Genomic DNA, 57,671 nt, shown 5'->3' on the forward strand with positions numbered 1-57,671 from the left:
TACATCTTAACGCATATTACTGCAAGTTTTTTTACTCATTTTACCCCTTTTTCTTCCACTTTATTTCTGTTTTCTCCACCTGAAACTCTTGATGCTTCTATCTTTCGCCATTTTTCATCAAGCCCTACTTAAAATCAATAAGTTCATTCTTCGCTATCTTGATATAAGTCTTGTAATGCTTGGAGTTGAGTTTTACGAGAAACTCGACGATATTTTTTACTTTCTAGTTTGGGTTCGTATTTACTCTGTCCTTTACCTTTGGTTTTTAACTTCAAGGTAGATTCAGGATCGGCTTGTTGGTTTAATTGGGTTTGTCTAGCGATCGCTTCCTCTAAAAACTCTAGATAATGTTCATAGCGTTCCCAATCTCCGCGCACGGCGCAATCAGGTTCGTCTCGATGCAAACAATCACTAAATCGACAGTGATGTACTTCTAGTAGTTTTCTGACTTCAGGAAAATAGTGAACTAATTCTTCTGGTTGAGCATCTAAATCAGGTTGATTAAAGCCAGGAGTATCGGCTAACAAACCACCATCAGGTAATTCAAATAATTCTACATGGCGCGTTGTATGGCGACCACGGGCAAGTTTACCAGAAACTTCCCCAACTCGCAGGTTAATATCAGGAATTAAGGCATTAATTAAGCTGGATTTCCCCACACCAGAAGGGCCAGCAATTACAGTAGTTTTATGAGCTAGATGGGCTACTACTTGGCCAAGATTAATCTGATTCTGCACACTAATAAATAATGGTTGATAACCCCAACCCAACAGGCGATCGCTAATTTGTTGCTGTTCTTGTGCTGAGATTAAATCGCTTTTATTCAAACACAAAACCACATCCCAACCAGTAGACTCAGCTTTTACTAAAAATCGACTTAATTGGTAAGCTTCTAAGGGTGGATCAGCCACAGCAAAGACCAACATAATTTGGTTGACATTGGCGATCGCCGGTCGGTCTAATTGTCCAGTGCGGGGTAAAACTTCTGCGATCGCACCGCGTTCACCAGCCCAATCTGGTTCTTCCACCACCACGCGATCGCCCACCATCACCTGCTGTCCAATTTTCTTTAACCTGGTTCTACGGGTACACAAAAGTATAGGGAGATGTGTAGGATCTATCTCCCTATCGTCTTGATCTAGCTGTACCTTGTAAAAATTGGCTTGTACAGCCAAAACTGTACCGATTAACTGTCCATCAGTAGCAACAGCCATCATTGATTAGCGGCCGGACGACGGACTAACAAAGAAAAATACTCGCTACAGTCTGTAATTTGCTCTACCTGATAGCCTGCCATTGTTAAGCTATCAGGAACTTGCTCGATTGGTTCTCCGGGGTCGAGCCATACTTCTAGCAAATCTCCTGGCGACATTTTTTCCAGGCGGAGTTTTGTCCGCACAAAATTAATCGGACAAGGAGTACCGCGCAAATCAAGTTGAGCATCGGGAGTAGACACAGAAGATAGACTCATTATTTAAACAAATTCCCCAAGAATCCTTCTAAACCACCTTTACCAGTGCGATCGCCTTTAATTTTAGCCAGCTTCTCTAGCAATTCTCTCTCCTCTGGGATGATTTTCGTCGGGATATCAATTAACACTGTTAATAGATGATCACCCCGACTCACAGGATTACCCAAGCGAGGTACGCCACGATTTTCCAGCTTCATCACTGTATTCGGCTGTGTTCCTGGGGGAATGATTAATTCTACTGGCCCGTCAACTGTATTCACTTCCAAACGACAGCCTAAAATGGCTTGTAAATAGCTCACCTTAATTTCCGAAAGCACATTAATGCCATCGCGTTGAAATTCTTCATCTTCGTTAACAAACAGGTAAACGTATAAATCTCCGGGAGGGCCACCACGTTGACCTGCATCACCTTCTTGTCCTATGCGTAAACGTGTACCGTTATCTACCCCAGCCGGAATTGTAATTTTGAGTTTTTTGGTAACTTGATTTGTACCCCGACCGTCACAAGAGTCACACTTATCTTCAATTACCGAACCAGTACCATTACAAGTTGGACAAGTGGAAACTTGTGTGAAACTACCAAAAGGTGTCCTGGTGACACGACGTACTTGACCAGAACCGCTACAAGTGGAACAAGTACGGGGGCGGGTTCCTGGTTTTGCCCCTGAACCATTACAAGCTTCACAAGTTTCGAGGTGAGAAATGCGAATTTCCTTTTCGCCACCAAATACTGCTTCGCGGAAATCCAATTTTAGGTCTAGTCGTAAATCATCACCCCGCACTGGGCCACTGCGCCGTCTTTGCGCTGTCTGTCCACCCATACCGCCGCCAGCAAAGCCACTGAAAATGCTTTCAAAGATATCGGCAAAACCACCCATATCACCCATGTCTTGAAAGCCCACACCAGCACCGGAAACACCTTCTGGGCCAAAGCGATCATAACGCGCCCTGGTTTCTGGTTCTGAGAGTACCTCATAAGCGCGGTTGATTTCTTTAAACCGATCCTCTGCGCCCGGTTCTTTGTTCACATCTGGGTGATACTTACGGGCTAAACGGCGGTAAGCTTGTTTGATTTCTTCTTTGTCGGCGTCACGAGAGACACCCAGAATTTCGTAATAGTCGCGGGCCATATAGCAAAGGTAAAAGATAGAAGGAAGAAGGCAGGAGGAAGAAGGCAGGAGGCAGAAGGCTTATAAGAATTCCTAGTGAATCTTAACTCAGCACTCAGCACTCAAAACTCAGCACTTTTGTAAGGCAGAAGGCATAGATTAACTTTTATTAATAATTGATTGTACCTTTTACCTTTTATAAAAATCACCAGCAAATGTTGAGTCAAATTTGCTGTTACGTGGGAGACGACAAGGACTAACGAAAGTTAACAGCAAAGTTAGCAGATGCTAGAAGCTTTGGCTGTCTCTTTTACAATTGTGCTACGTGACAGGAAAAAACCCTGCTGATGAACTAGAGGGGCTAACCGCACCATTAGGTGTGGAAAACCCCCCCTTTGTAGTACATTGCATCTGTAGTAAGACAGAATTTCCAGATTAAAGAACAAAGTATGTAAGGTTTAAACTTTATACTTCATACTTTAAACTTTATCCTTTAGTCTATCGCCTCATAATCAGCTTGTGCAGTCATTTCCTCATCAAAATCGAAATTAAATTGAGGGATGACAGTTCCACTGGCAGAATTTTCTAGTCCAGATGCTAATAATGGCTCGGAACCTGCTTCACCTTCTTCTGTATTGGGATTGTTCGCGCGGTTATAAACATCAGCACCGATCGCAAATAGAGTTTGCTGGAAGTCATCTAAACAATTTTGAAATTCTTGTATGGAAATACTGGGATTACTCATCACAGCTTGCAGTTGGACAAACTTTTCATGGGCTAAAGTTTTCATCTGCTCGCCAATCAAGTTGCCATTATCCTTCAAGGTAGATTCGTAACTGACTAACAAATTATCAGCTTGGTTTTTCAGTTCGACAAATTCCTTGCGTTTTTTGTCTTCCTCAGCAAATACTTCCGCTTCTTGGCGCATCCGTTCGACTTCGTTAGCACTCAAACCACCAGTGTTAGTAATCCGAATACTTTGCTCTCGACCGGTACCTTTATCTTGAGCCGAAACTTTGAGGATACCATTAACATCAATTTCAAAAGATACTTCAATTTGCGGAACACCACGGGGAGCCGGAGGAATCCCCGCCAACAAAAACTTACCTAGACTTTTATTATCCCGTGCCATTGCCCGTTCCCCTTGGAGAACGTGAATTTCTACAGAAGTTTGACCATCAATTGCTGTGGAAAAAACTTGGGATTTGCTGGTGGGAATTGTGGTGTTACGTTCGATAATTTTGGTGAAGACTTCGCCCAGGGTTTCAATCCCCAAAGACAGGGGAGTGACATCCAATAGTAAAAGATTATCAACTTCACCACCGAGAACACCCGCTTGAATGGCGGCTCCCAATGCGACAGCTTCATCTGGGTTAATCGAGCGATCGGGTGTTTTGCCGTTAAAAAATTTAATTAAAGCATTTTGAACAGCCGGAATCCTAGTTGAACCACCAACTAAAATAATTTTGTCTATGTCTTGGGGTTTGAGGTCAGCATCTTTCAGGGATTGAATCATTGGTTCAATCGTCGCCTCAATCAAATGCGCTGCGAGTTCTTCAAATTTAGAACGGCTGAGTTCCGTCTCTAGATGCTTTGGCCCGGATGCGTCGGCGGTAATAAATGGCAAGTTAATCGAAGTATTACCCATACTAGAGAGTTCGATTTTGGCTTTTTCTGCGGCTTCCCGTAGACGCTGCAAAGCCATTTTGTCTTGGGCTAGGTTAATTTTTTCTTGTTCCTGGAAGCGTTCAATCATCCAGCGCACAATACAGTTATCAAAGTCATCACCACCTAGTTGATTATTGCCGCTAGTGGCTTTAACTTCAAAAACTCCATCTCCCAGTTGCAAAATTGATACGTCAAACGTACCGCCGCCCAAGTCAAACACGAGAATTAGCTGCTCTTGGTCTTGCTTATCCAAGCCAAAAGCTAAAGCCGCCGCCGTCGGTTCATTGATAATGCGTAATACTTCTAAACCAGCAATTGTCCCAGCATCTTTAGTTGCTTGTCTTTGGGCATCGGTAAAATATGCTGGTACGGTAATTACGGCTTGGGTGACAGATTCTCCTAAAAAATTTTCCGCGTCCTGCTTCAATTTTTGCAGAATCATCGCGGAAATTTCTTGAGGGGTGTAATTTTTGCCACGAATTTGAACATCAACAGTTTCATCTCGGCCTTTAACACAATTGTAAGGAACGCGATCGCGTTCATGTTCCGTATCTTCCCAACGACGACCGATGAATCGTTTGATACTGTAGACTGTATTTTCGGCATTAGTTACGGCTTGGCGTTTTGCCAGCTGACCGACCAAGCGATCGCCACCCTTGCCAAATCCCACAATACTAGGAGTGGTTCTTCCGCCTTCCGAATTGGCAATTACAATCGGCTGACCACCTTCTAAAACTGCGACGCAACTATTAGTCGTGCCTAAGTCGATCCCTATAACTTTTCCCATACTTACAGTATTTGTACTGAATGCTTTTACCGTGTTTTGTTGCGCGGGATATTTTTGTACGGGCTAAAGCTAAAGGCTAAGTCTGTCAAACGCACTAACTAAAGTATCGGCCATTTGCCACAAAACCAGTTTCTCTATGCAAATTACTGCTAGAGGGCGGGCTGCTAAACTGCTGCAAACCGTCAACAGCCCTTTCCTTGTTGAAATATACACTGCTCGCCCGTGTATGACCTCAGCACACACTTCTTAAAAGTAAAAAGTCAAAAGTTAAAAACAAAAACTTGATTCATAATTGTTTTGACTTTGGCTTTTTGACTTCGGACAAAGGGACGGTCAGCGAGGCAGACAAATGCAGTTTAACTGTTGGCTGGACTCGACTGATCTTCAGGTGCAGACGGTGTATCCTCCTTCGGAGCAGCTACCTTGACCATTGCATGACGTAGCACGCGATCGCCTATATAATATCCGCGTACTAACTCTTCTAACACTGTTCCATCTGGATGTTCATCCGTAGGTTCGCGCATTACTGCTTCATGGAGGTTAGGATCAAACTGTTCACCTTCTGGACGCATCGGTGATACTCCCAACCGTTTCAGACAATCCACTAATTGTTTATAAACTCCTTGATAACTTTTGTGAATTGTCATCTCACCGTCAGTTTGTGGCTTGAGGTGCGCTCGCGCCCGTTCAAAATTATCGACCACTGGCAGTAATTCTAAAATTGTATTCCGCTTCGCTTGTACGTCTAGGTCTTCTTTTTCTTTGCTAGTACGTTTGCGGTAATTTTCAAAATCTGCCGCAATCCTCATGTACTGACCACTACGTTCTTCTACCTGCGCCTTGAGAGACTCTATTTGTTGAGTCAATTCTGTCAAAGCTGCCGTGTCTGCTGGTGTTTTCTCAGTAGCAGCGAAGCCATCTTCTTGATTGAGCGCAGCCGTATCTCCTGATACATTGCTTGTGGCTGCCACTTGCTCAGTAACTTCGCTGCCAGATTCGTTGGAGTTGATTTGGGCTGGGGAGTCGCTCATCATGTCTTGCTTTACCTCTGTTGGTTCACCCAATTGCTGGCTTGTATTGTTTACCTGTTTATTTTCGTCCATCATGGTCTATTCCAGATCCTCTGGTGGACAATAAATCACCTTGGAAGGAGATTTGATTGTCAACATGGTTCTGGAAGTGATATCACCGTCATCCTATTGTGACAAATGGTGAATATATTAGCGCATACTCTCTCAGGACGGGAACCCGAACGACCAAGGATAAAGTATGAACCCGAATTTCTCACGTATGGGTAGCGGGTGTGGGGAGAGAGGGGAGTGTGGGGAGTGTGGGGGAAAGATTTCTTTACCATCCTCCCATACCTCCCACACCCCTGAATTTCTCACAAGAGAGAAATCCAGGTGAAGTGTCAATTTTAGACTTCCTAGAAATTTTATTAAGTTTAAATGAAAATTCTGAGCCGTAGCTTGGGAATACTCTAAGCAGAGGTTTTCCCCTACTAATTGCTCACCTATGACTCAATCGTCACCACAACGGCGCAGTACCGCTCTCACGACCAGAACAGAGTTTTCGCCATTCGGCAGTAAGCTAGTGCAATCTGGCTATGTTAATAGCGAACAGATGAGACAGGCACTGATTGAAAGCCGCAAATCTGGCAGACCCCTGACGGAAGTGCTGGAGTCGATCACTGGGCGACAACTATCGCCGGAATTTCTTAGACAGTATAAAAAACAACAGCTATTTGAACTTAAAATACTATACGGCGTTGATTCTCTTGATCCGGAAATCAATACAATTGGCAATACCAATGTCGGGAGCTTGATTGAAACCTTGATCCCGGTCGATGTTTGCCGTCGCCATCGTTTAGTACCCTTATCAAAAAACGAAGACCAAAACCCACCAAGTGTTTTAGTGGCAATGGTCGATCCAGATAACTTAGAAGCTTCCGATGATCTCAATCGCATTTTGCGCCCGCAAGGTTTGGCATTGCAGCGGATGGTGATTACTCAAGAAGATTATCAGCAGCTAATCAACCAATATTTGGATGATTTAGCTGTGAAGCAAAAACATCTGGAACAAGAAAAGTTTACAGATATCAATCAAGATTTAGAAAATCTCGGCAATTTAGGCTTAGATGACGCTCCCGACGAGATGGAAGCTGATTTGGGATCAGCAATGAAGGGTGCGGAAGATGCTCCTGTCATCAACTTGGTGAACCGGATTCTAGCTAAAGCACTGCACGAGAGGGTTTCGGATATTCACGTCGAGCCGCAAGAAGAAAATCTCCGTGTTCGGTTTCGCAAAGATGGTGTATTACGTGAAGCCTTCGATCCCTTGCCGAAAAAAATTATTCCCGCAGTCACAGCCAGATTTAAGATTATTGCCAGTTTAGACATTGCTGAACGGCGTGTCCCTCAAGACGGACGTATTCGCCGGATGTTTGAAGGTAGAAAGGTAGACTTCCGAGTGAATACCTTGCCCAGTCGTTATGGGGAAAAGGTTGTACTGCGGATTTTGGATAACTCTTCTACCCAATTGGGATTGAATAAGTTAATCACTGATCCTGAAACCTTGAGTATTGTTCAGGAAATGGTGAGTCGTCCCTTTGGTCTGATTTTGGTGACTGGGCCAACGGGTTCTGGTAAAACCACTTCCTTGTACTCAGCATTGGCAGAAAAGAACTCACCGGGAATTAACATCAGTACAGTTGAAGACCCCATTGAGTATAGTTTGCCGGGGATTACCCAAGTACAGGTAATTCGAGAAAAAGGATTGGATTTTGCCACAGCACTGCGGGCTTTTTTGCGCCAAGACCCGGATGTGTTGCTAGTGGGGGAAACGCGCGATAAAGAAACTGCCAAAACAGCAATTGAGGCGGCGTTAACAGGTCACTTAGTATTAACTACTCTACACACCAACGATGCTCCAGGTGCGATCGCTCGTTTAGGTGAAATGGGCATTGAACCATTTATGGTTTCTAGTTCCCTAATTGGTGTGTTAGCACAACGCTTGGTGCGGCGAGTCTGTTCTGACTGTCGCATTCCCTACACTCCCACACCAGAAGAACTAGCTCGCTATGGTCTATCGGCTTCCCAAGATGTCGAACTTACCTTCTATAAAGCAAATACTTTGACAGCTGAAGCCCTAGCCGATGCCAAAGCCACAAATCATGCTTGCCCAAGCTGTAATGGTGTTGGTTACAAAGGACGGTGTGGTGTGTATGAAGTGATGCGTGTCTCAGAAAACCTCCAAACCTTGATTAACCAAGAAGCACCCACAGAACGCATCAAAGAAGTGGCTGTAGAAGAAGGAATGAAAACCCTATTGGCCTACAGCTTAGATTTAGTACGTCAAGGAGCCACCACCTTAGAAGAAGTTGATCGAGTGACGTTTACCGATACAGGCTTAGAAGCAGAACTCAAAGCCAAACGTAAGACTGGCCTGACCTGTCGAAAGTGTAGTGCTGAACTACAACCGGAATGGCTGGATTGTCCCTACTGTATGACACCCAGATTTCAAGATTAATGATTGGTCAATTACCAATAGTCATTAGTAAACACCAATGACAAATGACAACTGACAAATAACAACTGACACAAAGGAAGCAGAACTATGGAAATGATGATTGAAGACTTGATGGAACAAATGATTGAAATGGGTGGTTCGGATATGCACTTATCTGCGGGCTTACCTCCCTACTTCCGGATTAGTGGCAAACTCACACCCATTGGCGATCAAGTCTTGACTAATGATCAATGCCAAAGATTAATCTTTAGTATGCTCAACAATACCCAGCGTAAAACTCTAGAACAAACCTGGGAATTAGATTGTTCTTATGGCGTAAAGGGTTTGGCACGTTTTCGGGTGAATGTTTACAAAGAACGAGGCTCTTATGCAGCTTGTTTACGAGCCTTAAGTTCCAAAATTCCTAACTTTGAAAAACTAGGTCTACCAGATGTTGTCCGAGAAATGGCAGATAAGCCCAGAGGCTTAATTTTGGTGACAGGCCCTACAGGTTCTGGCAAAACCACAACTCTCGCCGCCATCATTGACTTGATTAACCGTACTAAAGCAGAACATATTTTAACGGTAGAAGACCCAATTGAATTCGTTTACGAACCAATTAAAAGCTTAGTTCACCAACGACAATTAGGCGAAGATACAAAGAGCTTTGCTAACGCCTTAAAAGCCGCTCTCCGGGAAGATCCAGACATTATGCTGGTGGGAGAAATGCGGGATTTAGAAACAATTTCTTTGGCAATCTCCGCCGCAGAAACAGGTCACTTGGTATTCGGCACACTACACACTAGTTCCGCCGCCCAAACAGTTGACCGGATTATCGACGTTTTCCCCCATGAAAGACAAACTCAGGTACGGGTACAGTTATCTAACTCCCTTGTCGCCGTATTCAGCCAAACCTTAGTACCAAAGAAAAACCCCAAACCAGGGGAGTATGGTCGAGTCATGGCTCAAGAAATTTTGATTGTGACTCCAGCTATTTCTAACTTGATTCGAGAAGGTAAAACTTCGCAAATTTACTCGGCGATTCAGACAGGTGGCAAATTAGGAATGCAAACTTTAGAGAAAGTTTTAGCCGATTACTACAAAGCCGGAACAATTTCTTTTGAAGCAGCAATGTCTAAGACTTCCAAGCCAGATGAAATTCAACGTTTGATTGGGGCATCAACACCCCCAGCCGGAGCAAAACCTGGTGCTGCTAAAGCTCACTAAAATTTCATGCTGAATCAGACAAGTAATAATTAATAGCAAATAATTAATTGACTATTAATTATTACTGATTGACCAAATTTAAAATTTTTAATTCATCTATCTATGCCAACCTTCATCGCCAAAATTCGAGATCCTCAAGGAAAATCTCGAACTGAAAAAATCGTTGCTGAATCTCTAGCCGAAGCCCGTACTAATCTTAGAGATAAAGGTTTTGTAGTTCAAGAACTCAAACAATCTCAAGGCTTGGCATTCAGTTTTGATATCCAAAAAATTAAGAATTCATTTGTTAAGGTTGAAGTTAAAGAAAAAGCGGTTTTTTCTCGACAACTTGCGACCTTAGTCAATGCGGGTGTTGCCATTGTGAGAGGTTTGGGGGTACTGGCAGAGCAGTGTACCAATCCAAAGATGAAACAAGCACTCATTGATATTAGTAATGATGTGCAGAGTGGTGTCAATCTTTCCGATTCTATGCGGAAACATCCTGACTGTTTTGATGGTTTGTATGTCAGTATGATTCAAGCTGGGGAAGTAGGGGGTGTATTAGATGAAGTACTCAATCGTTTAGCGAAATTACTAGAAGATGTAGCAAGATTACAAAACCAGATTAAATCCGCATTAGCTTATCCTGTGGTTGTGGGTTGTATTGCTATCGTCATTTTTGTGGGTATGACAGTGTTTCTGTTACCTATTTTTGCGAAAATATTTGTCGAGCTAGGTACAGAATTGCCTGCTTTAACGCAATTTTTGATGACCTGTAGTGAAATTTTAAGAAGTTGGAAAGTTTTCATTATTATTGGTGCTGTTTCTGCCGCAAAATTTGCTTATGGTCAGTACTATAAAACTCGTGTTGGTAGAGAAACTATCGACCGTTTATCTCTCAAAATGCCTTTATTTGGTGATTTGATTCAGAAATCTTCTGTAGCGAGATTTAGCCGAACTTTTGGTTCTTTGACTCGTTCCGGCGTACCCATTTTGACTTCCTTAGAAATTGTCCGAGATACATCAGGAAATCAAGTTATTGCCAATGCTATAGATGGCGCTCGTGCAGAAGTTCAACAAGGTGGGATGATCAGTCTTGCTCTGCAAAAGGCGAATGTCTTTCCAGCAATGGCAATCCAAATGATTAGTATTGGTGAAGAAACGGGAGAATTAGATGGGATGTTAATGAAAGTCGCTGATTTCTATGAAGATGAAGTTGAGCAAGCAGTAAAAGCTCTTACTAGTGTTCTTGAACCAATTATGATTTTGGTTTTAGGAAGTATGGTTGGTACTATTTTGATGTCGATGTATTTGCCTCTATTCAAGGTGTTTGAAAAGCTGGGATAAAAGCGAAAGGATGAAGTATGAAACTTCATCCTTCACACTTTATACTTCATACTTTATAAAATTATGCCTGTGCAGAAATCTCATTATGAAGCCAGCTTGGCAGAATATAGCAATCATCAAGCAGCGATCGCTCTCCTCAAACAATACCGACCATACCTAGAAATGATTCCTAGTTTGCGTCGCCCAGATGAAAGCGTAATTACTATTCCTTTACCTATTGTTCGTCTGCGTAAAACTGTTTCCGAGGTTCCCCAGGCTATTTGTCTACCCTGTGATGTGGCAATTTTAATGTGCGATCCAGAATGGAAAATTAAAACTGGAGCGGAAATCTTAATCTTTATTCACCGTCCCCATGAAGACTTTTCTGATTTGTTGGGACGTTGGCGACAAACCCAAATTTTCTTAGATCAAGACTATGAATGGTTAATGCCACCTCGCCATAGTCATATATTAAGTGAAGGAGCAAATACTATATATCCGTTGTTTGTAGTGTTTAGTGAAACATCAGAACGCATTCAACGAGGTCTTATCGGTGCAGAGTTGCCATTTGTGATGCAAACATCATATTTGCTATTGGAAGAAGAACGAAGAGAGGAAGAGGGGCTAGAGGCTAGGGAATAGGGGCTAGGAGTAAGAGGAGAAAAAACAGCCTCTTAATCTCTTCTCTAGCTTCCAGCCTCTAGCTTCTAGCCGCTTATTTCACAAACTGAGGCATGATTTCGGCTGCTGTGAATATGCCGTAAATACCGCGTTGATGAAGTTGCATTCCTGCTTTGAGATAACCAAAAGCTGGGCCGCAAACGTTTGCTGCCATACTGGTTTCATCGCCTAATGTAAAGGTATGGGTGGAAATTTTACCTTCAAAGGTGCGCCCTGTAACTTTAACATTGGTGCTAAGGGGCTTTTTCGGATTGCGGGTATCAACTACACCACCAACAGTAACGCGATCGCGATCTACGATTCCTGCTAACTCTAACATCACATCATCGGCGTGTTCCATATTTTCTAATGTCAGCACGCCATTGGTTTTATCTAGTAATGCTTCTACCTCTGCATCAGTCATTGCCCTTGCAGCTTCTACAGTATAACCGGGCATATGACCGATATCTTCTCGAACGGTGGCGCGGTAAGCTTCCCAGTTAGCAATACCGACACCAAAGGTAATCTCGACTTTGTGAATTTCAGCGTAGCTTTGGGCGGCTAAAGCAGCAGCAGCAGTTAACAGTCCTGGTGTTGCACCACATCCTGTCATATAGGTAATACCTGCGGCTTGTAGTTCGTCTTTCATAGCAATTAGTTGTTCTACGGCACTGGTGCGCTTAATTGCATCTACTAACACACCGCGCCAACCAGATTGAATAAACTGCCGCGCTACAGAAGGAATAAAATCATTGGGTAGGTTGGGTAAAGCTAAAAAGTAGCCATCTACAGGTTGATTTGTATCAATTAAATCTTGAATACTGTTGTTTGTTAATGTACCAACTGGTTCTAAATAACCTACAGAACCTTGCGATTGATAAATGGCAATGCAATCTTTAAAATTTAACCCTTCCGCAGCGTAAGCATAGCCTTTTTGATCTGCCACTGCTACTAAAGTCATTTCTCGTTTACCAGCAAGTACTTTGGCGGCTGCTTGTCCGAGTCCACCAAAACCCAGTACTCCTACCCGTAACGCTGGCGCAATATTGAGATTTTCTGTACTCATAGTGAATTTCTGAAGTTGAATCAAAAGCTTTGAGTCTGAACCATCTTGGCTGATGGTGGTTGCTCCCAGCTATAAAGGTTAATTATGCTTTATTATCCTGGTTTCTTCCCCAACCAGATCAGTTTTTTTACCAGAAATTATTTCTCAGTGGGTTAGGCTTGAGCAAATTTTCACGCAGATTACCGAACAAAGCGAGAGAAAGACGAACAAAGCTTTTGGACTTACAATAGAGTTTAAATGAAGCATCAATCTCCACTTTCCATGAGCATAAGTCTGACTCCGCACCAAGAACGCTTGATTCAAAAAAAGCTCCAAACTGGGAAATATAACTCTGTAGAAGAAGTGTTAGAAACTGCTCTGAGATTGTTGGATGAATATGATCGTGCTGAAGCTGAATGGATGGAGGATGTTCGGGGAAAAATTGATGCTGCGATCGCAATTTCAGAGCAAACACAACCCATTGACGGTGAGACCTTTGTAAATGAAATTTTAGACCGATTTCAGCAACAGCGTCAGGCAGGAAAATGAATCGCTACGTTATCAATATTCTGGCTAGTCATGACCTGAACGAAATTGCTGAATACTTCGCACAAAACAGCCTGGAAGCAGGTGAAAAATTTTTTCAAGAATTTAACCGCAAGTGCCAACAACTTGTTACATTTCCCAACAGTGGTAAAAGTTATGCAGAAATCCGCTCTGACTTACGAGGATTAACACTTGAAGGCTACATCATTTTTTATAGAGTATTGGATGATGGAATTGAAATTTTGCGGGTAGTGAGTGGCCGTCGTAACCTTCCTTCTGTTTTTGATGGGTCTGAATAAAATGACAATAGTCATCATTAGCCGTGATACAAAATTTGATGCTTATTCTGATGTTCATCGGATGTGGGTATAAAGAAGGCGATCGCTGCAAAAAGTCTAGAATTAAACTATGACACAGGCACTTGAACCAAAAATTTACACTTCAGATGAGTATCTTGAACTGGAGATTGCATCCCAAACGCGGAGCGAGTACCGTAATGGAGCAATTATTCCTATGACTGGAGGTACACCCAATCATAATGAATTAGCAATTAATCTTGCAGCCTTGCTGAAATCTGCTTTGCGCGGAAAACCTTACCGTATTTTTGCTACTGATCAACGGCTTTGGATTCCCAATCGTAATATATATACTTATCCTGATGTGATGGTTGTAGAAAAACCTCTACAATTGCAAACAGGCCGCAACGATACAGTGATAAATCCTGGCTTTATTGCTGAAGTTCTTTCTAAATCAACACAAGATTACGATCACGGCGAAAAGTTTTCTGCTTACCGTAGTATTGAAAGCTTCTGTGAATATTTACTTGTTGATCAATACAGTATTCATGTAGAACATTATGTAAAAACTGCTGCTAATCAATGGCTACTCTCAGAATATAATGATCCTCAAGTCATTTTGTCCTTGAATACCTTTGCGGCACATCTTCCAATCATCGATATTTACGAAAATATTGATATTGATTCTTTGTGAAATGTATAAATGATGGTTGCTTTACCCGATCGCATTTTCATCAGCGCAGACGAATATCTAATTTGGGAACCCACCCAAGAACAACGCTACGAATATTGGGATGGTGAAGTTGTCGCCATGAGTGGTGGGACACGCAACCATAATCGGGTGTCGGGAAATTTCTTTAAGCTTTTAGATGATGCTTTAGGCGATCGCATCTGTGAGGTATACATTGTAGATGTGAAGGTGCAGGTAGAAACAGGACAGAAGTATTTGTATCCTGATGTGGTGGTGACTTGTGACAAGCGGGATGATGATCCACAATTGATCCAATTTCCCTGTTTAATTATCGAAGTGCTTTCACCTTCAACGGAAGCAGCTGATAGGGGTAAAAAATTTGCTGCATATCGCCAATCTCCAACCTTGCAAGAATATGTTTTAGTACAAGTAGCACAACCGGGTGTGGAAGTATTTCGCCGCAACGAACAAGGAAAATGGGTATTGTCGGATTATAATTTGGGCGACACATTGCTACTAGAATCGGTAAATGTAGAAATAGCGATCGCTGATTTGTATCGACAAGTTAAATTTGAATCTGAAGTAATGGAAAATGAATAAGCTATGGGGCGATTTACTTTTTCAGAATTTACCATTTGGAAAAGGGAAATTTTGCTAAATTACTGTTGAAATACCGCCCATCAGTAGACACTTCTTCGCCAATCCATTCTGGTATTTCAATTTGTTGTTGTTCATCAGTTAATTCAACTTCTGCTAAGATTAGTCCTTTATTATCGCCATCAAACTCATCAATTTCCCAAATTAACCCATTTAATTCTACTTTGTAACGCACCTTTTCAATTAATGGGCGATCGCACAATGTATCTAACATTTCCTCTGCGTCTGCTAGGGGAATTTCATATTCAAATTCAGACCGAGAACAATTCACACTTGGACTTTTAATTGTTAAATAACCTCGATTGTTCGCAATTCGCACTCTGACTGTAACTGAGTTTTTAGTAGCAATATATCCTTGTCGATACACACTACCTTTACCTAGATTTCTCCAAGCATCTCCCTTCACTAAAAATTTCCGTTCTATTTCTTTAGCCATGTGATTAATTTGGTAATATGTAAAAAATCTAATTTGTATTTCTGAGGATATGCTGCAAACTCTTCAATAAGTCTTGGGCTGTAAACGGTTTTGGTAAAACTAATTGAACATTAGCTTTGGTAACTTCACTCAAGCCTTCATGGGGATTAAAGCCACTACAAGCAATGATTTTGACTTGCGGATTCATTTTTTGCAAGGTGCGAATGGCAGTCATTCCGTCCATTTCGGGCATAATCATATCCATCAGCACAGCTTTGATTTTGTGCTTGTGTTGGGCATAAAGTGCGATCGCTTCAATCCCATTACTCGCAGTCAAAATTTGATAATTGTAGTTTTCTAAGACAATCGTAGCAATTTCTAGAATTTTTGCTTCATCATCAACTACTAAAATTAATTCTCCTTTTCCTAAAGGTACTGCTAAATTTTCACTTCTTGTTCCTTGACAGCCTTCCACTGCTGGTAAAAACAATTGAAATTTAGTTCCTTTGCCAACTTTACTAGAAACATTAATAAAACCACCATGACTTTTAATAATTCCTAGCACTGTCGAAAGACCTAATCCTGTGCCTATACCAATTTCTTTAGTGGTAAAAAACGGCTCGAATATTCTATTTAATACTTCTGGTGGCATTCCCATACCGTTATCGGCTACCGTTAACTCGATATAATTTCCTGCTTGAACATCCAAGTTCATCTGGGCGTAGGCTTGATCAATAAATCGGTTTTCGGCAGAAATTTTGATTTTACCGCCATCTGGCATGGCATCACGGGCATTGACAACCAAATTCATCAGCACTTGATGTAGCTGGGTAATATCTCCAGACACAGCTGATAAATCTTCAGGAATCGTGATGGAAAATTCGATAGATTTGGGAAATGTCTGTTTGGCAATCAACAGCATTTCCGAAATTAAGTGCTTAATGGAAATAATAGTGCGATCGCCTTTAAATCCCCGTGCAAAAGATAATACTTGTTTCACCAAATCTGCACCACGTTTGGCGTTATTTTCAATAATTGCCATTAACTGATGATAACGCTCTTTGTCTTGGGGGAATTTCAATTGTAATAGTTGAGATGCTGCCAAAATCGGGGTCAAAATGTTGTTCAAGTCATGGGCAATCCCACCAGCTAGAGTCCCTAGGCTTTCTAATCTCTGGGTGCGAAAAAACTGTTCTTCTAATTGTTTCCTTTGGGTAATATCTGTATCAACAATCAAAATAGATTTGGGTTTTCCTGCACTGTCGTGCATCATTGTCCAGCGACTTTCGACAATAATTTCTTTGCCGGATTTGGTAACTTTATGTAATTCGCCTTGCCAAGTACCCGTATTAATTACTTGTTCTATGGCTATGGGAATTTTGGCTGAGGGTTGTTGAAATAAAAGTTCGTCGGCGTTTTGGTTGACTGCTTCTTGGGCTTGCCAACCATACAAACGTTCCGCACCTTGATTCCAAAAAAGAATCTGATTTTGCAAATCTCGCACCACTATGGCATTAGTAACAATATCCAATAAAGCGGCTTGTTCTTTAATTTGCTGTTCAGCTTGTTTGCGTTCGTCGATATCTGTGGTTGTTCCAGTCAATCGGCTGGGCTGGTTGCTGTCGTCGTAGTACAATTGACCTGTAGAATTCAACCAGTGAATGCTGCCATCAGGCCAAACAGCCCGATATTCCACGATAAATTTTACACCTTGTTGAAGAGTAGCAGTCACAGCATCAGTAAAAGTTTGTCGATCTTCTGTATGCACTAACTCCAAAAACTCTGTTGTCGTCGGACACAATGTCCCACTGGGTAAACCATAAAATGACCCCATATTAGCAGACCAAAGAGTTTCATCCGTCGGAATCTTCCACTCCCAAATACCCATGTGAGCGGCTTCTAAAGCTAAACTGAGTCTGGTTTCACTCTCACGCAATGATTCTTCTGTATGCTTGCGTTCAGTGATATCTTCAACAATGCCAGCGTAATAACAAATATTTCCTTGTTGATCAAGTATTGTAAAAGTGCGATCCCAAACCCAACGTATCAAGCCATCAGGACGTAGAATGCGATATTCAATTTCAGTTGGTTCTCCAGCCAAATGTTGCGTCATCATTTGATTAACGCGATCGCGATCGTCTGGATGTACTGCATCCATCCAAGATAATGGCTGTTCTTGCAAACTCTGGCGAGAACGACCCCAAATTTCTTCATAAGCTGGATTAATATACAAAAATTGCCTTGTTTGGGGGTCTTTCCACCAAATCAAAGCTTGGATGTTTTCCGCAATATGGTGAAATCTCGCTTCACTTTCCCGCAATGCTGCTTCTTTTTGTTCGCTATAAAACTTCTCTTGATTTTGCCAAGCTGCTTCAGCTTTTTGGTATTCCGAGATTTTTTGCTGCAACTGCCGATTTTCTGCCACAAGTTTTTCTAATTCATCCTGAGTTTGGTGCAGTTTCTCTTCTACCATCTGAAGTTTTTTACGAGTCTGTTGAAGTTCTTGATGAGTAGGGATAAATGTCGGCGATTTAGATTTCATTCCTTGTGAGCGATGATGGTGAAAGGAACAACTTATACAATTAATTTGCCGATTATTATTTTGTGGTTGCTGTAAAGCTGTTTTAATACCAAATATTGTGTCGCGGTTAAAAGCTTGAATTAAAATATTAGCATTCACAATTCCTTTTAATTGACCTTGGCTATCCACAATTGGCAAATAACTAATTTGATAGTGATGCAATAGTGACCAAGCTGTGAAAATATCTGTTGCATAGCTTTCTTTGAGAGTAATCAATTCTGTCACCATCACTTCAGATACTTTTATCTGAGTAATATCTACTCCTGATGCAATAATATTTACTACATCTTTGGCTGTAATTATCCCTAATAAATATCCCGCTTCTACGACCAAGATGCAGCTATTTTTTTGCTGGTTCAAAATATCAGGCTGTAAATATCTATTTAAGCCAGTCACAGACTGATTCTGAGTTTGTTTCTGACTCATCAAGATAATAGCATCGACTAGATAACTATCAGGACTAATCATTAAAGGAGAAAAATTAATCAGATAATCTAAAGTCGGCAAATTAATTAGCTGATCTTGTAGTCGCATAGTTAATTTGTTAATTAAATGTATGTTCTTAACCTGAAAACAAGTTAGACAATGCAATCTATAGCAAATCCATGTTAAATATCATTGATTAAAATTTAATAGGGTATTGGGCAAATTTAACAGCAAAAATGGCATTTTTTTCTTAAATACAGTCTAAATCTAGCTTAGAGAGTTAATAGATATTCAGTGCTAGATTATTGAGTTAATTTTGGGGTATTCAAACTCATTTTATGGTCAAATGCCGATGAGATGATCCATTGATTCAAAAAATAAATCGTATTAATTGTGGGTTTAAAAATGCTTTGACAACATACGGATGTAACTTTTTATTCTTATGATTAAATAACAAAACTTATGATTAGCAAGAGCTTCAGAATTTTTTTTAAATAAAATGTCGGTAATTAAGTTGTAAAAGCTACATGTTATATTGTGTAATAAATCTATGGAAAATATTAATTTTTTTTACTTACTGCTTCATAAAAAAAATAAGCCTTTTTGATAAGTTTTGAGAATTTAATTGCCAAAATGACAAGTCAAACGTCAGAGTACCGAAGATTAATCCCACAATTTTTCTGGCTATCCGCTTGTAACTTGAGATTCTGATTGAGTAATTTAAGTTAAATCAAGTAAAGTTTAAATTTTACTTATGTTTGCCCTCATGACGCTTGATGGTGATATTTTAGTTCTTCAGATAAAAAAATCAAACACCAATAAGCTGTAAACTAAATCACCATTCAAACTGTAAAAAGACTGAAAACAAGGTAAAATTTTATGGATTTTCAAGATTTTCTCAGACATAAATTTACTCATGTTGTCATGGGTGAATTCAAGCCAGGCAAATTTGAAGCTGCCAAAAAACTTTATGAAGAAGCCGTATTAACCTATACAACAGGTTTCAAAGGAGCCTATCTTTTACAAGAACCAGGAACAGACAGAGGGATATCGATAATTTTTTGGGAAAGTGTAGAAGATATGGAAGCAAATCACAGTGAGATTTATCAAGACATTTTGAAACAGATGATGCCTTTATTTGCTGAACCGCCAAAGACAGTAGTTTATGAACTAGTTTGTGAAATCACCCCTGAAGAGACGGAAGAAGTATGAAATTTGAGGTTGTAGAATCCTGAGTTGAAAGTGCTTAGTCACCGAAGTTTGCAAGGCCGCGGGAACCCGCGCACGCAAGTTCTCGCTGAGTACTAAGTAAAAATACTAACCCTTAGCCTCTAACCCCTAACCTCTCTCAGATGTTCATGATGTCTACTTACTGCTAGGATTTAGCATAGTACAAGTGAACTGTAATAGGTATGGAATGTCTGAGTTAATTCTGTTTTGGCACCGCCGTGATTTGCGTGTTGCGGATAATACTGGACTAGCTGTGGCTAGAAAGCAAAGCCCGAAAGTGGTGGGTGTGTTTTGCCTTGATCCCAATATTCTTGAACGCGATGATGTTGCGCCTGTAAGGGTAGAATATATGATTGGTTGCTTGCAGGCATTACAAGAGCGATATGCCCAAATTGGTAGCCAACTTTTGATTCTCCATACCAATCCTATACAAGCTATTCCGACTTTAGCGGCAGCTTTGAATGCCAAGGCTGTGTTTTGGAACTGGGATGTAGAACCATACTCGCAAATACGCGATCGCACTATAATTGATGCACTCAAAGAAAAAGGCATTCAATTCCTCAACGAAAATTGGGATCAAATCCTGCACTCGCCGGACGAAATTCGCACAGGTAACAATTCGCCTTACACTGTTTACACCCCCTTTTGGAAAAACTGGAGTAGTAAACCCAAAGCAGCACCAGTAGAAACCTTACAAACTGCTGAAGGATTAACACCAGCCGAACAAGAAATTGCTAAAAATGCAGGTGCAATTCCATTACCCACAGCCAAAGATTTAGGATTTATCTGGGATGGTGGTTTAATTCTGCCACCCGGAGAGACAGATGCCCAAGATAAATTAGCAGAGTTTACTTATAAAGCTATTACCGAATACCAAGAACAACGCAACTTTCCCGCTACAGACGGCACATCTCAACTCAGCGCCGCTTTGAAATTTGGAGTAATTGGTATTCGCACTGCGTGGCAAGCCACAATTGAAGCACAAGAAAATAGCCGCAGTGAAGAAACAACAGCTAGTATCCGCACTTGGCAACAAGAACTGGCGTGGCGAGAATTTTATCAGCACGCTATGTATCATTTCCCTGAATTAGCTGAAGGTGCTTACCGCGATGCTTTTAAAAACTTTCCTTGGGAAACCAACGATGCACACTTTCAAGCTTGGTGTGAAGGTAAAACAGGCTACCCCATAGTAGATGCAGCCATGCGCCAATTAAATGAAAGCGGCTGGATGCACAACCGTTGCAGAATGATTGTTGCGAGTTTCCTTACCAAAGACTTGCTAATTAATCCGCAATTAGGTGAGAAATACTTTATGCAAAAGCTAATTGACGGTGATTTATCAGCAAATAATGGCGGTTGGCAGTGGAGTGCTTCCAGTGGTATGGATCCTAAACCTGTGCGGATTTTTAACCCAGCTAGTCAAGCACAAAAATTTGACCCCGATGGTGAATATATTCGCCAATGGTTGCCAGAATTGCGTTCTATAGAGAGTGAATATTTAGTAACTGGTAAAATTACACCACTAGAACGTCGCGCTGTCGGCTACCCTGAACCCATAGTTGATCATAAACAACAGCAACAGAAATTTAAACAACGTTATCAACAGCAGAAAGAAATCATTAACTAGATTGGTACCAATCTGCGTAATACTGCTTCTTGCTATTGATTTAACACTAAAAACTATAATAATAGCGTTAGTTTCGAGTAAACTAACGCTATTTTTTCAAATAATTGCAGGGAAAATATTAACGAAAGCTCCCTGTTAGTTAATATAAGTTATGTCAATTACATCAATTAAACAGTACTGCGACGAGTTAACAAATTCCACAAGAATACAGCGATAATTGCACCCAAAACAGCGACTAAAATACCAGGGATACTAAGAGTGGGAGCTGCTAAAGCAAAATTTCCCGTACTGAAGAAGACTCCTAAGCTACCCCCAATAAATGCACCGATAATACCTAACAAAATAGTTCCTAGAATGCCGCCGCCTTGATGACCAGGGTAGATGGCTTTAGCAATAGCACCAGCAATTAAGCCTAAGATAATCCAAGCAAGAATGTTCATGTGTTTGTTGTTTTTTGTTAATGTTTTTTCTGACAATTACAGATTAACAAGTTCAATATGTACAGCCAATCTATCATCAGCATTAATTATTCATAGCCTGAAGTGGTAGTTGAACTGGTGGCATTTCTTTTGGTATATGCCGAAATCAAGATAGCTAAAAACTGAAGAAACAGCCCATAGCTGCTGTGAAACTATGGGCTGATTAATTCATTGCTTGGTAATTGCAGTATAGGCATTTCTCATTAGCTCCATCCTCTACTAGAAGAATTAGGCTGAAATGACATTTGTGAACATTCTTAACAGAAAAAAGAGGATTAATTTCAACTTCTGGTAGAGTGCAACCCTCAATTAGCTACATAGAATCAATACAGTAAAACTCAAGCACAGTTGTAGTGCATTAGAATTTATGACATTTAATTACAGATGGAAAAATGGCTCTCGCCCAAATCGAGATGAAGCAGTTAGACACAAATATTTATTAGATGAAAGCCAGTTTGAAAACGAGCAAGACAGACAATTAGCCGAAGAATCTGCAAGGCGAATGTTAGGTGTACCTGTACCAACATTAGATGAAGATAAATCAGTGTTACCCCAAGCAGACCCAGACAGAAAAATATAAGAGCAAATGCGATCACTCCCATCACACAGTAATTACACAAGGTAAAATGGCTGAGGATAATTACGCAGAAAAATATACTGAGCCTGAGTTACGCCACCAACTCAAGGAAGAAATTCTCAAATCTGATAAAGGTGGTCAGCCTGGCCAATGGTCAGCACGTAAGAGTCAGCTGCTAGTCAAAGAATATGAAAAACAAGGTGGCGGCTATAAACAAGCCGATAAAGACGAAGCTGCACAATCATTAGAAAAATGGTCTGACCAAGACTGGCAAACTCAATATGGTGAAGACCGCGCCCGTAAAGATGGTATAACTAAACGCTATCTACCAAAAGCAGTTTGGGATAAGTTGAGCGACGCAGAAAAGCAAGAAGCAGAGCAAATTAAAGAAAAAGCCTCAAAAGAAGGTAAACAATACGTTGAATGGACTACAGCTATTGAAAAGGCAATGGCTGAAGCTGACCATGAATCTCACAATGAGTCATCAAAGCAGGCACTATATGAACAAGCCAAATCACTCAATATCAAAGGTCGTAGCAATATGACCAAAGATGAACTGAAGAAAGCGATTGATGAGACGAAAAATTAAAGCGATCGCCTTCAGAATATATTTGTATAAGTAGCAGCAAAACTAAAATGTTACATTATTGTTTTCTGGTGGGATGGGCTTTTAGTCTATCCAATGCAGGCAAGATGCCCATCCCAGAAAAATTGTAATATTAATGTACTAGTTTAGCCCTGCTGTGCTACTAAGATTTAAGGTTTAGTAGCTCAATTAAACCAGCAATTCCCGATACCGTTGTTGAACCTCTTCAATTCCAAACAACGCCTCAAACTTTAAACCAACAGACTGGTAAAGTTCTGCGCCTCCTTGGTTGCGGTCTACCAGTCCAATTACTTGCTCAACAATATATCCTGCATCTTTCAGCCGATTTACCGCTTTTAAAGCAGACTGACCAGTAGTTACCACATCTTCCAAAACTACGATTTTTGCACCTTCAGGCAAAGTTGGGCCTTCAATATAAGCTTTCGTTCCGTAACCTTTGGCTTCTTTGCGAATAATTAGTGCTGGTATGGGTCGGTTTTCATAAACAGAAACCACACTCACTGCTGTCACAATGGGATCAGCACCTAGTGTTAAACCTGCCACAGCTTGAGTATCCGCAGGTAGTAAGGGAAATAGTAAACGTCCAACGGCTAAAGCGCCTTGGGGATGGAGTGTTACCTGGGTTTTATTAATGTAATAGGTGCTACTTAGCCCTGAAGACAGTACAAAATCACCTTCTTGATAGGCGAGTTGGCAAAACAAGTCTAGTAGTTTGTGGCGCAAAGTATCTAAGTCAGCAGTCGTCGCCCAAATATCAGCCTGGGTAGGGGTTTCAGTAGAATGCGTCATTACAAATGATTATCAGTTGTGCTACACCAAAGGTTGAACTCATCAGAGTTCTGCAATTAAGCATAAGTTAAGATTCGCTCAAAATTGAGGAGTTAAGGAAATGGGTATAAAATTTAAATCCTTTGGTGGTTTTTTGGTACTGTTAGCTACTGGTTTAATTCTGCCGAATGTGGCATCTGCTGAAACAAATACACCTAATTATGAAACTGCTAATGAAGCTTTTGAGCGAGCTTATTTCCGTCACGATCGCAATTTTTACGAAAATAACACACCCAAACGTCAGTTACAAAATTTTCTCGGTAATGGTTCCGGTTTCAAGGATTCTTTTCCAGAAAATGAAATAGCCCGTGATGCTGAGTTGATCAACACCCTCTATCGAGATGTTCTAACTCAGCAAGCCGGTAATGACCCTTATCTACGCACACCAGATTTACCCAATCCTTATGATACTTCCCTTCTATCATCTCCTCGCTTAAATAGTGACAAGCTCAAAGTCGGTACAGAATTCCGCTTTTAGAGTGCTGAGTGCTGAGTGCTGAGTACTGAGTACTGAGTAGTTAAAGGCAATGATTAGAAGCTTGCCGAAGTGTCACACATCATTAATTCTGAATTCTGGCTCCTGACCCCTGAATTCTGTTTGATAAAACTTATCACTCAGCACTTTCAACTCAGCACTCAGCACTTAAAAAAAATCCAGGGTGCAGGAGTTGAACCTGCCTGGGGCGAATTATGAGTTCGCTGCCTCAACCGCTCGGCCAACCCTGGTCGAATATTAATTTTATCTCAACTTTGCTAATTGTCTACCGTTGTACCACAGTTTATCAGATTTTTATACTACATAATTTAATTATGAAATTATGCACACTATGATTGATTAAGTTCGTTTAAGGATTGAGGTACATAACTTCAATGCTCTTAATATAGACCAGCATTCTTCAGCAACAGCTTGTCAGCGATGAAAATAAATTCTACTGTAATACTGACTTTGATTCTGTTAATCCTGATGTTGGGCGCAGGGTCTGTCAGCGCGTTTTTAGGCTTCAATTTGGGCAGTTTAGCTCTTAAGGGAGTATCAACCCCAGATGGTCGTCCGACAACCAAATTCGCTAGTGCTAAGACCAATAACTCCCAACAGCCAGGAGTAACTTTATTAAAAGAAGAAGAAATATTAAAAATTGTTAAATCTCGGATTGATGGTAAGGCGAAAGCTACTCAATCGGAAAAATTAGATGACGAAGATGAAGAGATCAACAAAAAACAGAAACCACAAGAAAAACCACAGGAAGTAGTTGAAGAAAAACCCCAACCAGGATTTCCGGTGAGTGCAGAAAGTGAAGGTGTCACTTTTGCAGTGCAATCGGCGCGTTACTCTGGAGGCGATTTACTTCTAAAAGTCAAAATGCAGAACAAAGGCAAAGATTCTGTGCGTTTTTTGTATAGTTTCTTAGATGTGACAGACGACAAAGGCAGAACCTTGAGTGCTAGTACAGAAGGTTTACCCGCAGAATTACCCGCCAATGGGCCGACATTTTCCGGTACAGTGATTATTCCTACAGCTTTACTGGATGATGTGAACAAAGTCTCTTTGTCTTTGACAGATTATCCTGCACAAAAACTCAAGTTAGATGTCGCTGACATCCCTGTAGCAAGGTAAAGACGGGAAGTAAAAAGTAAAAAGTAAAAAGGCAGAAGATTCTTTTTACTTTTACCTTTTACCTTTTTACTTTAAGAGAGTTTAAACGAGTTTAGGCAGTGATTGGTTTTCCTGGTTTAACTTGGGCAGATGTAGGGTTGCGATTATTATCAGTACTACTACTGATTGCCATCAATGCCTTTTTTGTGACAGCAGAGTTTTCGATGGTGACAGTGCGGCGATCGCGGATTCATCAGTTAGTCAAGGCTGGCGATGTACAAGCGATCGCAGTTGAAACACTACAACGCAGTATTGATCGGCTGCTATCAACAACACAATTAGGCATTACCCTTTCGAGTTTGGCACTGGGGTGGATTGGTGAAAGTACAATTGTGGTGCTGGTAAACACATGGCTGAAATCTTGGCCTTTACCAGCAACGACCACTAAGTTCATTTCCCATTCGCTATCAATTCCTCTGGCCTTTTTTTTGGTAGCTTATCTGCAAATTGTCTTAGGGGAATTATGCCCAAAATCACTAGCTCTGCTCTATTCTGAACAATTAGCGCGGTTTTTAGGCCCTTCTGTTAAAGCGATCGTCCGTTTTTTCAGTCCCTTCATTTGGATTCTCAACCAATCTACTCGTTGTTTGTTACGCATTTTTGGCATTGAATACACAGGTCAAAGTTGGAGACCACCTGTAACATCGGAAGAATTACAGATGATCATTGCCACAGAACGAGAATCCACTGGTTTAGAACATTCTGAACGTCAATTGCTGAATAATGTCTTTGAATTTGGTGATGTCACCGCCCAAGACGTAATGATTCCTCGCAATGGCATTATTGCTTTACCCAAAGATGCAACCTTCCAGCATTTACTCCAGGAAATGACCACTACTGCTCACTCCCGCTACCCCATTATTGGTGAATCTTTAGATGATATTCGCGGGATTGTTTACTTTCGAGATTTAGCCCAACCCTTGGCAATGGAGAAACTCTCTTTAACATCCCATCTCCAACCGTGGATGCGTCCCGCCCGATTTGTGCCAGAAAACACACCCTTAAGTGAACTCTTGCCCATGATGCAGCAAGAAAAGCCAGCTATGGTCATTGTTGTTGATGAGTTCGGCGGAACTGTAGGGCTAGTGACCATTCAAGACGTGATTGGTGAAATTATTGGCAATACAGGGGAACGGGAAAACAACGAAGATTTGTTAATTGAAATTGTGGATCAAGACACATTTTTAGTACAAGCACAAATTAACCTCGAAGACCTCAACGAAGTCTTAAATCTCAGTTTGCCTCTCGCTAGGGAATATCAAACTTTAGGCGGTTTTGTGCTTTATCAATTACAGAAAATGCCAACTAAAGGTGAAATCTTCTTGTACGAAAATCTTCAGTTCACCATAGTCTCAATTATCGGCCCAAGGCTGCATCAAATTCAGGTGCAACGCTTATCTTAGGGGCAAGGGGGGCAAGGGGGGCAAGGGGGGCAAGGGGGGCAAGGGAGACAAGGAGGACAAGGGAGCAAGATGTATACCTTACCTCTCAACCTTGTCTACCCCTTCTACCTTGTCTACCCCCTCTCTCACTCCTTACTCCCCACTCCCTCCACATAAGCCAGTGGATCTTGTAATCCCAGTTCTTCAAAAGCTGCCAGTCGCAAGCGGCAAGAATCACAGACTCCACAGGCAATATCACCACCGGTATAGCAAGACCAAGTTAAATGCCAAGGAACCCCTAATCTGTTACCCAATTGGATGATTTCGGTTTTTTTGAGATGAACCAAAGGGGCAACGATCGCAGTGGCATTTCCTTCTCGTCCTTGTTTAGTTCCCAGGCGAAAAACTTCTTGCATTGCTTGGATGTAGTCAGGACGACAATCAGGATAGCCGGAATAATCCAAGGCATTCACACCAATGTACACACGTTCAGCTGCGATCGCTTCCGCATAACCCAAGGCAAAACTTAAAAATATTGTATTCCGTGCAGGTACGTAGGTCACGGGAATATTTTCTGACATCTCTTCCAATGAACGGGCTTGGGGAACATCAATTTTTTCATCTGTTAGTGCTGAACCACCCCATTTGCGTAAGTCAAAATTCACCACCTGATGTTCTTCTACACCAGCAGTTTGCGCCACCAGTATGGCTGAGTTTAACTCTCGGCGATGTCGCTGCTGATAATCAAAAGAAATTGCGTAGCACTCACAACCATCTGCTTTGGCTTGATAAAGTACAGTAGAAGAATCTAATCCCCCAGACAACAAAATTACGGCTTTCATCTTGGCAGCAAAATTTTTAGATTTCTCATTGCCAAATCATCATAATTAAAAAAACTGTCAGCCAGCCTGACCGCTCAATTTTTTCTCCATACTGTACCAGTTTATAAACTGGACTATTCTTTAAGTGTTATTGTAGCTATTTTTGTAATTTTACTGACAGGAAAATTATTTATTTACAACGTTTTAAGATGGTAAATTTGCTGGTATCCAATACTATGACTAAGATTGAGAAATTTTCACTAAAAATTGATTTTGTGTTTAAAGTTAATAAAAAAACACATTAGCTATTGTGTTAAGAGCAAAAAACTGATTGATTTAAAACTGAACAGAAAAAAGACAGCCAGATTGCGGGAACTATCGCAAACTTTGAAATTCTTCATAAACAGAGCCTCTATGTTACCATCTGGATGGTTTTAGACGGATCATAACTGGCTGTTCAGTATAATTGCCAACGGCCGCAGCGTCTCTAAATTTGGTGGTTGAGGAGAGAACAATAGTGCAAAATAGCATGTCAGTGGCAGAATCAAATTCATACACACAGCGCAATCAGCCAAGACCGATTCGCGTAGGCGTAGTCGGGGTGGGTAACATGGGACAACATCATGCCCGCGTCTTGAGTTCAATGAAAGATGTTGAACTAGTCGGTGTGGCAGATATCAATGTTGAACGAGGCTTAGAAACCGCCAGCAAATACAAGGTGCGTTTTTTTGAAGATTATTGTGACTTGCTACCCCATGTGGAAGCAGTGTGCATCGCCGTACCTACTCGCCTACATTATGCTGTAGGCATCAATTGTCTATTAGCTGGAATTCACGTTTTAATTGAAAAGCCGATCGCTGCTAGTATTTCGGAAGCAGAATCCCTCGTCAATGCAGCCGCAGAATCAGGGTGCATTTTACAAGTAGGTCATATCGAGCGATTCAATCCTGCATTTCAAGAACTTAGCAAAGTCCTGAAAACCGAAGAATTGCTGGCGCTGGAAGCTCACCGGATGAGTCCTTACTCCCATCGTGCCAATGATGTTTCCGTCGTGCTGGATTTAATGATCCACGACATTGACTTAATGCTAGAACTAGCCGCCTCTCCGGTTGTCAAACTGACAGCTAGTGGTACTCGTGCATTAGATTCTGGTTATTTAGATTACGTGACAGCCACCTTGGGATTTGCCAATGGCATCGTTGCTACGCTGACAGCCAGTAAAGTCACTCACAAAAAGATTCGGCGCATTGTTGCTCATTGCAAAAACTCCTTTACGGAAGCAGATTTTCTCAAGAACGAAATTCTGGTTCATCGCCAAACAACCACCAATTTAACTGATAATCGTCAGTTACTTTATAGACAAGATGGTTTGATCGAAAAAGTCTCTACCACCAATGTTCAACCTTTGAGTGCAGAATTAGAACATTTTGTTAATTGTGTTCACGGTGGTAATCAACCTTCCGTTGGCGGTGAGCAAGCTTTAAAAGCCCTGAGACTAGCTAGTTTAATTGAGCAAATGGCTTTAGAAGATAGAGTATTCAACCCATTAGACTGGCAATCGGAATCAAGAGTTCAATCCTTAACTTCCACAATCTAACAGTTCTGCTTAATTGAATACATAAAATACTTAGGGGCGTAATCTTTGCGCCCCTAAAATTTGGCTGATCATCTCCCCAGAGATGAAGGATTATCAGTAAAGTTTTAAGAAGATTAAAGCTAAATTAAGCAAACAAACTTGTGCCGCAATTGTAGGAATATACTCAATGCTTGAATGGATTACTAATACGATCAATTCCTTGGGATACGTAGGAATTGCGTTGTTAATGTTTGTGGAGAACCTGTTTCCCCCAATTCCCTCAGAATTGATTATGCCACTGGCAGGATTTACCGCTAGGGCAACACCAGACCGATTAAATATTCTGGGAGTCTTTTTTGCCGGACTTGTAGGTTCTGTAGCTGGCGCACTTGTGTGGTACTATCCTGGTAAGTTTTTGGGCGAACAGCGCCTAAAAAGGTGGGCAGATCAGTACGGTAAGTGGTTAACCATATCCAGCAAAGATATTACCAAAGCAAAGCACTGGTTTGATTCTCAAGGTAGCAAAGCAGTGTTAATTGGTCGTCTTGTACCGGGAATCCGTACATTGATTTCCGTGCCAGCAGGCATTAGTGACATGCCTCTGCTACCATTTTTATTTTATACAACCTTGGGTAGTGCTGCCTGGGTAGGTTTGTTAACATACTCAGGGTATATTTTGGGTAGCCAGTATGAACTTGTGGACAAGTACCTTGCCCCAGTATCAAAAATTGTGCTTGGGACTTTGGTTTTGGCATTTGTGGTCTGGATACTCAAGCGTAGGCAGAAACGGACTAGACACTAAAATACACCACCCTGATTTAAAGTTTATTTAAAGTTGGGGGGTTACATCTGGTAAAAATTCGCCTACACTATGCCAAATAATGCTGAAGAAAGCGATCGCCTAACTCAGCATTAGGCGTATTTTTAGCTACACTTGACGAAACCTAGAATTTTTGGTATCTCGCATGTTTGTATGTAAGATGAGCAAGTTAAATTTTGACAGTTAAGAAAGGACTAGGAGCTTTCATGACAGACCAACCTTCCGCCGCTACCCCAATGAATGCTGCTGCTATCCCTCTCAACCGGGTTTCAGCATCTACCCCCATTAATACTGCTACCCCCGTTAAAACAAATGGCAGTTCTGGCAAAGCCATTCTCAGTGTGGACTTAGGCAGAACATCAACCAAGACTTGTGTCAGCCGCGAACCCGGTAATGTGGTTTTCATCCCCGCCAATGTCAAACAAATGTCAATGGAAGAAGTCCGGGGAGGTATTTTTGAAGCCCGTGCTACTGATCCTTTAATGGATTTGTGGCTGGAATATCAAGGTAGTGGCTATGCTGTCGGTCAACTAGCCGCAGATTTTGGCGCAAATCTTGGAGTTGGTAAATCTAAGGTAGAAGACGCACTGGCTAAAGTTTTGGCTTGTGCTGGCTACTTCAAGCTAAAAGACGAAATTTCCATCGTGCTGGGTCTACCCTTCCTCTCTCTAGAGCAGTTTGAAAAAGAAAAAGCCCAGATCATCAGTCAGCTGACTGGCCCTCACGTCATGAATTTTAGAGGCGAAAGCGTCTCCCTCAACATTAATAAAGTTTGGGTAATGCCTGAAGGTTATGGCAGCCTACTTTGGTGTGAAGCTCAACCCAAAAAAGGTGCAGCCAGCCCCGACTTTACCAAAGTATCAGCCGCTATTGTCGATATTGGACATCAAACCATCGATTTGTTGATGGTAGATAACTTCCGCTTCGCTCGTGGTGCTTCTAAGAGTGAAGATTTCGGGATGAGCAAGTTCTACGAAATGGTAGCGAAAGAAATTGAAGGCGCAGACAGTCAATCTCTAGCTTTGATTTCTGCGGTGAACAAACCCAGAGGAGAACGTTTCTATCGTCCCAAAGGCTCTAGCAAGCCTGCTAACCTGGATGATTTTCTCCCCAACTTGATTGAGATGTTTTCTCGTGATATTTGCAGCCGTGTCCTTGCTTGGCTACCTGAGCGTGTGACTGATGTGATTATCACAGGCGGCGGCGGCGAATTCTTCTGGGAAGATGTGCAACGTCTGTTAAAAGATGCTCAAATCAACGCCCATCTGGCTGCACCATCTCGCCAAGCTAACGCCTTGGGGCAGTATATTTATGGAGAGGCGCAATTATCCGCCGTTCGCGCTGCTAGGTCTTAAAGCCAATGTTCCAATGGTCAAAAAAAGTAGTTAAATCGGTGACGTTCAACCCAGAAGTTGCAGACGAAAGCTTGTTGTCGCTGGTGGAAAGCCATTTAGAGCCTCAACCAGACAAGACTTTTAGCGACCTCTGTAAAGAAGCCCTATGGCAATTTTTATGTGTCCCAGAAGCTGTCAAACCTGCTTCCAAACCAATAGCCGCAGAGTCGGTTGAACAGAAAATCGATGAACTGCAACGCCAAGTGGCTGACCTAGAGGAACGTTTTTTCGCTAAAGAATCGAATCGTTTGGAGGCGATGGAACGCCATATTGTGCAACTCACGCAACAAATGGCGCATCTAGCAATTTTGGTGACAGAGAGACCACAGATTATTCACCATCAGCCTCCAACTTCACCAGCGCCAGCGCCTGTAGTGTCAACAGTCCCCACAATGGAAATGGTTAACACTACCTACGCTGCTACACCTTCTGAAGATGTTGACCCTGTGATTAGTCGTCTCAGTCAATTTCTGGATGATTTTTAAGAGACGGTTTGGATTGTGAGTATTTTTATTTTTAAGAAATCCTTAATAGTCTGCACTATTAAGGATTATTAATTTTTATCATGATTAGATTTACCCAGGTTTCCAGATCCCCGATTTTTTGAAAAAGTCGGGAATCTAAGTCTAAATCATAAATCTAGGGCGATCTCTCCAAATCATCCTCTTCTTGTTTAAGTAATTCCCACATCAGGAAGGCAAACTCAATCACAATACCTGAACCGGGAATGAACCAGTCAGCAATTAGGGGAATCAGAAAAAATGCGATCGCCATCAGCTTTTTAGCTTTCATTTACTTTGCCTCAAACGCTGAAGCAACGGTAAATTTGGGGTAGTGCGAGGAAGCAAAAGGTGCTGTCTGTGGGCGGTGATGCGTGAATTTGCTGAGATTTGAGTTTGGGGATGCTAGATTAGGTTTGGGGAATCCCGAAACTTTGTCGCAAAATTGGGCAAGAATAACCTATGGCGCGTGTTAGCTATGGTGATGAAGTCGAAGCGCGGGTAAGGAAACTTTTAGAAAGATTTTTGGCTTATGCCAATGATGAGTTAGAAGACGGTGAACTTTATAAAATTGCTCTCAATTGGGAAACGCCGCAGCAAGTAATAGTGAGAACACAGCTAAGAGTGCTGGCGGAACTCGGCGGTTTAACTAAAGAAGAAGTCAGGGAAGCATTAAGACGACTCGAAGATTTTGTAGAAATTCTCGAAGATTTGCGCGAACACAAGCGAGGTTCGGAAGATTGGCACTTTCGGCTGAAACTTTGGTATGACAAAAGCGACAAAGACGGGAATTTGCAGAAATTTGATGCAGAATGGCAACGCCGACGAGACAAATTACCAGGCGTGCAGCGTGAGAAGGGTAAAAAAACTCAACCCGCGCCTACCCGTTACGAAAATCTTCCCTTCAGTGGCGTGGTGGAATTTGTCGGACGAGAAAGGGAATTGCAAAACCTCCATCGTTTGTTGCGGGATAATCAACAGGTAGCCATTGCGGCGATCGCGGGGATGGGTGGAGTTGGGAAAACAGAGTTAGCTTTGCAATATGCCAATTCTCACCGCGTTACTTATCAAGGTGGAATTTGCTGGTTGTCTGCATTACAGGATGTGGGAGTGCAACTGGTGGATTTTGCTCGTAATAAGCTGCTATTGAACATCCCAGATGATTTAGATTTAGTTGCGAGAGTGCAATACTGTCTCACAAAATGGCATGAGGGTGAGGTTTTACTGGTAATTGATAACGTCACTAATTATCGAGAAGAAGTTAGATGTTATTTGGAGTCTGTTCCTTCGCGGTTTAAGCAGTTAATTACCACGCGGGAAAAATTACAGCCGCCGATAGTGCGATTAAATTTAGATGTGCTGACACCACTAGCGGCGATGCAGTTATTAAAATCCATAGTTGGAAGGGAAAGACTGCGACGTGAGGCGTTAGTTGCGAGAAAGCTTTGTAAGTGGTTGGGATATTTGCCACTGGGTTTGGAATTAGTCGGGCGTTATTTGTTAGGGGATGAGGAATTATCCCTAGCGGATATGCTGCAAGACTTGGAAAAAGAGCGTTTGAAGAATCCGGCTTTAGATGAAGCTCAACCGGAAATGACTGCTAAGTTGGGTGTTGCTGCTGCGTTTGAGTTGAGTTGGCGACGGTTGCGAGAAAATGCTCAACGTTTAGGCTGTGTTTTGAGTTTATTTGCTTTAGCTCCGATTCCTTGGGAGTTGGTGGAGGGGATAACCATAAATAATGAAGCTCAAGATTGGAAAAAAGCCAGACGTGAGTTGTTGCAGTTACATCTAGTTCAGCATAAAGATGAGGGAATTTATCAACTGCATCCTCTGTTGCGGGAGTTTTTTCAAGATAAGCTTGAAGGTTTAGAGCAGAAAGATGAATTTAGGCGATCGTTTTGCGGTGTAATGGTAGGGGTTGCTAAAGATATTCCTGAATATCCTACGCTTGAGCAAATTAAAAATGTTGCTCCGAAAATACCCCATTTAAATGAAGTAGCAAATAATCTCATTCAATATGTAAGTGATGATGATTTAATTTCGCCTTTCATCGGCAATGCTCGATTTTACGATGGTCAAGGATTATATACTCAGGCTGAACCTTGGTATAAGCAGTGTCTAGAAACCACTAGAAAATGCTTAGGCGAAGAACATTCCTATGTCGCACTTAGCCTCAACAATCTCGGAGAATTCTACCGTTCCCAAGGCAGATACAGCGAAGCCGAACCTTTGTGCAACCAAGCTTTGGCACTGAGGCGCAAACTCCTGGGAGAAGAACATCCCGATGTCGCACAAAGCCTCAGTAACTTAGCATTACTCTACAAAACCCAAGGCAGATACAGCGAAGCCGAACCCTTGTACATCCAAGCTTTGGCACTGTGGCGCAAACTCCTGGGAGCAGAACATCCCTCTGTCGCCACTAGCCTCAGTAACTTAGCATTACTCTACAAAACCCAAGGCAGATACAGCGAAGCTGAACCCATTTTTATCTTAGCTTTGGCACTAAAGCGCAAGCTGCTGGGAGCAAAACATCCCAATGTTGCACTTAGCCTCAACCACCTAGCTGAACTCTACGACTCCCAAGGCAGATACAACGAAGCTGAACTCTTGTATCTTCAAGCTTTAGAACTCACTCGTAACCTTTTAGGAGAGGAACATCCAGACTTTGCACTTAGCCTCAACAATTTAGCAGCACTCTACTACTCTCAAAGCAGATACAACGAAGCTGAACTTCTTCATATTCAAGCTTTAGCACTCAGGCGTAAGTTATTTGGAGAAGATCATCCCAATATCTCACAAAGCCTTAACAACCTAGCGGCAGCCTACAACCGCCAAGAGAAATATAGTGAAGCTGAATCTCTATATATCCAAGCTTTGGCACTCACGCGCAGGCTGTTGGGAGAAGAACACCCAGATGTTGCCATTAACCTCAACAACCTCGCATCGCTCTACCATTCCCAAGGCAGATACAGCGAAGCCGAGCCTTTTTACATTCAAGCTTTAGATATTTTTGAGCAACGATTAGGGGTAAATCATCCTCATACTGTTACTTGTCGTAAAAATTTAGCATATTTGCGCGCCTCTTTGAAATCAAAAGAGTAATTTTGAGTCTCAGATCATAATTTTATCTCACGCAAAGGCGCAAAGTCGCAAAGGAAAGCGCAAGGGTGTTGTTTTAAATGAGAATGTTCTTGTTTTGAAGTCGGAGTTTCGTGTTCTGAACTCGGAGTTTCGTGTTCTGAAGTCGAAGTTTCGTGTTCTGAAGTCGAAGTTTCATGCTCTGAACTCGGAGTTTCGTGTTCCGAAGTCGAATGATGGTGTTCGGAAGGCGATCGCTCCTGTTCAAAGTGTAAAATTAGAGGCGATCGCTTAAAATGGAATCCACTCTAACTGATCTATCCATTCTTCAGCTTCCGTTGTTTCCCAAATTAGCAAAAGTTCTTGTGCTAACTGCCCTATTGGTATTCTAGGACGCACCCAACATAATCCCCAAATATGCCCACCTTCTGCCCAATGTTCTTCTAGGTGAGATGGCATACTAGTACGGTTATCTGTTATTAACAGTCGTTGAGATAATTCTAAATAATGCAACACATCGGGGTCTAAAGTTCCAAATGGTGGCGCATTACTTTCACCCACACGCACAATATCTATGGCTGGGTTAAGGCGAAGGATAGCTACTTTCAGACGTGGCGATAAATTTTCATCAAGTAAAAAACGCACCTTCACGAAGCACTTACCTTTTGATTTCGTCTATAAGTTTTTAAAGTTCTAAGGCGTTGTGCTAAGGGTGAAGGATTAACCAGAGATTCTTGGTAACGTTGTTCACGCCATTTTGCCAGCCGTGACAAATAAGTATCGATTTGAGAGCGATTGTGTAGGTAGTAAGTAATAGTCGCGTGGATTTGCTCTAAACTTAGAGAAGGCAAATTAGTAATAATCTCTTCCGGTGTATATCCTTCCAAGTAATATTCAAGGACATTATCAATACCAATACGGTGTCCTTTCAGGCGAATATCATCGGATGAGAGAAAGTCAAAATAATCTTCTAGTTGCATGAATTTTGAATCGTGATTTTATTAGTGCGATCGCTTTACTTAAATTGTAGAATGATTTGCATAGATGCGAAGTTGCTTGTTGTTAGCGATCGCCTTTGAGAATTGAGATATAAAGAGTGCATTCGGCTTTACCGTTGCAAAAAGATTGCTGGCTTTGAGAGAAATAATATTGGTTGAAGAACCGAAACCCCAAACTCCCTACACAATTTTAGAGAGCTACTTTTTTTACTCGATTTACTGAACAAGTGCTAAAATCCTCAGATGGACAGTTAGGATATCCCAATGCCAGTTGTAGCTAACGCAATCAAATTTGGTACAGATGGCTGGCGGGGCGTAATTGGTGAAGAGTTCACCTTTGAACGCCTTGCCTTGGTAGCGCCAGTAGCCGCGAAAGTCTTATATGATACTTATTATTCGACAGTCGGTAGCCGGACTATTATCGTCGGTTACGATCGCCGTTTTATGGCGGAAGACTTTGCTCGTGCTGTGGCTGATGCTGTCACCGCCGTCGGATTTGATGTTTTGCTGAGTGAATCATTCGCCCCAACACCAGCATTTAGCTGGGCTGCTAAAGAACTCAATGCTTTGGGAGCCTTGGTAATTACGGCTAGTCATAATCCTGGTGCATATTTAGGGTTAAAAGTCAAAGGATATTTTGGTGGTTCAGTACCGCCAGAATTTACCAAAGAGATAGAAGCACTGCTACCGCAGGGTGTACCAACAGCAGCTACTCCCGGTAAATTGGATAAGTTCGACCCTTGGCCTAGTTACACAACAGGCTTACAAGGCAAAGTAGATATTGCCAAAATTCGAGAAGCGATCGCCTCTGGGAAACTGACGGTGTTTGCAGATGTGATGCACGGTGCAGCAGCTGGCGGACTGGCAAGATTATTGGGTGATCAGGTTAAAGAAATCAATAGCAACCGTGACCCGTTATTTGGTGGTGGTGCGCCGGAACCATTACCGAAGTATCTTTCTCAGTTATTTGAAGTTATCAAAACTCACCGAGAAACTAATCAATCAGGTTTAACTGTTGGTTTAGTATTTGATGGAGATTGCGATCGCATTGCAGCAGTAGACCAAGAAGCTAACTTCTTAAGTTCGCAAATTTTAATCCCGATATTAATTGACCATTTAACTCTGCGACGCGGTTTTACAGGGGAAATCATTAAAACTGTCAGTGGTTCTGATTTAATTCCCCGTGTCGCCGCACTGCACAATCTGTCATTGTTTGAAACACCAGTCGGTTACAAATACATCGCCGACAGAATGTTAGTCTCACAGGTACTCTTGGGTGGGGAAGAATCCGGTGGGATTGGTTATGGTAGCCACATTCCCGAACGAGACGCGCTACTTTCGGCATTGTATGTCTTAGAAGCAATTGTCGAATCTGGGCGCGATTTGAGCGAATATTATTCTGACTTGCAACAACAAACAGGGTTTAATTCGGCTTACGATCGCATCGATTTACCCTTAGCTAGTATGGAAGTGCGAACGCGTCTTTTGCAACAACTCCAAACCCAACCCTTAACCGAAATTGCGGGAAAAGCAGTCATTGATTGTCAAACAATCGACGGTTATAAATTCCGCCTTGCTGACAAAAGTTGGTTAATGATTCGCTTTAGCGGAACCGAACCAGTCTTGCGCCTCTACTGCGAAGCCGCCACTATTGAGGAAGTACATAAAACCCTTGATTGGGCGAGACAGTGGGCAGAGTAATATCAGTGAACAGTTATCAGTTGTCAGTGATCACGTTTAATTGTTAACTGTTAACTGTTAACTGTTAACTGAAATATGACTAAATTACTCGTAGTAGCCACAAGCAATCCAGGTAAGTTAAAGGAAATGCAAGCTTACCTGATAGATTCTGGTTGGGAATTAACGCTGAAGCCAGAAGAATTAGAAGTCGAAGAAACAGGTGATACATTTGCGGCTAACGCTTGTTTAAAAGCATCCGAAGTTGCCAAAGCTACAGGGAAATGGGCAATCGCTGATGATTCTGGTTTGCAGGTAGATGCTTTGAATGGTGTACCGGGAGTATATTCGGCGCGTTATGGCAAAACCGATGCAGAGAGAATTTCGCGGTTATTAACAGAATTAGGTGATGAAAGTAACAGACAAGCACAATTTGTCTGTGTAGTAGCGATCGCTCGTCCAGATGGTGAGATAGCTGTACAATGCGAAGGTATTTGTCGTGGTGAAATTTTATATGCACCGCGTGGTGAGGGTGGTTTTGGGTATGATCCTGTATTTTATGTTCCCGAAAAACAGTTAACCTTTGCCCAAATGTCCCCAGAGGAGAAAAAATCAGTTAGTCATCGTGGTCAGGCGTTTGCAGCGTTAATCCCACAACTGAGTACAATACTGAGTGCTGAGTAAAGTTTCGACCTTCTATTTTTATCGACTTAGCAATTACCATTTACAAACTACTATGGCTATAGCGATCGCACTCAATACAGATTCGATTAACAAATTAGATTTGTCACCTGCTTTAGCAGTTATTGAACCGCTTTTGCAAGAGGGAATCGCTGCTTATGAACAGCAATTAAGCTTTGACATCAACTACTCTTTAGATCCTGGTGACCCCCGCGAACTTTCCGAAGTTCCAGAACTACGCCTGTGGTTTATTCGTTTAGATGCAAAATATCCTTGGATACCTTTTTTATTAGATTGGAAAGGCGGGGAATTAGCTCGTTATGCAGCTATGCTTGTACCACATCAATTCAGTACTAAAGAAGGCATTCAATATAATCCTGAAGCATTAGAAATATTTTTAATGCACAAAATATTCGTTTTGACTGACTGGTTAAAACAACAAGCAATTCCCAGTTCATCCAGGTTAAAATCGATGGCGCAAATACTGGGTTATGAATTAGATGATGGATTGTTTGAGATGTTTTAAATTAGAGTTTACAGGCGAATTTTGAGTCAGAATTCAGGAGTCAGAATCCAGGAGCCAGAATGTTAGAAAGTTTAATCACCCATACGCTCCTTACTTTTAAATTCTGAATTCTGACTTCTGTTTGCTGAATTCTTATAACTTCAATTCCCTGTTTTCCCTACCCAATAAAGATAAAATCTTTCACTATCTACCCAAGCTCTTTTAAAACTCTTAATAGGGACAATATTTAAATCATTTCTATTGGTATTCAGCTTTTGATTTAAAATCAATAAAATTTTGCTTTTAACTGCTTGGCTCTGAAGTAACGTGTAAATTTGTCTCAATATCTCAGGCTGCTCAACATCTTGACGACCTTGTTTAAATAAGGTGAAACTTCCCATTGTTTGCCGTTCAGGATAGTAAAACTTGCGATTTAGATACCCTGATAAAGCAGCCATATTTGCATCTCGGCTGGCTACAATAAATTCATCATTTAGCTGATTTTGTTGGATGTAATGAGCAGTTTCTCTACTGGCAGAAAATGGAATATTTAAATCCCTAGCAAAGCCATAAACACCTCCAAATAATTGAGCAACCAGAATTAAAGTAAAAATTACATAATGCCATTTTTGAGCTAAATTAAATAATCTTGGTGTTGGAGCTAATTTATTTTCCCACACTAGAGAATTTTGATAATAACTTTCTAGCCATAAGGCTGCTATAAAAACTAAATAAAAATGTCCAAAGTGACGATGATTTCCAGTAAATCGTAAATAAGTAAATGCCAGTAGGATAAAATTTCCTACTGTATACATAAAAAGCACAACTGGTTTTTTAGAAAATTTTATTAAGTATAAAGTAAATATCAAAATACTGATGATAGTACAGATAATCAAATCTAGCAATCTTTTTTTTGGGATAATCAACAAATAACTAGCAAACAATCTGTTGATACTCTTTAACAAATTGAATATATCTAAATTTATTGACCATCCATGACTCAATCCACCATGTAAATAACTATTGGCAGGGGGAGTAATAATATAAATTGATAAGATATAAAAAAATATAACAATTCCAAAACTTAAAATTAAATCGTAATTTCGGCTTTGTACAAAATAATTTTTTCTATGCTGACTATCAAAACAAAATTCAAATAGCAACGTCAATGATAAAGCAAATGACACAAGTAAACCATAAGCACTACTATTTGCCAATAAGCCTATGAAGATAGATAAATACAGATAAGTTGTTTTTCGGGATGGAAATACAGCACAAAAAGCAAAAATAAATAGGAGACTAAAAGCATAATTGCGGGAAATTAAAAAATATTCATAAAAAGGAAAATAACCAAAGATAAATAAGAGTTTTTGTTTATAGTTAAAGGGACTATATAAATAAAATATGAGAACCGCAGTAATTGTAATAGATAAGTGAAACAGTTGCATAATCAAGGGATTGTCGGCAATTATTCTCAAAAATGCAAGAGAAAAATACCACAATACTGGATGCCCTTCGTATTTAATATTGGCAATTAAAGCTGTGAAAGATTCGCTGTCTCTCACAATCAACCAAGGGTTGAGTTCATCGCGCCACATTGCATGATTGAGAATACCTATGAAACCTAGTATTGAAAAAATAATTACGCTCAACCAAGGATAAAGAGAAAATAGAGTTGAAATCCGATTAATTGCTTTTTTAGCTAACATTGGTTGGAAATTATTTTTTCAATTTAATAAATGGTTGTACCAATTCTATAAGACACTGTACTCTATAAATCCTGTAGAGACATTGTATACAACGCCTCTACAATCACTTGCTATTATTACAATACTACGTATGAGTTTGATGCAGTTATTTTTTCTAGCGGATGGAAATTTTGTTGAAGTAGTTGAGTGATTCTCTCAGCAGGTGCAGGAATACCGAAGTAATATCCTTGACCTTCTTGACAACCACATTTTTGTAAGTACTCTAGCTGTTCTTGCGTTTCTACGCCCTCTGCGGTGATGTTTAACTGGAGACTTTTGGCTAAGGCAATAATGGCATCGGTAATAGCTGCACTATCAGGGTTAGATATGACATCTTGTACAAAGGAACGATCAATTTTGATCATATTTACAGGGAAACGGTTCAAGTAGTTTAAGGAAGAATAGCCAGTCCCGAAGTCGTCTAAGGCTAAACATACGCCTAGTTCTCGTAATTGTTGGAGGGTTTTTACAGAACGTTCAATGTCACCCATTAAAGAGCTTTCGGTGACTTCTAATTCTAAGTAAGATGATGGCAACTCTGTTTCTTGTAAGACTTGTTTGATAACCTCTACTAAGTTTGGTTCTTCAAACTGTCTGGCTGAAAGGTTGACTGACATCCGAATTGGTTCGATTCCAGCTAATTGCCAAGCCCGATTTTGAGCGCAGGCGCTACGTAATACCCATTCTCCAATTGAGATAATCAAACCATTGTTTTCAGCAATGGGGATAAATTTGGCTGGAGAAATCAACCCGCGTGTGGGATGTTGCCAACGTACAAGTGCTTCTAGTGCGGTTACTTGTCTAGTGCGTAAATCAATTAAGGGTTGATAGTAAACTACAATTTCTCCATGTTCTAATGCTCCCCGCAGTTCATTTTCTAGTGTTAATCGCTCTTGTAATTGAGCGTTAATTTCTGGGGAATAGAAGCGATGTTGACTGCGTCCTTGCTGTTTTGCTTGGTACAGAGCGATGTGAGCCTGTTGTAATAATTGATCTACAGAATTACGATCGCCTACACTGTTAATGGTGATGCCAATGCTGGCAGTAATGTGAATTTGCTGCCCTTCGATTAGAAAAGGTTTGGATATTGTATTTAAAAGTAACTGCGAGAGTTTGATGACATTCTCAAAAGAAAGTATATCAGTGTGGGCGATCGCAAATTCATCTTGACTCAAATGGGCAAGCATATCTGTTTGACTTATACAATTAGTTAAACGTTGGGCAACTGCTCTTAAAAGCAAGTTCAATTTTTCATGCTCCAACCCATGACTGATACCCGTAAAATCGTCAATTCCCAGCACCAGTAAGCCTACAAGCTGCTGCTGATTGTAAGATTGTGATATGTTCTGATACAGGCGATCGCAGAATAAATCTCGGTTCGGTAATCCAGTTAAATTATCATAGTTAGTAATTTGATGAATTAACTCATCCAACTTGTGCAGAGTTTGGCTAGTATCTGCCATTAATGTACCTGCCTCATCTACATATTCTGTAGGCAGTTCTGGTAATTTTTTAGTATGAAAATAATCTTGTAGTGCCGCCGAAGTTAAAATAACTGGAGCCAGGAGATAGCGCAGTGCATATAATGTTGCGGCTGTACCTGCAAGTGTGGCTAATAAAGCAATTAACAATACTCTTAATGCTATTTCCCAAGAATAAGAGTTAGATGTAACAAACCAAAATAGTAAAGTGAGCAATGGTACATGAGTGCCTAAAAAAGCTACCAGCATTATTTTTGCTGTGTAGCTATTTTTCACCCAACGAAATTTAGCTAGATAGGAGTATAGGTAAAGTTGGTGATTCAGCTTCATAGACTTTGTTAGATGATAGATAGTTGGCAAATTAATTACTAGGATTTTTCTGGCAGAAAATTTCCGGGGATTTATTACCTTATTTTCCAGAAAAATGCAGTGATTTAAATTCCTCTATTCAGTTTATAAAATGCCATCTATAGTTTTTGTAAAGGTCATCTATAGCCTATTTCCGTACTAAAAATTGATTAGTAAAATTACTGTTTAATATATTAATTATTGGATAAATTTTTATTGTTGCTTTAATTGAGTTGGATAGAAGTCATATTTTTGAGGTTGAGCAAAAACTTCAGGTCTTATCCAGAGCATTTACTGGAATTATAAAATGATTGACAAGTCAAAATAATTCTACGCTTTATAAGATTCTAACTATCTAAAACTCAGGGTTTATATACGAGCGACAACATAAAAACAAAATTTTATCTATCTTGTAAAGGATAAAAATTACTTAATGGATTTAATAAATAGATGGAGCTAGTAATAATTTTAATGAATCTTATTTGAGATAACTTGTCTTGATTGATGTAATAAATTAATTTAAGATAAATTTAAATTTAGTATCATAATTATGTGCATATTTTAGCAATCAACGTAATTCTGATACTAGAATACTTAAGTATTAGCTGGCTGATAGCAAATAAATAGTGATTTTTTCTTAACCAAATCATTAATGATCAATTGTGTAGTCATCTGATTGGATGATAAAACATATTTACTTAAAATTTAAGCGAACAAAGTTAAAAAACAGCCTGTAACCAAGATACACAAGCTGTTTTTGAGAACTGTTTAGTTTTTATTTAATTGGTTGTTTTAGCTTATTTAAAAAGGCATCTATCTGAAGATAGGTTTATTAAATAACAATGTATGTTAGTAAAAAAGCCAACTATAATTTTTGGCGATTGAAAATCCAAGGCAAAAGTTTAGCAATATTTTTCGCATCATCAATCCCACGATGATGAGTTCCTTTTAATTCTATATTGACGAGTTTTAATGCTTCTGCCATACCGTATCGCTTAGATAACCCTTGGCTGTCACTAAACTGTTGTTTGAGATTAACGTGAGGATAAGCAATCGGAAAAGGAAGATTGTGAAACTTGCTATCTTGTTTAAACTGGTTGCGATCATAGTCTCCCCAGGAACCGAATACAGCATTGGGGTAATTAGATAACCATTTTTTCAGTATAGCGATCGCTTCGGGATATTCTGGTGCTTGTTCAACCTGTGTCTGAGTAATTGATGTCAGTGATTTACAAAATTCAGTCAGTGTAGGATAGCGAACTGGCTTGATAAAGGTTTGAAACTCATCGATAATTGTTAAAGTCTGCGCCTCAACCATCACGGCTCCAATTTCAATGATTTCCATCTCATGCCGTTTGATAGTTCCTTGATTACAACAAGTTGCTTCTAAATCAAGTACTAATAAGTAATCATACTGATTCAAGTTCATCATTGCACCGCAAACTTTGAGAGAATATAGCAATCGTAAATGATGTACAAATATCTCTGCCTTGTCTATCTTGTCTCCCTTGTCTCTTTTGTTCTCATCTTAAATAGGAATGCGAGACTTCTTGAGATCAATTTGGTATTACTACATATCTAACAGTATTTGGTCACATCTTCACCGCATTCATCTGCCAAATACATCAAACACTTAAAACGTAGACTAACTACTTGTTCATAAAACGGATTTAACTTGCACAAAGGTGGAATGTGAAACAGCGTCCGCCCTAAAATTGATACAGTTCTCTCAAATGGACAATGAGCAGGAATAAGTTTACACAAAATTCTGGCAAGTTGATCATTACGTATTTCTAAAACATCAAGCTGATGACGTAGCTGGGTTAAGAAGCCGCTCTTCTTTTGAAATTGATTGGATAAACCCATAGCTGAAATTTCCTTTAGTCCATTGTCACCCCTCTAAAGTTACAAGGATATTTTGAGAATAACATAGTATAATTACCAGATTATTTTGTGGATATTTAAAATTTAAGTATTAATCCCGTAAAATTGCTGAGGAAGTAATTCAGGAAGTGAGTTACATAGCAAAATAGTAGGAAACAGCCGCCCGTATATATACTGTAATTCATGCTAATTCTCAATAGCAAAAATGAGTAATATAGAACCATATTAGATTTTGAAAATACACCTATAGCAGTCCTATTTGATATGTGAAAACAACAGACAAGGAGGACAAGGGAGACAAAGGAGAGGGAATTACTTGCTAATTTTAAACTAAGTACTTAAAGTTGCTCAATTCTACTAACAAAATATTTTCAGCTTTGTATTGTTGATTAGCTTAGGTTCTAGCAGGACAACGCACTGGAATTCTGGTCATATTGTAAATCTTTTGAGCGATCGCAGATAATTGCTCATGACTTACACACCGCAGTTGCTGACAAATATAATTACTTGATGGTTTGATATTATTACCTCTAGCATCTAACTGTCTAACTAAGACGCGTGGACGAGAAGGTGTGTTGAGTTGAATTTCATCCGGTAAAAGATGTTGAATAAATTGAATATAATCTTGCAAAATCTCTGGTTTCCAAAGAGATAAAACCATCGTTTGTATAGCTAGATATCCCTTATATTCTTGGCGAAATTGCTCAATTCCTGTGAGGATATTTGGTAAATCTATTGTCGCCACAGGTTGGTTAACTCGTTGGAGTTGCTTTGAAGAAATAGCATCTAGTTTCACTGCTACAATATCTGCCCATTTCAAAGCACTGCGTACTGTATCATCGCCTAATAAAGTACTATTAGTTAAAACAATCACTGGTTTTTGGGCGACTGTTTTCACAGCAGTGAGAATTTCTGCTAAATTCAAGGCTAAAGTAGGTTCGCCACTTCCACTAAGAGTAACTACATTAATATCTTCCCAGTTTTTAATTGCTTGTAAGTCACTAAGTATTTGATTTGTAGGGACAAAAATCTGTCGCTGATGCGTATGTTTTTGAATATTTCCCAATTGACAGTATACACAGTTAAAGGAACAAGTTGATACCATCCCAATAGGATCAATACCTAGGGATTTTCCATATCGCCAAGATTTTACAGGGCCATATACAGCAGAAAAACTTTGATTTGATAGTGATTGCGTTGCGTCCATATTTTTCACTACCTACAGTTAGAGTATTCACTATAGGTTATCAGCTAATTCAATTGATTTATAACTATTAAGTTATGTCAATTAGACTGACTTGATTTATCTTTTTTACATTCCTTTAGCAAACTTTGAAATGCTCCATATATAGCAATGCAAAATTATTTAGCAATATCTCTTCCTTGCCATATTTGTATCTTAATGTGCATATATCAAATATAATAATTTCAGCATTTACCAATTACCCCCCATTACAAATGGCAATACTTCAAATAATTGAACCAGAAGTGAAAGATTTGGGTGGGTTTATTGCCCGCCGTAGTTTGCCATATCCTCAACGTCAAATGGTCGGGCCGTTTATTTTTTTTGATCATCTTGGCCCCTCTGTTTTGCCTACTAACAAAGGTATTGATGTCCGGCCACATCCTCATATTAATTTGGCAACGCTGACTTATTTATTTGATGGTGCAATTATGCACCGTGATAGTTTAGGTGTGGTACAAGAAATTCAACCAGGTGCAGTTAACTGGATGACGGCGGGGAAGGGAATTGTGCATTCAGAGCGATCGCCTGACTTTGACCGCTTCAATGAAGTTACAATTCATGGTATTCAAACTTGGATTGCTTTACCTGTTGAGTACGAAGAAATTGACCCTTGGTTTGTTCACTATACTGCTGAAACTCTCCCCAGTTGGTCAGAAAATGGCGCTGTCATCAAACTAATTGCGGGAGAAGCTTCTGGTTATACCTCACCTGTAAAGGTGTTTTCTCCTATCCTCTATTTAGATGTAGTACTTTCTGTTAATGCTAACTTTACTGTCCCGACTGGTTATTCTGAAAGAGCAGTATACAGCGTGACTGAAGGGCTGAGTATTAATGATGAACCACTAGAACCATATCGTCTTGCTATTCTAGAGCCTGATAGTAAAGTAAAAGTTTCTGCTAATACTGCGGCTCGATGTATTGTGATTGGTGGTGAGCCGTTGGGTAAACGTTACAAATGGTGGAATTTTGTTTCTAGCCGACCAGAACGCATAGAACAAGCAAAAGCAGATTGGCGTGATAAGCATTTTGCCAATGTGCCGAATGAAACAGAGTTTATTCCTCTACCAGAAGTTGTAACAGAGGCTAATCCTTTGTAGATTCTCAAGAAAAATAGGGGTGTAAGGGACTTCCAAATAAAAAAACATACAATTTTTCTTGTGGGGTGGACATCTTGTCCGCCCCTAGCCAAGGGCGGGCTAGAAGCCCACCCCACAAGATTGGATAATTTATTTCTTGGAAATCCCTAAGGGGTATTGGTGTGTACTTCGACTTCGCTCAGTAACCAGGATGTAGGTGTTCAAAACCCTTACACCCCATACCTCTAAGGTGAATTCAAAATTCAAAAGTAAGGGGATGTTAATTTTGACTTTTAACTTTTAACTTTTGACTTGATTTCACCCTTACACCCATTTTTAACCTTGGTGCGTAAGTCCTATCAACCTAAATCAAATAGGAGAATTTCTGCACTCAGGTTGGTGCTGATTTCAAGTTTTTCTTCGCCACTGATTTGTACACCATCGCCGGCTCTGAGTTCTTCGCCGTTCAGTGTGGCTATACCTTGAGCTATTTGCAACCAAGCATAGCGATCGCGTTTCAGATGATAATTCACCACATCACCACTTTCTAAAACAGAGGTGTATAAATCTACATCTTGATGAATTGTCACCGCGCCGTCACGTCCGTCTTTGGCGGCGATTAGGCGTAATTGACCGCGTTTTTCTTCTACAGGAAATGCTTTTTGTTCATATCTGGGAGCCAAGCCTTGCTCATCTGGTAGAATCCAAATTTGCAGTAGGTGGAGTGGTTCTGTGGGTGAGGGGTTAAACTCGCTGTGCATAATTCCTGTACCCGCACTCATAATTTGAGCATCACCAGGACGAATGACTGAGCCTGTACCTAAACTATCTTTATGCTCCACAGCGCCAGATAGAACATAAGTGAGGATTTCCATATCTCGATGTCCGTGGGTAGGAAAACCCGCACCAGGCGCAATGCGATCGTCGTTAATCACGCGCAGAGAACGGAATCCCATCCGATTGGGATCGTAAAAATGGCTGAAGGAAAATGTATGGAAGCTATCTAGCCAGCCAATTTGGCTACGACCGCGATTATTTCGATCATGAATTAGATAGTTAATTGTATTTTGAGACATAAATCCACCTCAGTTGATTTAGTTTTGGGAATCTAAATAATTAATATTCTTGTGTGCAGAAATATGCAAATTAATGCAGTTAAGCAATTACCAAATTGACGCGTTAGATTTTAACTGCTAATTAATCATTAATCTCAGAGAGAATTTTGATTTATCTAGCTGCCTTTCGACTTATTTAAATATTAGAATATCTACCTATAAAATGAAAAGTACGCACTAAAAAGTGGCGTACTTACCAAAAGGATACTATGAAATTTGCCAGGATTTATCTGACTGTCGCTGGTGTTTTAACAGCAGCAGCAGAACCATTCTCTGCTTTGATTGCTGCTACTTGTAGATGAGCTTCTAAGAACCACAGTCGTTTGTCAATGGTGCGAGAAATTTCGGTGTAAAGGTCGGCGGTATCTGCATCACCTAAGTCGTCGGTTTTAGCGATCGCTTCTCGGATATGTTTAGCGTAAGATGCAAAACGGTCGGCTAATGCTGTTACATGGTCTTTACCATCCAAAATATCTAGGGGATATTCTGGCAGGATGGAGTTACTAGCCGCTAGTCTCGCTGTTCCGAAAGCGTAGCCACCTAAAGCGGTGACACGTTCAGCCACCATATCAACGTATTCTTCTAATTCGCCAGCAATCTCATCAAACAATTCATGCAACTGATAAAAGTCTGTACCTTTGACGTTCCAGTGTGCTTGCTTTGTCTGGGTTTTCAAATCTAAGGTAGCTGCCAATGTTTGATTAAGAATGGCTACGATTTGAGAACGTGCTTCGGCAGGAATATCAATACGAGAGGGATAAAGTCGGGATGTCTGCTTATTGTCGCTCATGGTTCCACGTTTTTTGATCGACACATTGAGTCTACAAATAGTGATGGAGTTTGGGGAACTTCCGAAAGACAGATGGTTTTTCCGCACGAATGATTTATTATCTTGATTATTCTTGGGAATACTCAGTTATTAGTGCTGAGTCAGCGTATTTATTCCTAACTCAGCACTCAGTACTTTTTTATAGGCGGTGCTTGTCGATCGCATTGAATGTACCACCAAACAAGCGATCGCGGATAATCTGCAAGAAGTCATGGGGAAAACCAAGTTCAATTTGACTCACTTCGTTGAGGCGTTGCAGATGTTCCGGCGATAAGGTGATATCTAAACAAGCCAAGTTATCTTGAAATTGGCTGAGTTTGCGTGCGCCAACAATGGGAATAATTACACCACTTTGGGCGCGTAACCAAGCTAATGCAACTTGCGAAGGTGAAGCGCCAATTTCCGCAGCAACTTGACTCACTACTTGGGCGATCGCTATACTGCGTTCTGATACAGTACCCATTGCTGGGTTTGACAATCTACCTTGTTCTTCTCCTGGTTGCAGAGGCTTATTATACTTACCTGTCAGCACACCACCAGCTAAGGGCGACCAAGGTGTAACGGCTAAATCAAAGGCTTTAGCCATTGGTAGCAAATCTCGCTCTGGTGTTCGTTGAATTAAATTATACTCAATCTGTAAAGCGACAAACTGTGTCCAGCCTTGATATTGAGCGATAGTATTAGCTTGAGCCACAATCCAAGCTGGTGCATCGGAAATACCAATGTAAAGAACTTTACCTTGCCTAACCACATCATCAAGCGATCGCATCACCTCCTCAATCGGAGTGGTAAAATCCCAAGCATGTAACCAAAATAAATCAATATAGTCTGTATTCAGTCTTTTGAGGCTACCTTCTAAAGATTGCACCAAATTCTTGCGATGGTTGCCACTACCATTGGGATTACCTGTATTTTCTCCTATCCGCGTCGGAAAAGAATATTTAGTTGCAACTACAAAACGTTCTCTGTCTTGAGCAATTAATTCACCAACGATTTTTTCACTACTACCATTGGTGTAACCATTAGCAGTATCAATAAAATTCCCACCTGCTGCTGTAAAAGTCTCAAAAATTCTCCGACTTTCATCAACAGAAGCACCCCAACCCCAGTCTTCACCAAAAGTCATCGTTCCCAAGCAGAGTTCCGAAACTCTCAACCCACTTTTGCCTAAGAGTTTGTATCTCATATCACTCGCAATTGGTAGTTTTTAATTACCTTAGCAGTGAAAAATTACCAGTAACAATTGACCAATGGTAGATGACGCTGACTTAGAAAGGTGTTGTTGCTTGAAAATGAAGAGTTTTGGCTAATGGGGGATGATAAAAGCTGATTTCCCTGGCGTGGAGATGTAAACGATTTGCACCAGCAGTACATCCATAAAAGCGATCGCCCAATATTACCACGCCTAATCCTACGGCTGCATGAACCCGTAACTGATGAGTGCGTCCCGTGAGGGGGATAAATTCTACACGGGTGTATTCGCCTTCTTTGGCAATTACCTGAAACTGAGTGACACTAGGTTTACCATATTGCCAATCAACTTGTTGATAAGGACGATTTTGCGGATTTCCCCAAAGTGGTAATTCAATCACACCTTGATTTTGAGTCACCGCACCTGCCAGAATTGCTTCATAGACTTTCTGCACCTGTCGCTGTTGGAATTGTTGACTGAGGTAAGAGTGTGTATTGCGATCGCGTGCTATCAACAAAATACCAGAAGTCTCCTGATCCAAGCGATGCACAGGTACAAGATTCATCCCATCAGCTAACAAATTCCGCAAACGACTCAGCACACTATCTTGGGTGTCACGATAACGCCCAGGAACAGATAACAGTCCCGCAGGTTTATTCACAGCAATTAGCCATTCGTCTTGATAAATAATTTTTTCTCCCTTGTCTCCCTTGTCTCCCCTGTCTCCCCTGTCTCCCCTGTCTCCCTTGTCTCCCTTGTCTCCCCTGTCTCCCTCCTCCCATTTCCTAAAAGATTGTAAAAAACCTACATTCGTCAGTGGGGGGTTAGGTTTCATACCCGACAGCAAAAACCCCATTAACGGCTGACAGCGTTCTGCACAAGCTTCATAAAATTCCCCCTGAACTTTGTCGCCTGAAGATTTCCCCCACCAAAATTCCGCCATTGCTAAAGGTTTAAGATGATTGCTGGCGGCGTAATGCAATAACTTTGGGGCGCAACAGTCGCCCGTACCCGTGGGTAAACCATCCGGCATTAATTGTTGTAAGGTGAGAGACTGACCGAAAAAATTCATCAGCGAGTAAGCGGCGTGCATTTCGGCTTGGAGTTGACGAGATAAGGTTTTACGCTGTTGTTTTAATTCCCTGATTTTGGTATCTGCGGCGGTAATTAATTGTTGAAGTGGCTGTAAAACTGTATCTTGCTGACGTTTGAGTTGTCGCCGTTCAATCCCATCTTTGCGACTGGCTTCGTCAAGTTCTGTAAGTGCAGTGGTGAGAACTTCGCCTGTGAGTATTTCACCCAGTATTTGACGTTGGGCTTGGCGTTGATATCTGCATTCACGATGGCGATCGCTCATGACTTGCAATTGCTGTACAAATTCAGCAGATAATATTTCATACTGCCGTCGTTCTGGTAATTGTTGTAAAGCAATAATTTCTTGTTTAATTGCCTCTAATTTTGCTAAAGTCTCAGTCTCTGATAAAGCAACTGCTTCTCTTCCGGGAATTGGCGGAACCCAGCCTTCAACAACACTTTGACCGTTTAATAATCCTGAAAAAGCTTGAATAACTTTTTGTTCGCCACTGGGCAATTCAACTAATAAAACACCATACATTTTACCTTCGCTGGCATAACGCTCATCCCTAGCGAGATAGTTCATTAAGCCACGGGCAATTGCTTCTATTAAAGCAGTACGGGGTAATCTCAGCAGTTCGCCTGTTTGGGGACAATGCCCTTCATAGTAATAGTTAGGAGTAAGTTTATTGACTGCAAAATTACAGTCAATAAAATCTGAAATTGGCGAAAGCAGCGAACAGTCAAGCATTTAAGAGACAATTTATAAAGTAAATCTTCAGTAGTGGACTGACACCGCTAATTTATAAAAATCTCTTGTGGGATGGGCTTCTAGCCCATCTGGTGCGGTTAGGAGTACCAACATACTTACAAAGGAATTTCAATTAACATTTCACAACCCTTTCCTGCTGGAGAAACACACTTAATGTTGCCACCATGTTTATCTACAACAATTTGGTAGCTGATGGATAAACCTAACCCTGTACCTTGTCCTGGTTGTTTGGTGGTAAAGAATGGTTCAAAAATGCGCGATCGCAGATGATGAGGAATACCACAACCATTGTCGGCAATTTTTATTTGAATAGTATTCTCTTCTGTAACTTTTGTTTGAATCCAAATTGTTGGATTATCTATAATTTTGCCATTGGTCACAGCCTCTTCTAGCGCATCAATAGCATTATTGAGAATATTCATAAACACCTGATTCATCTGCGCCGCATAGCAAACCACACGGGGTAATTCACTATATTCCTTCATAACTTCAATTCCTGAAGAATTATCATTTGCTTGCAGTCGATGTTGCAGAATCAACAAAGTACTTTCAATTCCTTCATGCAAATCAACAGGTTTTTTTTCTGCTTCATCCAATCTAGCAAAGGTGCGTAAAGATAAAACTAACTGCGAAATTCTATCCGCTCCCATTGTCATGGAATTGAGCATCTTAGGCAAATCATTAGTAATAAAATCTACATCTATTTTTTCGCCAAATTCTCTAATTTCGGCTTTGGCTTTGGGATAATGTTTCTGATACATACTCAGCAATGTGAGTAAGTCTTCAGTATAGTCGTGTAAATAAGAAATATTGCCAAAAATAAAACTGATGGGGTTATTAATTTCGTGGGCTATGCCTGCAACTAATTGACCTAAACCAGCCATTTTTTCACTTTGAATTAATTGGCTTTGAGTTTGCTGTAACTCTTGGAGAGTTTGCCTGAGTTCTTCTTTTTGCCTTTGAGTTTGTTCTAATAATTCTGCTTGCTGGAGTCCGACACCTAATTGATTACCAATTTGTACTAATAAATCGATTTCATCTTCTTTCCAATTGCGAGCGGCGGTGTTGTGATAAGCCGCTAGTAATCCCCAAAGTTTATCACCTTGGAAAATCGGCACAATCATATAAGAACGTGCTTCCATCAATTGACTCAAAGATATATATTTATGAGCCTCTTGATTGTTATAAATATCTCTGACTACTAAAGTGTGTCCTTTTGCAAAATCTCCGCCTTGGGTTGTTTGTAAGTAGTCATTGGCAATCACACTTAAAAGTTTGCGGACTGAAGCCCAACCTGGGGCTGCTGACTCAGCCACAAATTCGCCACTCCAATCAGGACGAAAACGATAAATTGTCACCTGATCTACTTCTAACAACCTCTGCACTTCTTTGGTACTGGTGACAAAAATAGTGTTCAAGTCCAGAGATTGCCGAATTTTTTCGACTGTAGTGGCCAAGGCTTTTTCTCTTTGGGCGGCTTTGCGTTCGCGTTCAGCTGCTTTTGCTAGTTGTTCAGCTTGCAACTGTACTTGTTTTAAAGCTTCTGCTTGCTGTAAAGCGACTCCTAACTGTATGCCAACCTGGGCGAGTAAGTTGATTTCTTCATCTTGCCAATAACGAGGCTGGGAGTTTTGATAAGCTACTAACAATCCCCATAACTTTTCACCTTGGGATATTGGCACAAATACTTCATGACGAGGATATTTGCCTGCTTGGGTTTCTTTTAATAAGACACGTTCTGTAACTGGCTGGGGTTTAACAACTGGTGTCCAACCATCCACAATCGAATCAGCGACAAATTCACCACTCCAGTCAGGGTAAAAGCGATAAATTGCGACTCTTTCCACATCCAACAGTCTTCTTACTTCTTGGGTAGTGGTTTTAAAAATTGCGTCAATATCTAGAGATTGGCGAATTTTTTCAACTGTATTTGCCAGCGCCCTTTGACGTTCAGCAGCTTTACTCAGTTCTGCTGCTTGCAGCTGCATTTGTTGTAAAAATTCTGCTTGTTGTAAAGCGACACCTAGTTGAGTACTAACTTGGGTGAGTAAGTAGACTTCATCTTCTTGCCAATCACGGCGACCTGAGTTTTGATACACTGCCAATAAACCCCACAGCTTTTGACCGTGGTAAATGGCAATAATCACATAAGCTCTGGCTTGATAGCTTTCTAAGAGTTTGATGTAACAGTCGGTGAAACCATAATCATAAATATCACAACAAATACGATATACTTCACTTCTGGCAAACATCCCCCCTTCCGTATCTTGTAAATACGTATCCATGATGGGGGTTTCGGCTAAATCTTTAACGCTACACTCGCTGACATTTTCTTTTAATTGTGGTTGATTTGACTGTTCATCAATCAGCGAAATCCAACCTTCTGCTACTGATTCAAAGATAAATTCACCACTCCAATCAGGATTAAAGCGATAAATAGCGACGCGATCCGCATTTAGCAGTTGTCTGATTTCTACTGTACTGGTGCGGAAAATGCTGTCTAAATCTAAAGACTGACGAATTTTTTCAACGGTGATAGCAATGGTTCTTTGCCATTCGGCTGCTTTTGCCCTGGCTTGTGCTTGTGCTAGTTGTGTTGATTGTATTTTTACTTGTTCGAGATAATCGGCTTGCTGTAAGGCAACTCCTAAATGTGCGGCGATAAGTTGCACAAACTCAATTTCTGATTCTTCCCATTGGCGAGGGTTACTACATTGATGAATACATAATAATCCCCATAAATCTTTGCCTTTCATTAAGGCGGCTGCAATGTTAGCCCGGACTTGAAATCGCTCTAAAATCTCGACATGGCAATCGCTCACACTAGCTTGATATATATCTGCTATTGCATGAATTCGCCCTTCCTGATACAGTCCGGCAAATTCCGCAGCAAAGCAGTGATCACGTAGTTTAGCTGATAGTGCTGAAACCCATTCGGAACCGACATCTTCATAGATGAATTCTCCTTCCCATCCCAACTCAGGATAAAAACGAAACACACCCACACGATCAGTTTTGAGTAATTGTCGAACTTCCGTAACTGTAATTTTAAATATGGTATCTATATCTAAAGTTTCTCGAATCCGAGCAATAACTCCAGATAAGGCCTTTTGCTTCTCACTCTGAACTAGGGAGAAAGGATTTTCTGATTGATATTCTGTTTGTTGTGAATTTGATTTTATGATGTAAGAGTTTTCCATTCCTGCTAGGACTTTAAAATATTGAAAGTCTTCTATTGTAGAATTCCCTAATTTCTAAGAAAGATAACAGTCAAAAATTTGATTTATAGCTAAATTCATTTATGATAATTTACGTAAATTAAAAGTTACTCAGTAAGAGATAAGTTGATTAACTCTGGATTGATGAAGGAAATTATACTTTTTGGATTCTAACTAATAGACAGTTTAATTTATGCTTTGGTTTCATTACCTAATATGACTTATTATAAGACTCTTATTTCATTTATAAAAGAATTTTTATCTCTAAAAAGTAATCTTTACAGATTCCTCATCTTAAAATACACAGATAACTTAAAAATCAAAATAGATGCTTCTAGATTTTATGTTAATTTAACCAATTAATTGATAAATAATGATAGTAAGTACAGCATAAAAATTAAAACGTATATTAGTTGATGTTGAGGCTAGTAAAGAAGTTTTGATTGATATCAAATCAAATAGTTAAAATTTTTTATAATTGCTGTTTGCTTTAAAATATCTACAAACAAGACAGGAATGCGATCGCTAATATCGCATTCCTGTAAGAAAATAATTCAACTGCGATCGCATTATCGCTTTTTGGGCGATGCGCGGCGCTGTTCGCGTTTTTCGACTTCCCGAAGACGGCGATCGCGCCAATCTGCCAAGGTTAAGTAGCCAACGCCACCAGTAACTGCGATTAACAGTACTAACGCCAGTAATGCCAGAATACTCAGAAATGGACTTTCCACGATTCCCCTATAGTCCGTTGCGTCCCCAAACTACCATTGCGATCGACCAAGTGAACACAACTAACAGTGATACCCATCCCAATGTCAAAATTCCCATAGTCTTAAATTTGGCAAATCATTACAAAAGGTCTCTAATATTTATCATACCTGCAACTGGATACGAGGAAGTCTGAAGTCTGAATCAGATTCTCCCCACTCCCAACTCCCTACTTCTTATTGAGACAATGAACAGAATTTCCGATCCACTACTAATGGCTGAACGCTTAGAGTCTCTCAAAGCCGGGATAATTGGCGGTTTATTGCTGGGTGTTATTTGCTTGATGACAAGTTTACTCAATACTCTGGTGTTGGCAAGATATTTTGAGATATTGACCAGTTTACAAGTGAAGTGGGATTGGCAGTTGTTGATGAGTTGGGCGATCGCCACTTTCTCTGGTTTACTGTTTGGTGTCACTTATCGCTATATCATTCGCCAAGACCAAAATCCGCAACTCAAAGCTGGCGGGATGATGGCTTTTGGTTTAGTGCGGGGGTTAGCACAGATAGAACATGACTGGAGTTTGGCGGGTGTTGTGTTAGCAGGTGAAAGTGTGTTGTGGTTTATTGTAGCTGCGATCGTTTTAGATCAAGCTATTCAATTAGGCTGGGTTAAAGCTTTTTCATCTACGTAAAGATATCCAACATTTATGAGCCAAATTTTGTTCATACGCGCTACCTCAGCGTTTACCAGGAAGAATCTTGTAAGTTTATGAATTTTTCACTTAACTCATGAGTTACAACAGCTAAAAAGTAACTCTTTTTCTTGATTGCGAGTTAAAAATCGCATCTACGGTTATTAACTAGTTATATTTTTTAAGCTAATTCCTATATTTTTATATACAAATAATTGTGCTGTTTAACTTTATTTAAAAGATATTTTTCTAACATTTAACATGGAATATTTGCGTTAATTCAACTAGCTAAACCAAGTCTGATATTTGAGAATGAGCTGATTTTACTCATGTTTGAGTCAGTTATCTAAGTATTGTTATTTACTTGGGTTAGCTCAAACTGGCAGCAATATATTTTTCTAGTGTAATACTAGCATTATTTATCACTATCAGTATATTGAAATTTAAATTATTCTTGGCTGTAGCAAAACTTTTACTAGTAGCTTCTAATGAAGATTTATCGAGAGTATTGACTATTGCTTTTGAATTATTTACGCTCAAAAAATATTTTTATTGAATCAATAGATTTATAAGTGTCAAAAACTCTACCAAAATAAGTAACATAATTTGATTTCCTGTTTGATAAAAATCAAAAATTTTTGTGATCACTAAAAATATTCCTGGATTTTATTCTAGTGAATCGATTAAATAAGTAAATATTTCGTAGAGGCTAAAATGATTTTTAATCAACAGCAAGTTACTCTAAACTTACCATTTCAAAAATTTAATATTAAACAAGTTTCTGCTATTTTGCGTCGTCGTCGCTATTTAGTATTAGGTGTTTCTTGTGCGGTGATGTCTGTAATTAGTGTAGTTGCTATTAATACTAAAACTAATTACCAAAGTTCTATGCAATTGCTTGTGACTGCTGATGCAAATGCAGGAACCACAGGTAGTAGGATGATGGATTTTGCTGGTAGTGAGATTGTGGGATTAAATTCATCAGTTTTAGACTACACAGCACAGATGAAAATGCTTTTGAGTCCCCAACTCATTGCAGAAGCTGTATCTTTACTTAAGGCAGAATATCCAGATATTACCATCGAAGATATTAATGGCAAGCAAGCAAAGCTTTCTATCACCAAATTAGATGAAAAAATCATCTCTAATAATCAGCCTTTACAAATATTAGAAGTGACCTTCAGTGATGAAGATCCGGTGAAAAGCCAGAAAGTTCTACAAGCACTACAGCAAGTTTATCAAAATTATCAGATCCAACAGCAAAAAGAGCGTTTAAATAAAGGTCTGGCTTTTATTAATGCTCGTATCCCGCAAATGAAAAAAGAGGTGAATCAAGCGGAAAAAAATTTAGAGCATTTTCGCCGGAAACATAATCTACTTGACCCAGAAGTACAAAGCAAAATTTTGATTGAATCTTTGGCAACGGTACAACAGCAACTACAAATCACCCGCGCCCAAATT

General features: G+C 40.4%; 53 protein-coding genes and 1 tRNA gene (1 of these 54 running past the window's edge). 27 read left to right on the forward strand and 27 right to left on the reverse strand.

Annotation, left to right across the window (positions count from 1 at the left end):
* Positions 1-143 precede the first annotated feature (143 nt).
* The 5 genes from rsgA to grpE all read right to left on the reverse strand — a co-directional run bounded on the left by rsgA (position 144) and on the right by grpE (position 6,141).
* A complete protein-coding gene (gene rsgA / locus H6G75_RS18825; RefSeq protein ID WP_190981605.1) occupies positions 144-1,214 on the reverse strand; it encodes a small ribosomal subunit biogenesis GTPase RsgA in 1,071 nt (356 codons plus the stop codon).
* Positions 1,214-1,471, reverse strand: a complete 258-nt coding sequence (locus H6G75_RS18830) for a sulfurtransferase TusA family protein (RefSeq protein ID WP_190981537.1) — start codon at positions 1,469-1,471, stop codon at positions 1,214-1,216. Before H6G75_RS18830 ends, rsgA begins: the two co-directional genes overlap by 1 nt.
* Entirely contained in the window at positions 1,471-2,601 is a 1,131-nt protein-coding gene (gene dnaJ, locus H6G75_RS18835) for a molecular chaperone DnaJ (protein WP_190981538.1), read from the reverse strand. The genes H6G75_RS18830 and dnaJ overlap by 1 nt, the downstream gene beginning before the upstream one ends.
* 472 nt (positions 2,602-3,073) lie before the next feature.
* Complete coding sequence (dnaK, locus tag H6G75_RS18840; RefSeq protein ID WP_190981539.1) at positions 3,074-5,035, reverse strand: molecular chaperone DnaK; 1,962 nt, start codon at positions 5,033-5,035, stop codon at positions 3,074-3,076.
* A gap of 356 nt (positions 5,036-5,391) precedes the next feature.
* On the reverse strand, positions 5,392-6,141 hold the full coding sequence (grpE, locus tag H6G75_RS18845; protein ID WP_190591483.1) for a nucleotide exchange factor GrpE: 750 nt from the start codon (positions 6,139-6,141) through the stop codon (positions 5,392-5,394).
* Between the two features lie 409 nt (positions 6,142-6,550).
* Between grpE and H6G75_RS18850 the strand changes: the two genes are divergently transcribed.
* From H6G75_RS18850 to H6G75_RS18865, 4 genes are all read left to right on the forward strand, one after another.
* Complete coding sequence (locus H6G75_RS18850) at positions 6,551-8,563, forward strand: GspE/PulE family protein (RefSeq protein WP_190981540.1); 2,013 nt, start codon at positions 6,551-6,553, stop codon at positions 8,561-8,563.
* Positions 8,564-8,650: 87 nt separating this feature from the next.
* Complete coding sequence (locus tag H6G75_RS18855; RefSeq protein ID WP_190591481.1) at positions 8,651-9,769, forward strand: type IV pilus twitching motility protein PilT; 1,119 nt, start codon at positions 8,651-8,653, stop codon at positions 9,767-9,769.
* Positions 9,770-9,871: 102 nt separating this feature from the next.
* Positions 9,872-11,095, forward strand: coding sequence for a type II secretion system F family protein (locus H6G75_RS18860; protein ID WP_190981541.1), 1,224 nt, complete (start codon positions 9,872-9,874; stop codon positions 11,093-11,095).
* A gap of 63 nt (positions 11,096-11,158) precedes the next feature.
* Positions 11,159-11,716, forward strand: coding sequence for a hypothetical protein (locus tag H6G75_RS18865; RefSeq protein ID WP_190981542.1), 558 nt, complete (start codon positions 11,159-11,161; stop codon positions 11,714-11,716).
* Positions 11,717-11,789: 73 nt separating this feature from the next.
* On the opposite strand, the gene H6G75_RS18870 is transcribed toward H6G75_RS18865, so the two are convergent.
* On the reverse strand, positions 11,790-12,800 hold the full coding sequence (locus H6G75_RS18870) for a saccharopine dehydrogenase-like oxidoreductase (RefSeq protein WP_190981543.1): 1,011 nt from the start codon (positions 12,798-12,800) through the stop codon (positions 11,790-11,792).
* A 237-nt stretch (positions 12,801-13,037) separates the two neighbouring features.
* Here H6G75_RS18870 and H6G75_RS18875 point away from each other — a divergent pair, with 237 nt between their 5' ends.
* The 4 genes from H6G75_RS18875 to H6G75_RS18890 all read left to right on the forward strand — a co-directional run bounded on the left by H6G75_RS18875 (position 13,038) and on the right by H6G75_RS18890 (position 14,912).
* Complete coding sequence (locus H6G75_RS18875; RefSeq protein WP_242051569.1) at positions 13,038-13,328, forward strand: type II toxin-antitoxin system ParD family antitoxin; 291 nt, start codon at positions 13,038-13,040, stop codon at positions 13,326-13,328.
* Positions 13,325-13,624 carry a type II toxin-antitoxin system RelE/ParE family toxin gene (locus tag H6G75_RS18880; RefSeq protein WP_190981544.1) on the forward strand — a complete coding sequence of 100 codons (300 nt, stop codon included), beginning with the start codon at positions 13,325-13,327 and terminating at the stop codon, positions 13,622-13,624. Before H6G75_RS18875 ends, H6G75_RS18880 begins: the two co-directional genes overlap by 4 nt.
* A gap of 109 nt (positions 13,625-13,733) precedes the next feature.
* Positions 13,734-14,315, forward strand: coding sequence for a Uma2 family endonuclease (locus H6G75_RS18885; protein WP_190981545.1), 582 nt, complete (start codon positions 13,734-13,736; stop codon positions 14,313-14,315).
* 12 nt (positions 14,316-14,327) lie between these two features.
* Entirely contained in the window at positions 14,328-14,912 is a 585-nt protein-coding gene (locus tag H6G75_RS18890; protein ID WP_190981607.1) for a Uma2 family endonuclease, read from the forward strand.
* 28 nt (positions 14,913-14,940) lie between these two features.
* Here the strand turns inward: H6G75_RS18890 and H6G75_RS18895 are convergent, their stop codons facing one another.
* Together H6G75_RS18895 and H6G75_RS18900 are read right to left on the reverse strand one after the other, a co-directional pair.
* The gene (locus H6G75_RS18895; RefSeq protein ID WP_190981546.1) at positions 14,941-15,405 is read right to left on the reverse strand and encodes a CYTH domain-containing protein; all 465 of its coding nucleotides are present in this window, start codon (positions 15,403-15,405) and stop codon (positions 14,941-14,943) included.
* Between the two features lie 28 nt (positions 15,406-15,433).
* Complete coding sequence (locus H6G75_RS18900) at positions 15,434-18,499, reverse strand: PAS domain S-box protein (RefSeq protein WP_190981547.1); 3,066 nt, start codon at positions 18,497-18,499, stop codon at positions 15,434-15,436.
* Positions 18,500-19,270: 771 nt separating this feature from the next.
* Between H6G75_RS18900 and H6G75_RS18905 the strand changes: the two genes are divergently transcribed.
* The gene (locus tag H6G75_RS18905) at positions 19,271-19,603 is read left to right on the forward strand and encodes an antibiotic biosynthesis monooxygenase (RefSeq protein WP_190981548.1); all 333 of its coding nucleotides are present in this window, start codon (positions 19,271-19,273) and stop codon (positions 19,601-19,603) included.
* Between the two features lie 205 nt (positions 19,604-19,808).
* Entirely contained in the window at positions 19,809-21,248 is a 1,440-nt protein-coding gene (locus tag H6G75_RS18910) for a deoxyribodipyrimidine photo-lyase, 8-HDF type (RefSeq protein WP_190981549.1), read from the forward strand.
* 167 nt (positions 21,249-21,415) lie between these two features.
* Here the strand turns inward: H6G75_RS18910 and H6G75_RS18915 are convergent, their stop codons facing one another.
* On the reverse strand, positions 21,416-21,688 hold the full coding sequence (locus H6G75_RS18915; protein ID WP_190981550.1) for a GlsB/YeaQ/YmgE family stress response membrane protein: 273 nt from the start codon (positions 21,686-21,688) through the stop codon (positions 21,416-21,418).
* 406 nt (positions 21,689-22,094) lie between these two features.
* On the opposite strand from H6G75_RS18915, the gene H6G75_RS18920 reads away from it, so the two are divergent.
* Together H6G75_RS18920 and H6G75_RS18925 are read left to right on the forward strand one after the other, a co-directional pair.
* On the forward strand, positions 22,095-22,307 hold the full coding sequence (locus H6G75_RS18920) for a bromodomain-containing protein (protein ID WP_190981551.1): 213 nt from the start codon (positions 22,095-22,097) through the stop codon (positions 22,305-22,307).
* A 46-nt stretch (positions 22,308-22,353) separates the two neighbouring features.
* Entirely contained in the window at positions 22,354-22,893 is a 540-nt protein-coding gene (locus tag H6G75_RS18925) for a hypothetical protein (protein ID WP_190981552.1), read from the forward strand.
* Positions 22,894-23,079: 186 nt separating this feature from the next.
* Here H6G75_RS18925 and pyrE read toward each other — a convergent pair whose 3' ends face one another.
* Positions 23,080-23,700, reverse strand: coding sequence for an orotate phosphoribosyltransferase (gene pyrE / locus H6G75_RS18930; protein ID WP_190981553.1), 621 nt, complete (start codon positions 23,698-23,700; stop codon positions 23,080-23,082).
* A gap of 100 nt (positions 23,701-23,800) precedes the next feature.
* Here pyrE and H6G75_RS18935 point away from each other — a divergent pair, with 100 nt between their 5' ends.
* Positions 23,801-24,217: a hypothetical protein gene (locus tag H6G75_RS18935; RefSeq protein WP_190981554.1), complete on the forward strand. Its 417-nt coding sequence runs from the start codon at positions 23,801-23,803 to the stop codon at positions 24,215-24,217.
* Between the two features lie 175 nt (positions 24,218-24,392).
* Here the strand turns inward: H6G75_RS18935 and H6G75_RS18940 are convergent.
* Positions 24,393-24,465 (reverse strand) — tRNA-Ile (locus tag H6G75_RS18940).
* A gap of 190 nt (positions 24,466-24,655) precedes the next feature.
* Here H6G75_RS18940 and H6G75_RS18945 point away from each other — a divergent pair.
* Both H6G75_RS18945 and H6G75_RS18950 read left to right on the forward strand, forming a co-directional pair.
* Positions 24,656-25,354 carry a hypothetical protein gene (locus H6G75_RS18945; protein WP_190981555.1) on the forward strand — a complete coding sequence of 233 codons (699 nt, stop codon included), beginning with the start codon at positions 24,656-24,658 and terminating at the stop codon, positions 25,352-25,354.
* A gap of 98 nt (positions 25,355-25,452) precedes the next feature.
* Complete coding sequence (locus H6G75_RS18950) at positions 25,453-26,796, forward strand: hemolysin family protein (protein ID WP_190981556.1); 1,344 nt, start codon at positions 25,453-25,455, stop codon at positions 26,794-26,796.
* A 125-nt stretch (positions 26,797-26,921) separates the two neighbouring features.
* Here the strand turns inward: H6G75_RS18950 and queC are convergent, their stop codons facing one another.
* Positions 26,922-27,617: a 7-cyano-7-deazaguanine synthase QueC gene (queC, locus tag H6G75_RS18955; protein ID WP_190981557.1), complete on the reverse strand. Its 696-nt coding sequence runs from the start codon at positions 27,615-27,617 to the stop codon at positions 26,922-26,924.
* A gap of 496 nt (positions 27,618-28,113) precedes the next feature.
* Here queC and H6G75_RS18960 point away from each other — a divergent pair, with 496 nt between their 5' ends.
* From H6G75_RS18960 to H6G75_RS18975, 4 genes are all read left to right on the forward strand, one after another.
* A complete protein-coding gene (locus H6G75_RS18960) occupies positions 28,114-29,193 on the forward strand; it encodes a Gfo/Idh/MocA family oxidoreductase (protein WP_190981558.1) in 1,080 nt (359 codons plus the stop codon).
* A 166-nt stretch (positions 29,194-29,359) separates the two neighbouring features.
* Positions 29,360-29,974 (forward strand): DedA family protein, encoded by a 615-nt coding sequence (locus H6G75_RS18965; RefSeq protein WP_190589905.1) that lies wholly within the window; start codon positions 29,360-29,362, stop codon positions 29,972-29,974.
* Between the two features lie 224 nt (positions 29,975-30,198).
* Complete coding sequence (locus H6G75_RS18970; protein ID WP_190981559.1) at positions 30,199-31,347, forward strand: ParM/StbA family protein; 1,149 nt, start codon at positions 30,199-30,201, stop codon at positions 31,345-31,347.
* A 5-nt stretch (positions 31,348-31,352) separates the two neighbouring features.
* Entirely contained in the window at positions 31,353-31,871 is a 519-nt protein-coding gene (locus tag H6G75_RS18975; RefSeq protein ID WP_190981560.1) for a plasmid segregation centromere-binding protein ParR, read from the forward strand.
* Positions 31,872-32,025: 154 nt separating this feature from the next.
* Here H6G75_RS18975 and H6G75_RS18980 read toward each other — a convergent pair whose 3' ends face one another.
* Positions 32,026-32,178 (reverse strand): hypothetical protein, encoded by a 153-nt coding sequence (locus tag H6G75_RS18980; RefSeq protein ID WP_190981561.1) that lies wholly within the window; start codon positions 32,176-32,178, stop codon positions 32,026-32,028.
* A gap of 170 nt (positions 32,179-32,348) precedes the next feature.
* Between H6G75_RS18980 and fxsT the strand changes: the two genes are divergently transcribed.
* Positions 32,349-34,988, forward strand: a complete 2,640-nt coding sequence (gene fxsT, locus H6G75_RS18985; RefSeq protein ID WP_199337934.1) for an FxSxx-COOH system tetratricopeptide repeat protein — start codon at positions 32,349-32,351, stop codon at positions 34,986-34,988.
* Positions 34,989-35,082: 94 nt separating this feature from the next.
* The gene (locus tag H6G75_RS18990; RefSeq protein ID WP_190981562.1) at positions 35,083-35,259 is read left to right on the forward strand and encodes a hypothetical protein; all 177 of its coding nucleotides are present in this window, start codon (positions 35,083-35,085) and stop codon (positions 35,257-35,259) included.
* Here H6G75_RS18990 and H6G75_RS18995 read toward each other — a convergent pair.
* The gene (locus tag H6G75_RS18995; protein ID WP_190981563.1) at positions 35,256-35,615 is read right to left on the reverse strand and encodes a DUF5615 family PIN-like protein; all 360 of its coding nucleotides are present in this window, start codon (positions 35,613-35,615) and stop codon (positions 35,256-35,258) included. The two genes, H6G75_RS18990 and H6G75_RS18995, sit on opposite strands and share 4 nt — an antisense overlap.
* A complete protein-coding gene (locus tag H6G75_RS19000; RefSeq protein ID WP_190981564.1) occupies positions 35,612-35,944 on the reverse strand; it encodes a DUF433 domain-containing protein in 333 nt (110 codons plus the stop codon). The genes H6G75_RS18995 and H6G75_RS19000 overlap by 4 nt, the downstream gene beginning before the upstream one ends.
* Before the next feature lie 282 nt (positions 35,945-36,226).
* Here H6G75_RS19000 and H6G75_RS19005 point away from each other — a divergent pair, with 282 nt between their 5' ends.
* From H6G75_RS19005 to H6G75_RS19015, 3 genes are all read left to right on the forward strand, one after another.
* On the forward strand, positions 36,227-37,663 hold the full coding sequence (locus H6G75_RS19005) for a phosphoglucomutase/phosphomannomutase family protein (RefSeq protein ID WP_190981565.1): 1,437 nt from the start codon (positions 36,227-36,229) through the stop codon (positions 37,661-37,663).
* Between the two features lie 75 nt (positions 37,664-37,738).
* Complete coding sequence (gene rdgB, locus H6G75_RS19010) at positions 37,739-38,323, forward strand: RdgB/HAM1 family non-canonical purine NTP pyrophosphatase (RefSeq protein ID WP_190981566.1); 585 nt, start codon at positions 37,739-37,741, stop codon at positions 38,321-38,323.
* Positions 38,324-38,375: 52 nt separating this feature from the next.
* The gene (locus H6G75_RS19015; RefSeq protein WP_190981567.1) at positions 38,376-38,846 is read left to right on the forward strand and encodes a CRR6 family NdhI maturation factor; all 471 of its coding nucleotides are present in this window, start codon (positions 38,376-38,378) and stop codon (positions 38,844-38,846) included.
* 140 nt (positions 38,847-38,986) lie between these two features.
* On the opposite strand, the gene H6G75_RS19020 is transcribed toward H6G75_RS19015, so the two are convergent.
* From H6G75_RS19020 to H6G75_RS19040, 5 genes are all read right to left on the reverse strand, one after another.
* Positions 38,987-40,534 carry a hypothetical protein gene (locus tag H6G75_RS19020; RefSeq protein ID WP_190981568.1) on the reverse strand — a complete coding sequence of 516 codons (1,548 nt, stop codon included), beginning with the start codon at positions 40,532-40,534 and terminating at the stop codon, positions 38,987-38,989.
* A gap of 116 nt (positions 40,535-40,650) precedes the next feature.
* The gene (locus tag H6G75_RS19025) at positions 40,651-42,384 is read right to left on the reverse strand and encodes a bifunctional diguanylate cyclase/phosphodiesterase (RefSeq protein WP_190981569.1); all 1,734 of its coding nucleotides are present in this window, start codon (positions 42,382-42,384) and stop codon (positions 40,651-40,653) included.
* 883 nt (positions 42,385-43,267) lie between these two features.
* Positions 43,268-43,834 (reverse strand): 3'-5' exonuclease, encoded by a 567-nt coding sequence (locus tag H6G75_RS19030; protein WP_190981570.1) that lies wholly within the window; start codon positions 43,832-43,834, stop codon positions 43,268-43,270.
* A 146-nt stretch (positions 43,835-43,980) separates the two neighbouring features.
* A complete protein-coding gene (locus H6G75_RS19035) occupies positions 43,981-44,268 on the reverse strand; it encodes a Mo-dependent nitrogenase C-terminal domain-containing protein (protein WP_190981571.1) in 288 nt (95 codons plus the stop codon).
* A 412-nt stretch (positions 44,269-44,680) separates the two neighbouring features.
* Positions 44,681-45,493 carry a radical SAM protein gene (locus H6G75_RS19040; protein ID WP_190981572.1) on the reverse strand — a complete coding sequence of 271 codons (813 nt, stop codon included), beginning with the start codon at positions 45,491-45,493 and terminating at the stop codon, positions 44,681-44,683.
* Positions 45,494-45,744: 251 nt separating this feature from the next.
* Between H6G75_RS19040 and H6G75_RS19045 the strand changes: the two genes are divergently transcribed.
* On the forward strand, positions 45,745-46,629 hold the full coding sequence (locus H6G75_RS19045) for a pirin family protein (protein ID WP_190981573.1): 885 nt from the start codon (positions 45,745-45,747) through the stop codon (positions 46,627-46,629).
* A gap of 338 nt (positions 46,630-46,967) precedes the next feature.
* Here the strand turns inward: H6G75_RS19045 and H6G75_RS19050 are convergent, their stop codons facing one another.
* From H6G75_RS19050 to petN, 7 genes are all read right to left on the reverse strand, one after another.
* A complete protein-coding gene (locus H6G75_RS19050) occupies positions 46,968-47,684 on the reverse strand; it encodes a pirin family protein (protein ID WP_190981574.1) in 717 nt (238 codons plus the stop codon).
* A gap of 265 nt (positions 47,685-47,949) precedes the next feature.
* Positions 47,950-48,513 carry a DNA starvation/stationary phase protection protein Dps gene (dps, locus tag H6G75_RS19055; RefSeq protein WP_190981575.1) on the reverse strand — a complete coding sequence of 188 codons (564 nt, stop codon included), beginning with the start codon at positions 48,511-48,513 and terminating at the stop codon, positions 47,950-47,952.
* 178 nt (positions 48,514-48,691) lie between these two features.
* Positions 48,692-49,738, reverse strand: a complete 1,047-nt coding sequence (locus H6G75_RS19060) for an aldo/keto reductase (RefSeq protein ID WP_190981576.1) — start codon at positions 49,736-49,738, stop codon at positions 48,692-48,694.
* Positions 49,739-49,820: 82 nt separating this feature from the next.
* Positions 49,821-51,569, reverse strand: a complete 1,749-nt coding sequence (locus tag H6G75_RS19065; RefSeq protein ID WP_190981577.1) for an RluA family pseudouridine synthase — start codon at positions 51,567-51,569, stop codon at positions 49,821-49,823.
* A 116-nt stretch (positions 51,570-51,685) separates the two neighbouring features.
* Positions 51,686-54,790, reverse strand: a complete 3,105-nt coding sequence (locus H6G75_RS19070; RefSeq protein ID WP_190981578.1) for a GAF domain-containing protein — start codon at positions 54,788-54,790, stop codon at positions 51,686-51,688.
* 587 nt (positions 54,791-55,377) lie between these two features.
* Positions 55,378-55,539, reverse strand: coding sequence for a hypothetical protein (locus H6G75_RS19075; RefSeq protein WP_190590647.1), 162 nt, complete (start codon positions 55,537-55,539; stop codon positions 55,378-55,380).
* A gap of 7 nt (positions 55,540-55,546) precedes the next feature.
* A complete protein-coding gene (gene petN, locus H6G75_RS19080; RefSeq protein ID WP_083468698.1) occupies positions 55,547-55,636 on the reverse strand; it encodes a cytochrome b6-f complex subunit PetN in 90 nt (29 codons plus the stop codon).
* A 127-nt stretch (positions 55,637-55,763) separates the two neighbouring features.
* Between petN and H6G75_RS19085 the strand changes: the two genes are divergently transcribed.
* Both H6G75_RS19085 and H6G75_RS19090 read left to right on the forward strand, forming a co-directional pair.
* Positions 55,764-56,210 (forward strand): hypothetical protein, encoded by a 447-nt coding sequence (locus tag H6G75_RS19085; protein ID WP_190981579.1) that lies wholly within the window; start codon positions 55,764-55,766, stop codon positions 56,208-56,210.
* 714 nt (positions 56,211-56,924) lie between these two features.
* Positions 56,925-57,671: the 5' portion of a tyrosine-protein kinase domain-containing protein gene (locus tag H6G75_RS19090; RefSeq protein ID WP_190981580.1), read on the forward strand. It continues 1,431 nt past the right edge of the window; the window shows 747 of its 2,178 coding nt (coding positions 1-747); its start codon is at positions 56,925-56,927; its stop codon lies beyond the right edge, outside the window.

Source organism: Nostoc sp. FACHB-280, assembly GCF_014697615.1.
Classification (GTDB): domain Bacteria; phylum Cyanobacteriota; class Cyanobacteriia; order Cyanobacteriales; family Nostocaceae; genus Nostoc_B.

Bases quoted from the DNA above. Each gene is read 5' to 3' on its own strand.
- H6G75_RS18965 (WP_190589905.1), top strand. From the start codon at position 29,360: ATGCTTGAATGGATTACTAATACGATCAATTCCTTGGGATACGTAGGA.
- H6G75_RS18880 (WP_190981544.1), top strand. From the start codon at position 13,325: ATGAATCGCTACGTTATCAATATTCTGGCTAGTCATGACCTGAACGAA.
- H6G75_RS19020 (WP_190981568.1), bottom strand. From the start codon at position 40,534: ATGTTAGCTAAAAAAGCAATTAATCGGATTTCAACTCTATTTTCTCTT.
- dnaK (WP_190981539.1), bottom strand. From the start codon at position 5,035: ATGGGAAAAGTTATAGGGATCGACTTAGGCACGACTAATAGTTGCGTC.
- rdgB (WP_190981566.1), top strand. From the start codon at position 37,739: ATGACTAAATTACTCGTAGTAGCCACAAGCAATCCAGGTAAGTTAAAG.
- H6G75_RS19060 (WP_190981576.1), bottom strand. From the start codon at position 49,738: ATGAGATACAAACTCTTAGGCAAAAGTGGGTTGAGAGTTTCGGAACTC.
- H6G75_RS18975 (WP_190981560.1), top strand. From the start codon at position 31,353: ATGTTCCAATGGTCAAAAAAAGTAGTTAAATCGGTGACGTTCAACCCA.
- fxsT (WP_199337934.1), top strand. From the start codon at position 32,349: ATGGCGCGTGTTAGCTATGGTGATGAAGTCGAAGCGCGGGTAAGGAAA.
- H6G75_RS18885 (WP_190981545.1), top strand. From the start codon at position 13,734: ATGACACAGGCACTTGAACCAAAAATTTACACTTCAGATGAGTATCTT.
- H6G75_RS18970 (WP_190981559.1), top strand. From the start codon at position 30,199: ATGACAGACCAACCTTCCGCCGCTACCCCAATGAATGCTGCTGCTATC.
- rsgA (WP_190981605.1), bottom strand. From the start codon at position 1,214: ATGGCTGTTGCTACTGATGGACAGTTAATCGGTACAGTTTTGGCTGTA.
- petN (WP_083468698.1), bottom strand. From the start codon at position 55,636: ATGGGAATTTTGACATTGGGATGGGTATCACTGTTAGTTGTGTTCACT.
- H6G75_RS19045 (WP_190981573.1), top strand. From the start codon at position 45,745: ATGGCAATACTTCAAATAATTGAACCAGAAGTGAAAGATTTGGGTGGG.
- dps (WP_190981575.1), bottom strand. From the start codon at position 48,513: ATGAGCGACAATAAGCAGACATCCCGACTTTATCCCTCTCGTATTGAT.
- H6G75_RS18910 (WP_190981549.1), top strand. From the start codon at position 19,809: ATGTCTGAGTTAATTCTGTTTTGGCACCGCCGTGATTTGCGTGTTGCG.
- H6G75_RS19070 (WP_190981578.1), bottom strand. From the start codon at position 54,790: ATGGAAAACTCTTACATCATAAAATCAAATTCACAACAAACAGAATAT.
- H6G75_RS19005 (WP_190981565.1), top strand. From the start codon at position 36,227: ATGCCAGTTGTAGCTAACGCAATCAAATTTGGTACAGATGGCTGGCGG.
- queC (WP_190981557.1), bottom strand. From the start codon at position 27,617: ATGAAAGCCGTAATTTTGTTGTCTGGGGGATTAGATTCTTCTACTGTA.
- H6G75_RS19025 (WP_190981569.1), bottom strand. From the start codon at position 42,384: ATGAAGCTGAATCACCAACTTTACCTATACTCCTATCTAGCTAAATTT.
- H6G75_RS19040 (WP_190981572.1), bottom strand. From the start codon at position 45,493: ATGGACGCAACGCAATCACTATCAAATCAAAGTTTTTCTGCTGTATAT.
- H6G75_RS19035 (WP_190981571.1), bottom strand. From the start codon at position 44,268: ATGGGTTTATCCAATCAATTTCAAAAGAAGAGCGGCTTCTTAACCCAG.
- H6G75_RS18935 (WP_190981554.1), top strand. From the start codon at position 23,801: ATGGGTATAAAATTTAAATCCTTTGGTGGTTTTTTGGTACTGTTAGCT.
- H6G75_RS18905 (WP_190981548.1), top strand. From the start codon at position 19,271: ATGGATTTTCAAGATTTTCTCAGACATAAATTTACTCATGTTGTCATG.
- H6G75_RS18875 (WP_242051569.1), top strand. From the start codon at position 13,038: ATGAAGCATCAATCTCCACTTTCCATGAGCATAAGTCTGACTCCGCAC.
- H6G75_RS18980 (WP_190981561.1), bottom strand. From the start codon at position 32,178: ATGAAAGCTAAAAAGCTGATGGCGATCGCATTTTTTCTGATTCCCCTA.
- H6G75_RS18920 (WP_190981551.1), top strand. From the start codon at position 22,095: ATGACATTTAATTACAGATGGAAAAATGGCTCTCGCCCAAATCGAGAT.
- H6G75_RS18855 (WP_190591481.1), top strand. From the start codon at position 8,651: ATGGAAATGATGATTGAAGACTTGATGGAACAAATGATTGAAATGGGT.
- H6G75_RS19015 (WP_190981567.1), top strand. From the start codon at position 38,376: ATGGCTATAGCGATCGCACTCAATACAGATTCGATTAACAAATTAGAT.
- H6G75_RS18865 (WP_190981542.1), top strand. From the start codon at position 11,159: ATGCCTGTGCAGAAATCTCATTATGAAGCCAGCTTGGCAGAATATAGC.
- H6G75_RS19085 (WP_190981579.1), top strand. From the start codon at position 55,764: ATGAACAGAATTTCCGATCCACTACTAATGGCTGAACGCTTAGAGTCT.
- H6G75_RS19000 (WP_190981564.1), bottom strand. From the start codon at position 35,944: ATGCAACTAGAAGATTATTTTGACTTTCTCTCATCCGATGATATTCGC.
- H6G75_RS18895 (WP_190981546.1), bottom strand. From the start codon at position 15,405: ATGGCTAAAGAAATAGAACGGAAATTTTTAGTGAAGGGAGATGCTTGG.
- H6G75_RS18870 (WP_190981543.1), bottom strand. From the start codon at position 12,800: ATGAGTACAGAAAATCTCAATATTGCGCCAGCGTTACGGGTAGGAGTA.
- H6G75_RS18945 (WP_190981555.1), top strand. From the start codon at position 24,656: ATGAAAATAAATTCTACTGTAATACTGACTTTGATTCTGTTAATCCTG.
- H6G75_RS18830 (WP_190981537.1), bottom strand. From the start codon at position 1,471: ATGAGTCTATCTTCTGTGTCTACTCCCGATGCTCAACTTGATTTGCGC.
- H6G75_RS19030 (WP_190981570.1), bottom strand. From the start codon at position 43,834: ATGATGAACTTGAATCAGTATGATTACTTATTAGTACTTGATTTAGAA.
- H6G75_RS18860 (WP_190981541.1), top strand. From the start codon at position 9,872: ATGCCAACCTTCATCGCCAAAATTCGAGATCCTCAAGGAAAATCTCGA.
- H6G75_RS19050 (WP_190981574.1), bottom strand. From the start codon at position 47,684: ATGTCTCAAAATACAATTAACTATCTAATTCATGATCGAAATAATCGC.
- dnaJ (WP_190981538.1), bottom strand. From the start codon at position 2,601: ATGGCCCGCGACTATTACGAAATTCTGGGTGTCTCTCGTGACGCCGAC.
- H6G75_RS18900 (WP_190981547.1), bottom strand. From the start codon at position 18,499: ATGCGACTACAAGATCAGCTAATTAATTTGCCGACTTTAGATTATCTG.
- H6G75_RS18850 (WP_190981540.1), top strand. From the start codon at position 6,551: ATGACTCAATCGTCACCACAACGGCGCAGTACCGCTCTCACGACCAGA.
- H6G75_RS18890 (WP_190981607.1), top strand. From the start codon at position 14,328: ATGGTTGCTTTACCCGATCGCATTTTCATCAGCGCAGACGAATATCTA.
- H6G75_RS18925 (WP_190981552.1), top strand. From the start codon at position 22,354: ATGGCTGAGGATAATTACGCAGAAAAATATACTGAGCCTGAGTTACGC.
- pyrE (WP_190981553.1), bottom strand. From the start codon at position 23,700: ATGACGCATTCTACTGAAACCCCTACCCAGGCTGATATTTGGGCGACG.
- H6G75_RS18915 (WP_190981550.1), bottom strand. From the start codon at position 21,688: ATGAACATTCTTGCTTGGATTATCTTAGGCTTAATTGCTGGTGCTATT.
- H6G75_RS19065 (WP_190981577.1), bottom strand. From the start codon at position 51,569: ATGCTTGACTGTTCGCTGCTTTCGCCAATTTCAGATTTTATTGACTGT.
- grpE (WP_190591483.1), bottom strand. From the start codon at position 6,141: ATGATGGACGAAAATAAACAGGTAAACAATACAAGCCAGCAATTGGGT.